General features: G+C 66.3%; 65 protein-coding genes, 3 tRNA genes and 1 pseudogene (2 of these 69 only partly in view). 36 read left to right on the plus strand and 33 right to left on the minus strand.

Annotated features, from left to right (window positions below; all coding sequences use genetic code 11):
- Together EPL04_RS01880 and EPL04_RS01885 are read left to right on the plus strand one after the other, a co-directional pair.
- Nucleotides 1-330 carry the 3' end of a ParB/RepB/Spo0J family partition protein gene (locus EPL04_RS01880; RefSeq protein ID WP_134668879.1) on the plus strand. It extends 558 nt beyond the left edge of the window, so 330 of the gene's 888 nt are visible here — the last part of the coding sequence; its start codon lies beyond the left edge, outside the window; it ends in the stop codon at nt 328-330.
- An 86-nt stretch (nt 331-416) separates the two neighbouring features.
- Complete coding sequence (locus tag EPL04_RS01885; protein ID WP_245154512.1) at nt 417-575, plus strand: helix-turn-helix domain-containing protein; 159 nt, start codon at nt 417-419, stop codon at nt 573-575.
- A 532-nt stretch (nt 576-1,107) separates the two neighbouring features.
- Here EPL04_RS01885 and EPL04_RS01890 read toward each other — a convergent pair.
- Nucleotides 1,108-1,815 (minus strand): hypothetical protein, encoded by a 708-nt coding sequence (locus EPL04_RS01890; RefSeq protein ID WP_134668883.1) that lies wholly within the window; start codon nt 1,813-1,815, stop codon nt 1,108-1,110.
- Between the two features lie 459 nt (nt 1,816-2,274).
- Between EPL04_RS01890 and EPL04_RS19490 the strand changes: the two genes are divergently transcribed.
- Together EPL04_RS19490 and EPL04_RS18570 are read left to right on the plus strand one after the other, a co-directional pair.
- Nucleotides 2,275-3,036 carry an uL15m family ribosomal protein gene (locus EPL04_RS19490; protein ID WP_134668885.1) on the plus strand — a complete coding sequence of 254 codons (762 nt, stop codon included), beginning with the start codon at nt 2,275-2,277 and terminating at the stop codon, nt 3,034-3,036.
- Nucleotides 3,037-3,079: 43 nt separating this feature from the next.
- Nucleotides 3,080-3,310, plus strand: coding sequence for a hypothetical protein (locus tag EPL04_RS18570; protein ID WP_167599393.1), 231 nt, complete (start codon nt 3,080-3,082; stop codon nt 3,308-3,310).
- Nucleotides 3,311-3,314: 4 nt separating this feature from the next.
- Here EPL04_RS18570 and EPL04_RS01900 read toward each other — a convergent pair whose 3' ends face one another.
- From EPL04_RS01900 to EPL04_RS01910, 3 genes are all read right to left on the minus strand, one after another.
- Complete coding sequence (locus tag EPL04_RS01900; protein WP_134668886.1) at nt 3,315-3,845, minus strand: hypothetical protein; 531 nt, start codon at nt 3,843-3,845, stop codon at nt 3,315-3,317.
- A gap of 89 nt (nt 3,846-3,934) precedes the next feature.
- A complete protein-coding gene (locus tag EPL04_RS01905; protein WP_134668888.1) occupies nt 3,935-5,125 on the minus strand; it encodes a tyrosine-type recombinase/integrase in 1,191 nt (396 codons plus the stop codon).
- Between the two features lie 158 nt (nt 5,126-5,283).
- Nucleotides 5,284-5,354 (minus strand) — tRNA-Gly (locus EPL04_RS01910).
- Between the two features lie 119 nt (nt 5,355-5,473).
- On the opposite strand from EPL04_RS01910, the gene EPL04_RS01915 reads away from it, so the two are divergent.
- Nucleotides 5,474-6,271 carry an NAD+ synthase gene (locus EPL04_RS01915; RefSeq protein ID WP_134668890.1) on the plus strand — a complete coding sequence of 266 codons (798 nt, stop codon included), beginning with the start codon at nt 5,474-5,476 and terminating at the stop codon, nt 6,269-6,271.
- 25 nt (nt 6,272-6,296) lie between these two features.
- Here the strand turns inward: EPL04_RS01915 and EPL04_RS01920 are convergent, their stop codons facing one another.
- Nucleotides 6,297-6,920: a hypothetical protein gene (locus EPL04_RS01920; protein WP_134668891.1), complete on the minus strand. Its 624-nt coding sequence runs from the start codon at nt 6,918-6,920 to the stop codon at nt 6,297-6,299.
- Between the two features lie 106 nt (nt 6,921-7,026).
- Nucleotides 7,027-7,719: an enoyl-CoA hydratase/isomerase family protein gene (locus EPL04_RS01925; RefSeq protein WP_134668893.1), complete on the minus strand. Its 693-nt coding sequence runs from the start codon at nt 7,717-7,719 to the stop codon at nt 7,027-7,029.
- Nucleotides 7,720-7,779: 60 nt separating this feature from the next.
- On the opposite strand from EPL04_RS01925, the gene EPL04_RS01930 reads away from it, so the two are divergent.
- From EPL04_RS01930 to EPL04_RS18975, 5 genes are all read left to right on the plus strand, one after another.
- Nucleotides 7,780-8,448 (plus strand): DUF7114 family protein, encoded by a 669-nt coding sequence (locus EPL04_RS01930; protein ID WP_134668895.1) that lies wholly within the window; start codon nt 7,780-7,782, stop codon nt 8,446-8,448.
- Nucleotides 8,449-8,503: 55 nt separating this feature from the next.
- A tRNA-Thr gene (locus EPL04_RS01935) sits at nt 8,504-8,575 on the plus strand.
- Nucleotides 8,576-9,287: 712 nt separating this feature from the next.
- The gene (locus EPL04_RS01940; protein ID WP_134669020.1) at nt 9,288-10,406 is read left to right on the plus strand and encodes an MFS transporter; all 1,119 of its coding nucleotides are present in this window, start codon (nt 9,288-9,290) and stop codon (nt 10,404-10,406) included.
- 343 nt (nt 10,407-10,749) lie between these two features.
- The gene (locus EPL04_RS01945; protein WP_134668897.1) at nt 10,750-11,808 is read left to right on the plus strand and encodes an inorganic phosphate transporter; all 1,059 of its coding nucleotides are present in this window, start codon (nt 10,750-10,752) and stop codon (nt 11,806-11,808) included.
- 101 nt (nt 11,809-11,909) lie between these two features.
- On the plus strand, nt 11,910-12,464 hold the full coding sequence (locus EPL04_RS18975) for a hypothetical protein (protein ID WP_209019545.1): 555 nt from the start codon (nt 11,910-11,912) through the stop codon (nt 12,462-12,464).
- 55 nt (nt 12,465-12,519) lie between these two features.
- Here EPL04_RS18975 and EPL04_RS01955 read toward each other — a convergent pair whose 3' ends face one another.
- The 11 genes from EPL04_RS01955 to EPL04_RS02005 form a co-directional block, all read right to left on the minus strand.
- The gene (locus EPL04_RS01955; RefSeq protein WP_245154514.1) at nt 12,520-13,353 is read right to left on the minus strand and encodes an SDR family NAD(P)-dependent oxidoreductase; all 834 of its coding nucleotides are present in this window, start codon (nt 13,351-13,353) and stop codon (nt 12,520-12,522) included.
- 2 nt (nt 13,354-13,355) lie between these two features.
- Complete coding sequence (dgoD, locus tag EPL04_RS01960) at nt 13,356-14,510, minus strand: galactonate dehydratase (RefSeq protein ID WP_134668901.1); 1,155 nt, start codon at nt 14,508-14,510, stop codon at nt 13,356-13,358.
- Nucleotides 14,511-14,733: 223 nt separating this feature from the next.
- Entirely contained in the window at nt 14,734-15,798 is a 1,065-nt protein-coding gene (nirK, locus tag EPL04_RS01965; protein ID WP_134668903.1) for a copper-containing nitrite reductase, read from the minus strand.
- Between the two features lie 165 nt (nt 15,799-15,963).
- Nucleotides 15,964-18,252, minus strand: coding sequence for a nitric-oxide reductase large subunit (locus EPL04_RS01970; protein ID WP_134668905.1), 2,289 nt, complete (start codon nt 18,250-18,252; stop codon nt 15,964-15,966).
- A gap of 220 nt (nt 18,253-18,472) precedes the next feature.
- Nucleotides 18,473-18,781 carry a cupin domain-containing protein gene (locus EPL04_RS01975; RefSeq protein WP_134668907.1) on the minus strand — a complete coding sequence of 103 codons (309 nt, stop codon included), beginning with the start codon at nt 18,779-18,781 and terminating at the stop codon, nt 18,473-18,475.
- The gene (locus EPL04_RS01980; protein WP_134668909.1) at nt 18,781-19,008 is read right to left on the minus strand and encodes a DUF2249 domain-containing protein; all 228 of its coding nucleotides are present in this window, start codon (nt 19,006-19,008) and stop codon (nt 18,781-18,783) included. The genes EPL04_RS01975 and EPL04_RS01980 overlap by 1 nt, the downstream gene beginning before the upstream one ends.
- 55 nt (nt 19,009-19,063) lie before the next feature.
- Nucleotides 19,064-19,444, minus strand: coding sequence for a cupin domain-containing protein (locus EPL04_RS01985; RefSeq protein ID WP_134668911.1), 381 nt, complete (start codon nt 19,442-19,444; stop codon nt 19,064-19,066).
- 75 nt (nt 19,445-19,519) lie between these two features.
- Nucleotides 19,520-20,866 (minus strand): hypothetical protein, encoded by a 1,347-nt coding sequence (locus EPL04_RS01990; protein WP_134668912.1) that lies wholly within the window; start codon nt 20,864-20,866, stop codon nt 19,520-19,522.
- Entirely contained in the window at nt 20,863-21,075 is a 213-nt protein-coding gene (locus tag EPL04_RS01995) for a DUF2249 domain-containing protein (RefSeq protein ID WP_134668914.1), read from the minus strand. The genes EPL04_RS01990 and EPL04_RS01995 overlap by 4 nt, the downstream gene beginning before the upstream one ends.
- Before the next feature lie 85 nt (nt 21,076-21,160).
- The gene (locus EPL04_RS02000; RefSeq protein ID WP_134668916.1) at nt 21,161-21,709 is read right to left on the minus strand and encodes a metal-dependent hydrolase; all 549 of its coding nucleotides are present in this window, start codon (nt 21,707-21,709) and stop codon (nt 21,161-21,163) included.
- Nucleotides 21,710-21,795: 86 nt separating this feature from the next.
- A complete protein-coding gene (locus tag EPL04_RS02005; protein WP_134668917.1) occupies nt 21,796-22,350 on the minus strand; it encodes a hypothetical protein in 555 nt (184 codons plus the stop codon).
- 154 nt (nt 22,351-22,504) lie between these two features.
- On the opposite strand from EPL04_RS02005, the gene EPL04_RS02010 reads away from it, so the two are divergent.
- The 4 genes from EPL04_RS02010 to hemG are packed head-to-tail and all read left to right on the plus strand — an operon-like array spanning nt 22,505 to nt 25,774.
- On the plus strand, nt 22,505-23,023 hold the full coding sequence (locus EPL04_RS02010) for a halocyanin domain-containing protein (RefSeq protein ID WP_134668919.1): 519 nt from the start codon (nt 22,505-22,507) through the stop codon (nt 23,021-23,023).
- A 6-nt stretch (nt 23,024-23,029) separates the two neighbouring features.
- Entirely contained in the window at nt 23,030-24,118 is a 1,089-nt protein-coding gene (locus tag EPL04_RS02015; protein WP_134668921.1) for a radical SAM protein, read from the plus strand.
- A 1-nt stretch (nt 24,119) separates the two neighbouring features.
- Nucleotides 24,120-24,482, plus strand: coding sequence for a hypothetical protein (locus tag EPL04_RS02020; RefSeq protein WP_134668923.1), 363 nt, complete (start codon nt 24,120-24,122; stop codon nt 24,480-24,482).
- Nucleotides 24,479-25,774 carry a protoporphyrinogen oxidase gene (gene hemG / locus EPL04_RS02025; protein ID WP_134668925.1) on the plus strand — a complete coding sequence of 432 codons (1,296 nt, stop codon included), beginning with the start codon at nt 24,479-24,481 and terminating at the stop codon, nt 25,772-25,774. Before EPL04_RS02020 ends, hemG begins: the two co-directional genes overlap by 4 nt.
- Here the strand turns inward: hemG and EPL04_RS02030 are convergent.
- Complete coding sequence (locus EPL04_RS02030) at nt 25,752-26,375, minus strand: helix-turn-helix domain-containing protein (RefSeq protein WP_134668927.1); 624 nt, start codon at nt 26,373-26,375, stop codon at nt 25,752-25,754. The genes hemG and EPL04_RS02030 overlap by 23 nt on opposite strands.
- Nucleotides 26,376-26,487: 112 nt before the next feature.
- Here EPL04_RS02030 and EPL04_RS02035 point away from each other — a divergent pair, with 112 nt between their 5' ends.
- Nucleotides 26,488-26,772: a DUF2249 domain-containing protein gene (locus EPL04_RS02035; RefSeq protein ID WP_134668929.1), complete on the plus strand. Its 285-nt coding sequence runs from the start codon at nt 26,488-26,490 to the stop codon at nt 26,770-26,772.
- Nucleotides 26,773-26,775: 3 nt separating this feature from the next.
- Here EPL04_RS02035 and EPL04_RS02040 read toward each other — a convergent pair whose 3' ends face one another.
- Nucleotides 26,776-27,204, minus strand: a complete 429-nt coding sequence (locus tag EPL04_RS02040) for a universal stress protein (RefSeq protein WP_134668930.1) — start codon at nt 27,202-27,204, stop codon at nt 26,776-26,778.
- 212 nt (nt 27,205-27,416) lie between these two features.
- Between EPL04_RS02040 and EPL04_RS02045 the strand changes: the two genes are divergently transcribed.
- From EPL04_RS02045 to EPL04_RS02070, 6 genes are all read left to right on the plus strand, one after another.
- On the plus strand, nt 27,417-27,776 hold the full coding sequence (locus EPL04_RS02045) for a response regulator transcription factor (protein WP_134668932.1): 360 nt from the start codon (nt 27,417-27,419) through the stop codon (nt 27,774-27,776).
- 66 nt (nt 27,777-27,842) lie between these two features.
- Nucleotides 27,843-28,520, plus strand: a complete 678-nt coding sequence (locus EPL04_RS02050; RefSeq protein ID WP_134668934.1) for a potassium channel family protein — start codon at nt 27,843-27,845, stop codon at nt 28,518-28,520.
- Between the two features lie 512 nt (nt 28,521-29,032).
- Nucleotides 29,033-29,329: a hypothetical protein gene (locus EPL04_RS02055; protein ID WP_134668935.1), complete on the plus strand. Its 297-nt coding sequence runs from the start codon at nt 29,033-29,035 to the stop codon at nt 29,327-29,329.
- A 45-nt stretch (nt 29,330-29,374) separates the two neighbouring features.
- Nucleotides 29,375-30,241, plus strand: coding sequence for a dihydrodipicolinate synthase family protein (locus EPL04_RS02060; RefSeq protein ID WP_134668937.1), 867 nt, complete (start codon nt 29,375-29,377; stop codon nt 30,239-30,241).
- Nucleotides 30,242-30,329: 88 nt separating this feature from the next.
- Nucleotides 30,330-31,220 carry a hypothetical protein gene (locus tag EPL04_RS02065; RefSeq protein WP_134668939.1) on the plus strand — a complete coding sequence of 297 codons (891 nt, stop codon included), beginning with the start codon at nt 30,330-30,332 and terminating at the stop codon, nt 31,218-31,220.
- Nucleotides 31,217-31,750 (plus strand): hypothetical protein, encoded by a 534-nt coding sequence (locus EPL04_RS02070; protein WP_245154515.1) that lies wholly within the window; start codon nt 31,217-31,219, stop codon nt 31,748-31,750. The genes EPL04_RS02065 and EPL04_RS02070 overlap by 4 nt, the downstream gene beginning before the upstream one ends.
- Before the next feature lie 21 nt (nt 31,751-31,771).
- Here the strand turns inward: EPL04_RS02070 and EPL04_RS02075 are convergent, their stop codons facing one another.
- The gene (locus tag EPL04_RS02075) at nt 31,772-32,335 is read right to left on the minus strand and encodes a hypothetical protein (RefSeq protein WP_134668941.1); all 564 of its coding nucleotides are present in this window, start codon (nt 32,333-32,335) and stop codon (nt 31,772-31,774) included.
- A gap of 15 nt (nt 32,336-32,350) precedes the next feature.
- Nucleotides 32,351-32,443: pseudogene (locus tag EPL04_RS19405) on the minus strand (phosphoenolpyruvate carboxylase); the annotation flags it as partial.
- A 153-nt stretch (nt 32,444-32,596) separates the two neighbouring features.
- On the opposite strand from EPL04_RS19405, the gene EPL04_RS02085 reads away from it, so the two are divergent.
- Entirely contained in the window at nt 32,597-32,986 is a 390-nt protein-coding gene (locus EPL04_RS02085) for a DCC1-like thiol-disulfide oxidoreductase family protein (protein WP_134668942.1), read from the plus strand.
- On the opposite strand, the gene EPL04_RS02090 is transcribed toward EPL04_RS02085, so the two are convergent.
- The 3 genes from EPL04_RS02090 to EPL04_RS02100 all read right to left on the minus strand — a co-directional run bounded on the left by EPL04_RS02090 (nt 32,983) and on the right by EPL04_RS02100 (nt 34,297).
- The gene (locus EPL04_RS02090) at nt 32,983-33,312 is read right to left on the minus strand and encodes a transcription factor S (protein ID WP_134668944.1); all 330 of its coding nucleotides are present in this window, start codon (nt 33,310-33,312) and stop codon (nt 32,983-32,985) included. The genes EPL04_RS02085 and EPL04_RS02090 overlap by 4 nt on opposite strands.
- A 68-nt stretch (nt 33,313-33,380) precedes the next feature.
- Complete coding sequence (locus tag EPL04_RS02095) at nt 33,381-33,698, minus strand: cupin domain-containing protein (protein WP_134668946.1); 318 nt, start codon at nt 33,696-33,698, stop codon at nt 33,381-33,383.
- Nucleotides 33,699-34,084: 386 nt separating this feature from the next.
- Complete coding sequence (locus EPL04_RS02100; protein WP_134668948.1) at nt 34,085-34,297, minus strand: hypothetical protein; 213 nt, start codon at nt 34,295-34,297, stop codon at nt 34,085-34,087.
- Nucleotides 34,298-34,377: 80 nt separating this feature from the next.
- Between EPL04_RS02100 and EPL04_RS02105 the strand changes: the two genes are divergently transcribed.
- Nucleotides 34,378-35,061: an MBL fold metallo-hydrolase gene (locus EPL04_RS02105; RefSeq protein ID WP_134668949.1), complete on the plus strand. Its 684-nt coding sequence runs from the start codon at nt 34,378-34,380 to the stop codon at nt 35,059-35,061.
- 27 nt (nt 35,062-35,088) lie between these two features.
- Here EPL04_RS02105 and EPL04_RS02110 read toward each other — a convergent pair whose 3' ends face one another.
- The 4 genes from EPL04_RS02110 to EPL04_RS02125 all read right to left on the minus strand — a co-directional run bounded on the left by EPL04_RS02110 (nt 35,089) and on the right by EPL04_RS02125 (nt 38,701).
- Nucleotides 35,089-35,409: a DUF7126 family protein gene (locus EPL04_RS02110; RefSeq protein ID WP_134668951.1), complete on the minus strand. Its 321-nt coding sequence runs from the start codon at nt 35,407-35,409 to the stop codon at nt 35,089-35,091.
- On the minus strand, nt 35,409-36,326 hold the full coding sequence (guaA, locus tag EPL04_RS02115; RefSeq protein WP_134668953.1) for a glutamine-hydrolyzing GMP synthase: 918 nt from the start codon (nt 36,324-36,326) through the stop codon (nt 35,409-35,411). The genes EPL04_RS02110 and guaA overlap by 1 nt, the downstream gene beginning before the upstream one ends.
- Nucleotides 36,326-37,972, minus strand: coding sequence for a CTP synthase (locus tag EPL04_RS02120; protein WP_134668955.1), 1,647 nt, complete (start codon nt 37,970-37,972; stop codon nt 36,326-36,328). The genes guaA and EPL04_RS02120 overlap by 1 nt, the downstream gene beginning before the upstream one ends.
- Before the next feature lie 114 nt (nt 37,973-38,086).
- A complete protein-coding gene (locus tag EPL04_RS02125; protein WP_134668957.1) occupies nt 38,087-38,701 on the minus strand; it encodes a dienelactone hydrolase family protein in 615 nt (204 codons plus the stop codon).
- Between the two features lie 55 nt (nt 38,702-38,756).
- On the opposite strand from EPL04_RS02125, the gene EPL04_RS02130 reads away from it, so the two are divergent.
- Nucleotides 38,757-39,590, plus strand: a complete 834-nt coding sequence (locus EPL04_RS02130; RefSeq protein WP_134668959.1) for a PspA/IM30 family protein — start codon at nt 38,757-38,759, stop codon at nt 39,588-39,590.
- A 10-nt stretch (nt 39,591-39,600) separates the two neighbouring features.
- Here EPL04_RS02130 and EPL04_RS02135 read toward each other — a convergent pair whose 3' ends face one another.
- The 3 genes from EPL04_RS02135 to EPL04_RS02145 form a co-directional block, all read right to left on the minus strand.
- Nucleotides 39,601-40,887 (minus strand): hypothetical protein, encoded by a 1,287-nt coding sequence (locus EPL04_RS02135; protein ID WP_134668961.1) that lies wholly within the window; start codon nt 40,885-40,887, stop codon nt 39,601-39,603.
- Nucleotides 40,888-40,941: 54 nt separating this feature from the next.
- Nucleotides 40,942-42,198: a DNA double-strand break repair nuclease NurA gene (locus tag EPL04_RS02140; protein WP_134668963.1), complete on the minus strand. Its 1,257-nt coding sequence runs from the start codon at nt 42,196-42,198 to the stop codon at nt 40,942-40,944.
- 69 nt (nt 42,199-42,267) lie between these two features.
- Nucleotides 42,268-42,828 (minus strand): tRNA (cytidine(56)-2'-O)-methyltransferase, encoded by a 561-nt coding sequence (locus tag EPL04_RS02145; protein WP_134668965.1) that lies wholly within the window; start codon nt 42,826-42,828, stop codon nt 42,268-42,270.
- A 90-nt stretch (nt 42,829-42,918) separates the two neighbouring features.
- Here EPL04_RS02145 and EPL04_RS02150 point away from each other — a divergent pair, with 90 nt between their 5' ends.
- Nucleotides 42,919-43,857 carry an NAD-dependent epimerase/dehydratase family protein gene (locus tag EPL04_RS02150; protein WP_134668967.1) on the plus strand — a complete coding sequence of 313 codons (939 nt, stop codon included), beginning with the start codon at nt 42,919-42,921 and terminating at the stop codon, nt 43,855-43,857.
- Here EPL04_RS02150 and EPL04_RS02155 read toward each other — a convergent pair.
- Entirely contained in the window at nt 43,854-44,186 is a 333-nt protein-coding gene (locus tag EPL04_RS02155; RefSeq protein ID WP_134668969.1) for a BsuPI-related putative proteinase inhibitor, read from the minus strand. The genes EPL04_RS02150 and EPL04_RS02155 overlap by 4 nt on opposite strands.
- Nucleotides 44,187-44,298: 112 nt before the next feature.
- Between EPL04_RS02155 and EPL04_RS02160 the strand changes: the two genes are divergently transcribed.
- Together EPL04_RS02160 and EPL04_RS02165 are read left to right on the plus strand one after the other, a co-directional pair.
- On the plus strand, nt 44,299-45,054 hold the full coding sequence (locus tag EPL04_RS02160; protein ID WP_134668971.1) for a DUF2797 domain-containing protein: 756 nt from the start codon (nt 44,299-44,301) through the stop codon (nt 45,052-45,054).
- Between the two features lie 55 nt (nt 45,055-45,109).
- Nucleotides 45,110-45,496, plus strand: coding sequence for a DUF5830 family protein (locus EPL04_RS02165; RefSeq protein WP_134668972.1), 387 nt, complete (start codon nt 45,110-45,112; stop codon nt 45,494-45,496).
- Here the strand turns inward: EPL04_RS02165 and EPL04_RS02170 are convergent.
- Nucleotides 45,480-46,718, minus strand: coding sequence for a DUF7115 domain-containing protein (locus EPL04_RS02170; RefSeq protein ID WP_134668974.1), 1,239 nt, complete (start codon nt 46,716-46,718; stop codon nt 45,480-45,482). The two genes, EPL04_RS02165 and EPL04_RS02170, sit on opposite strands and share 17 nt — an antisense overlap.
- Before the next feature lie 141 nt (nt 46,719-46,859).
- On the opposite strand from EPL04_RS02170, the gene EPL04_RS18575 reads away from it, so the two are divergent.
- The 9 genes from EPL04_RS18575 to EPL04_RS02210 all read left to right on the plus strand — a co-directional run.
- A tRNA-Met gene (locus tag EPL04_RS18575) sits at nt 46,860-47,010 on the plus strand.
- Nucleotides 47,011-47,542: 532 nt separating this feature from the next.
- The gene (locus tag EPL04_RS02175; RefSeq protein WP_134668976.1) at nt 47,543-47,986 is read left to right on the plus strand and encodes a hypothetical protein; all 444 of its coding nucleotides are present in this window, start codon (nt 47,543-47,545) and stop codon (nt 47,984-47,986) included.
- 141 nt (nt 47,987-48,127) lie between these two features.
- A complete protein-coding gene (locus EPL04_RS02180; protein WP_134668978.1) occupies nt 48,128-48,793 on the plus strand; it encodes a hypothetical protein in 666 nt (221 codons plus the stop codon).
- The gene (locus EPL04_RS02185) at nt 48,793-49,167 is read left to right on the plus strand and encodes a hypothetical protein (protein WP_134668980.1); all 375 of its coding nucleotides are present in this window, start codon (nt 48,793-48,795) and stop codon (nt 49,165-49,167) included. The genes EPL04_RS02180 and EPL04_RS02185 overlap by 1 nt, the downstream gene beginning before the upstream one ends.
- Nucleotides 49,168-49,480: 313 nt before the next feature.
- Nucleotides 49,481-49,798: a hypothetical protein gene (locus tag EPL04_RS02190; protein WP_134668981.1), complete on the plus strand. Its 318-nt coding sequence runs from the start codon at nt 49,481-49,483 to the stop codon at nt 49,796-49,798.
- Complete coding sequence (locus EPL04_RS02195) at nt 49,785-50,492, plus strand: hypothetical protein (RefSeq protein ID WP_134668983.1); 708 nt, start codon at nt 49,785-49,787, stop codon at nt 50,490-50,492. Before EPL04_RS02190 ends, EPL04_RS02195 begins: the two co-directional genes overlap by 14 nt.
- Entirely contained in the window at nt 50,489-50,818 is a 330-nt protein-coding gene (locus EPL04_RS02200) for a hypothetical protein (RefSeq protein ID WP_134668985.1), read from the plus strand. The genes EPL04_RS02195 and EPL04_RS02200 overlap by 4 nt, the downstream gene beginning before the upstream one ends.
- 185 nt (nt 50,819-51,003) lie before the next feature.
- The gene (locus EPL04_RS02205) at nt 51,004-51,264 is read left to right on the plus strand and encodes a hypothetical protein (RefSeq protein WP_134668986.1); all 261 of its coding nucleotides are present in this window, start codon (nt 51,004-51,006) and stop codon (nt 51,262-51,264) included.
- Nucleotides 51,265-52,150: 886 nt separating this feature from the next.
- The coding region annotated (locus tag EPL04_RS02210; protein ID WP_167599394.1) for a DUF7827 domain-containing protein crosses the window boundary (this coding region is incomplete at its 3' end): on the plus strand, nt 52,151-53,094 show 944 of its 2,021 nt. 1,077 nt of the annotated region lie beyond the right edge of the window.

The raw sequence follows: 53,094 nt of genomic DNA on the forward strand, positions 1-53,094 counted from the left end.
TTGGCTGATTTGCGAAGAGTAATGGGAAAAGGTCACCTCGCAGAAAGAGCAGCAAAGATAATAATAAAAAATCAAATGCCCAAGAAAGTCGTTAGAAGTGCAATTAATTCAACTGATAATCCTAAGGACTTCGTTCAGGAATTAAAAAGCCAATGGGAAGCGGTCTCTTCCGGCAAAGAGCAAATTCGTCCACGGATTACTCTCACAGGTACTAATGCCGAGAGATTACAAGCATGGGCAAAAGAGAGGGGAATAAATAAGGAACAAGCAACGAAGCAATTAGTAATAAAAAAGCTGAATGAAATCTATAATGAAACTACATCGTCATAGCCATTATGTATGGTTGAAGAAGACAAGGAGACGGAGAGATTTTGTATCTTAACTACTTTCTGTCCACAAATGTTCCCAAGCTCGCTGTGTTCACCGACTATGAACCTCGAACAGCAAAAGAAGTAGCCGAAGAGTTAGAGATCGTGCGTCGTACTGCTTACAACAAACTGGAGAAGCTGGAAGAGCGTGGCGACCTGAAAAAGAAGAAGGTCGGTTGGCGAGCTGTTGTCTGGTGGAAACCTTGACTTCGCGCCTTTCTCGCGCTTTTGGTTAGAACATTGATGGTTGATGCTATTGATGCGATATAGTAAGCCGCTCAGAAAAATTTCTCAATTTTCGAGAGCTACATTGCTTTCCTTGATTTCTTGAAATGTGTTAGAACTCTGGCTCTATAGGATATTGTCTGTGACTTCGGAATTCCGATTCATTAGGTTATAACTAATAGTAATATATTTGGGAGTGTGTATTAAAACCACTACTACAGGAGACTGAAAAGGGCGAGAAGCGGCGTGCTTGGAAGATATGAAACAGCTTTTTCCGGTTATTTTTCAGAGCTAAAACGGATTCTGGCGGCGTGGGACACTTCCAGCTTTATCCAGCTATTTTATGAGAAACGGAAAAGGAAGCGGCGTCGGTCGCTTCGCTCCCTCGCCTTCCCGCTTTTTCGGGTACATTATGAGTAGTTTTTGCTCCTAATCTCCTTTAGAAGCCTATCCTCTCTCGGCGATGCCTTCACTTAATAGAATACAAATTACTTTATATACCCCTCCCCCCGCCCTATTCTGATGACGACTTCATCGACCAGTTGAGATACTTAATTGGATCCATAGGTGGATCCTTTGGTTCTCCTAATCGGTCACGAAGATGATGACGGAGTTTGCCGACACACGAAACAATCACATCATCTTCAAGTCCGAGTCTTTCTGCAATATGTGCGAATACCTTATCTCGTTTATCTTCTCCTGTGTTTGGATCAGGGTAGAATATCCTCCCATCCTCCCAACAGACAAGAATGCATATACAGAAGACGATTAGCGGCCACTTGTCTCGCTTCCCGCCTTCAGATCGAGGGACATTGCGATCATATTTCCTAAAGTCCCGTAAATCAAGAGAAAGGAATAGCGGAGTAATGCGTGATGCTTGGTGGTCTTTGAGTTCCAAATGACCGGCCAGTATTTCACAGAGATTCTTTTTGAAGATATTCCGCTCATATCCGGCATGACTCCACTTCCCATTCCAACGACCGATGTTCACCTTTTTTAAACGGCTCCAATACTCTTGCTTTGCCTTTGACGCCTTCCCTTTGAATTCTCGATCATCAATATCTGGCTTTGTCCTGTTTATTTGGATTGGTGCGTTAATCGGAGCCGACCTCTTGGACACCCTTTCCCCATCAGATGGTGAGTAGTTCTTCCACGAAACCCACTTCTCGTGTCTATTTGTTGCTGCGCTATTCTTGGTGCTTTGAGTGCGTGTTGTTGACATTATTACAGCTTGATAAGTGAGAAACGCGTTGCTTCCCGCTTTCTGGAATCTCTTTGTTCAGAACGAAACCGAAAATCAGCGCTACTTCTGGATTCTGCCTCTACTAACTCCTACAACAATTTTGATATAGTTCGCGTAGAATCCTTACCCCCCCTTACAGACACAATGAAGAAGTATAATTGTTTTGTTGGGACGTCAATTGGGTTGGAACATTGAGGGACTGGTAATTCATCTATAGAGCAGGCCACTCATTCAGGAGATTTCTGGATTTCAATAGGTTAACGGAGATCCAGGGAAAAACGACTATGTTAGTTGATATATAAAGTTGTGGTTCTTGGCTAAGGTCTCAGGGGGATTTGATTTCCAAGTGTGATGATTGATTCTCCAGTAATGATTATTGGAACTATCCAATACGTAATTATATTGGTTCGTGTTAGTAGCTAACATCTCTCTCAAAGGATGACGTCGAAAAAACGGCGGCAACGCGGCTCAAGAACTCATGGTGGAGGTAGTCATAAAAACCGCCGTGGAGCAGGGAATCGAGGCGGACGAGGTAGAGCAGGGCGTGCAAAACATGAATTCCATAACTATGATGAGTTAGGGAAGGAGGGATTTACTCCTCCAGAAAAAACCCAAGAAGACGTCGCTGTTGTTAACGTACAAGAAATTGATGAAGACATTGCTCTATATTATGCAGAAGGCATTGCTGAAAAAGTGAACGGAGGATACCGTATTGATCTCCGGGAAGTTGTGGACTACGACGATGTTGATAAAGTAAAACTCCTTGCTAATGGTCAGGTGAGAAACACACTTGAGGTCATTACCGACTATTGTTCCGAGGAAGCACGTTCTTTAATAGAGGGGGAAGATGGGAGGATTCTGAGCACAGAAGAGAGTCACGAACAGATAGGAGGCAAGAAGATGAAAGATGATGAGCCAGAAAAGGAAGGTTCAGATACAGTTCCTGAGCGACGTAGTATCGAGGTGGAAATCAACGAAGAAAGTCTTTCTGGACAAATCGAATTGGCGGCTGAGGAATTAAATCTTTCTGAAGAGGAACGTCAGGAGTTTGAAAGAAGGCTCTACGAAATTGTTGAATCACGGGAAGAAGAAAATAACGTGGTACTGACAGATAATGCTAAAAAACAAATGGTGAATATACTCGCTTCTGTTTGGAGACAAGAATACCCACAGATAGAAGATTCTGAGGAAGAGGGATAGAGTTGGGGAATCTATAAATGTGTGCAACAACGTACCAAGGGCCATGGATCGGATAAAACCACGCTCACAAAACGGTGTTGAAATCGATATACAACAATTAGGCGAAATTGCAGATGAATCGATGAAAAACGGAGAAGAAGAGGAAGAAGAGGAAGAAGAGGAAGAAGAGGAAAAAGTGATTGATGATATGGAAGAGCAACTTAAAGGCAAAGATGACTTTGAAGTGGTCCATGACGATGAAGAAGGTGGAAAGAAAGTCCAAGTCCGACTATAAAACATCAATCTTCTCCGCTCTGGCCTATGTCTCGAATATCGGCCATTTCGTGGATTGGAGCGTTCATGACATGGCGGAACCACTCATCGTCAAGGTTTTCTCTTAAACAATCAACGGTATCACGATGCTCTTTAAGATTATTTAGGAATTCCTCTCGATCCTCTTCAGGGATGGGGATTTCGCCCACTAATGTAGTGTCTCTTACTGTGTTTAAGTAGTCAAAATCTTTATATATGTCGAACAGGATTGGCCACCTTTCTCTAAGTTTAAAGAATAAGGCCGGATCGTTAACTCTTAAGGCTGTATATGCGTCTGTGTGGAAGGATTCCGTGGTTCGCCCATCCCAACAACTAACCGGCTCTATTTTCTCTATTTGGTCTGAAAGAATATCTTGATTGGTTTCCAACTCTCTATAAAGTGCTCGTTTTATCCGTATTCGCAACCTCACTTTAGAGAGGAATTCAATAAAAACTGCACCTAACGCGGCGGAGAAAATCCCGTATAAAATTTGGAAGGTAATATCCACCCCCGCCATGACACGCTCACAAAACCTACACCATAGTAATAATAAAATGTGTTGGTTTTAGTTTGTTTTCATATTCTCATACTGTTGATGAAGGGTTGTCACCACATCTCATCTGCTTCCCGGCTTAAAGTCGATCCAGAATGATGGGTGTATCCAAGAGTCGTTTCAATGTCTCTGTGCCGAAGCTGTTTCTTTGCTTTGTAGATTCCTTTCTTTTCGGCCCAATGCGTAGCGACCCCGTGACGGATAGAGTACCATACGAGGTCTCGGTTTCCGGGCTTGATGTTTGATTCATCAATGAGCTTCTTCAGAATGTCGTTCAACGGCCCAGAGCTGTACGAATTCCCGCGCTCTGTAAGCCATACTTCATCCCTTCCTCGGTACTTGTCGTAGGTTTCGCGCTCTTTCAGCCACTTCAGAACGGCGTTCGTAGTGGTATCGGAAAGACCACATTGCCAATATTCGTCATTCTTCGTCGCTTCTTCCTTTGGGACCTGCATTTCGCCGTTATCAATATCGAACCACTCGGTTTTCGCCTTCCCAACTTCTATCGGACGAAGGCCAGTATCAAGGGTAACGGCAATTAGAGAAGGGATTTTCCACGAATTCGCTCGCTGGAAGTCTTCTGGTCCGATCTCGCTCTTTGGCTTCCCGAACCGTTGTGCCAGCATGATTTTGATTCGGTCCCGCTCGTCGGATGTCATATTCCGATTGTAGTAGCTCTTGACGGCGTTGAGACCAATTGCGGCGTCATAGAGTTCTTGGAATTCATGCGGCCGGAAGCGGTCATGGCCCTTCTTCTCGCTGTTTCCGTGGTCTGTCCGGATTTCTATGCCATGGTCCCACTCCTCAATCCGTTTGTTGTCTGAGTCGCGCCAGTAGTTGAACAGACGCTTAACGGATTTCTGAATGTAGTCGAGGTAGTTATCCCCCTTCCCGGCACGTTTCTGTAGGTATTCGAGGAATTCGGTGGCTTCGTCGGGAGTGAAAGTTTTAGTGTATTCTCCTCGGTTCGACCACATCCACCGATACGTTTCCTCGATTTTGTAGTGAGTCTGAATGACGGTTGTTTCAGAGTAGCCTTCGTGCTTCTGTGGGGATTTACCCTTTGTGAGAAGCCACTTCAGGAATGACTTCTTGAATTCGTGGTAGTCCTCTTGGTAGATAGGTGCGTACTTTTCGAGGATTTTCTTATTCTTCTTGCAGATAGGTGGCCGAGGGAGTTCTACGTCGGTGGCTTCCGGCTTGTCAAAGGCACTCTCTTCGTCGTAGCCGAGGTCAAAATCCATAGGGACACCTCCAACCGTGGTTGTTACCTTTACCCTGTTCAAGAATCGCAATACAGCGCGGAGTTTTGGCGGTTAGTGATTCCATGGTTTTACACACTCGTTTCTTCTCGGTGTGTAACCAACGGAAAAAGACGAAATCGGTCGCCTTGAGGGTTGAGTGCGCCGGCCGGGAATTGAACCCGGGCTATGAGCTTGGGAAGCTCATGTCCTACCACTAGACCACCGGCGCTCACTCGACACTTTCCGCCTACCGCCACTTCAACGTAGCGCTTCCGGACCGACCGTACGTTCGTCCAGAAATATCGCCTCGTCCGCGGCTTTTAGTCGTCGCCGCCCCTATCGGCGCCCATGATCGACCTGCGATTCTCCGAATCGGAGCTCCAAGCCCGCCGCGAGCACATCGTCCAGTTCGTCCGCGACACCGTCGACGCGGCCGGCACCGACCGGGCCGTCCTCGGGCTGTCGGGCGGCATCGACAGCACGCTCACCGCCCACCTCGCGGTCGAGGCGCTCGGCGCCGAGAACCTCCACGGGCTGGTCATGCCCGGGGCGGTCAGCCGCGACGACAACATGAGCGACGCCGAGTGGGTCGCCCGGGAGCTCGACGTCGCCTACGACGTGTTCGAGATCAACCCCATCGTCGACGAGTTCCTCGACACCTACCCCGAGGCCGAGGGCGATCAGGTCGCGGTCGGCAACGCCCGGGCCCGGACCCGCGCGGTGCTCAACTATCTCGTCGCCAACCACGAGGACGCGGTCGTGCTCGGCACCGGCAACCGGAGCGAGGCCTTGGTGGGCTACTTCACCAAGTACGGCGACGGCGCGGTCGACTGCCACCCGATCGGCAACCTCTACAAACAGCAGGTCCGCCAGCTCGCGAGCCACGTCGGCGTGCCCGACGAGCTCGTCGAGAAGCCCGCGACCGCCGGCCTCTGGGCGGGCCAGACTGACGAGGCCGAACTCGGCCTCGACTACGAGACCCTCGACGCCATCCTCGCGCTCCACGTCGACGGGCCGCTGTCGGAGGCGGCGCTCGTCCGCGAGATCGAGGGCGTGACCGAAGCGCAGGTCCGGACGGTCCGGGAGAAGTACGAGCGAAGCGCCCACAAGCGCCGGGTGCCGCCGTCGCCCGAGCCGCTCGACTGACCCCGGCGCTCGTCCCGTCGGTCGATCACTCGCCGCTCTCGGCCACGATGCGGATCGAATCGCCTTCTTCGAGGACGTAGCTCTCCGGGTCGACCGGCTCGCCGTCGACCTCGACGGCGACCGTCGCGTCCTCGCCGTCGCGGTAGGTGGTCCCGTCGTAGGTCACGCTCTCGTCGGTCACATCGATGCCGAGCGACGCCATCGCCCACCCCAGCGTGACCTCCCGGGCGTGGCCGTGCCACCGCTGGCCGTTGCCGTTCTCGAAGTGGAAGGCGTCGGCCCGGAGCTGGAACCGGTCGCGGCTGAAGTCGAGGCGCTCGCCGCCGATCTCGACCTGTATCTGGCCGTGGTAGTGGGCGCTCCCGATTCCGGTCGGCGTCGTCTCCGCGCTCGCCGCGTCCGCGCCGCCGGGAACGCCCCCGCTCGCGCCCGAGAAAAACAGCAGGTACGCAAGCAGTCCGGCGATTACGACCGCCCCGATTGCGCCGGCGTAGGCCGCGACGCTGGGGCCCTCGTCGGAGTCGAGCCCGGCGACCCGGCGGACTTCGATCGCGCTGAGGTCGTCGCCGTGTTCGCTTTCGAGGTGTCTGAGATACGTCTCCTCGTCGTCGAACCCCTCCCCGCAGTGGTCACACTCCTCGACGCTCATGCCCCAACGCTAGGCGTCCGGGCGTTTTAGTCTTCGTCTTACGGACAGTTCGGGGGCGGAGCGCTCGACTCGTCTTCCGGCAGTCGGTCGCCGCGCCCACCGACCGTCACCCCTCGGTTCCGGCGTCGGCGCGTCTGGCGGCGAGTCGGCCGAACGCCGCGGCCTCACGACGCCGCTGGTCGCTCGCGGGAGCGTCGTCGCGCACGCGCTCTTTGACGACGCCGACCGCCTCGGCGTCGTGGGCGGCCACCTCGTCGGCGACCGCGCGGGGTTCGTCGGTCACTCGCGAGACGAGCCCCATCCGGAGCGCCGCCTCGGCGTCGACGGTCCGCCCGGAGAGCGCGAGATCGAGCGCCTCGCCCTCCCCGACGATCCGCGGCAGGCGGACGGTTCCGCCCCACGCGCCGAACAGCCCGAGTGCGACGCCGGGCTCGGCGAACGTCGCCGTCGGAGTCGCGACCCGGATGTCGGCCGCGAGCGCGAGTTCGACCCCGCCGCCCCGGGCCGGGCCGTCGACGCCGGCGACGACGACGGCGTCGGCCGCCTCGATCGCGTCGGCGACGCGCTGGCCTCGTTGGGCGAACGCCTCGGCGGCCTCCCGATCGAGTCCCTCGACGACGTCGAGGTCCGCGCCGGCGCAGAACGCCGACCCGGCTCCCCGGAGGTACACCACCGGTCGGTCGGCCCCGGTCACGGCGGCTTCGAGCGCGTCGAGCCCCTCTCTGGTGAGCGCGTTCCGGCGCTCGGGGCGGTCGACGGTGACGGTTCTGACCCGGTCTCCGTCCTCGATTCGGATCACGTTCGTCCCTCGGAGTCGGTTTCCAAAGGTCTTTGGCGGTGCCGTCGCTAGGATCGCCTAATGGATGCGGCCGTCAGGGCACGAAAGGCGGGACGACGAGCGGTACGGGACGTCACGCCCGGTCCCCTCCGCGAACGAATTCACTCGCTGCTGGACGACTCGGCGATGGTGCCGGGCGTGCTCACCCTCGCGTCTGCACGCGCCGTCGAGGCCGCCGACGCCGGCGCCAGCGGCGTCGAGGACCGGGCCGCCGGCGTCCAGCTCATCTACGAGGGGCTCGGGCTCACGCGAGCGCTCGCCGACGAGTCGCCGTGGGACCGCGAGCCGCCCTACACCGACAGCAACATCGACATCATCGCGGCCGACGTGATGGTCGCTCGGGGCTTCTCGTTGCTCGCGCACACCGAAGCCGCCGACAAGGCGGTCGAGACGGTCGAATCGTTCGGCCGCGACCAGACCGAGGGCCAACAGGGCCGCGAGTCGCCGCCCCACGCCCTGGAGGCCGACGTGTTCGAACTCGCGGTGCTCGCGGGGACGACCACGTTCGGCGTCGACCCCTCCGACTCGCTGCGGTCGTACGCCGGGGAACTGGCGGCCGCCGTCGGCGAGGACGGTCCGCAACCGCCCGAGACCCTCCCCGAGGAGGTCGCCAAGGCGATGGCCGACGTGCCGACCCCCCGGAAGTTCGACGGGGCCGACGAGGCCCACCCGTCGGCAACCGATCCCTAGTGCGAATCGAAACGCCTAAAGAGGGTTCCGGGCTTATCGTAGAATGCGTTCGAGCGCCTGGGTAGCTTAGAGGTAAAGCGCGTCCTTGGTAAGGACGAGAGCCCGGGTTCAAATCCCGGCCTAGGCTTCTCCCGTTCTGGCGACGACCTCGTAGGCGCCCGTTGCTCTGGCTCTCAAACGATCCACGACACCAGCCGTGCTGAACGCAGGGCACATTTCAGTCCCTGCACCGTGCGGAAAACGCATTTAGTAGAACTCTGGCAAGATCCGGATCTGACCCGTCCCGAGACGCCGTCCATTCGACCAGACCGGTCGCCGCCCGTATTCACGGTGCTCTGGCGCTCACACACTCGTTCTGCACAGCGAACTTCCGAGAGGATCCGGATTATCGGCCCCGTCGAAACCCGATCGTAGGAACATGTGTATCGTGACCTCGAGTAGGATCTGAGGATGGCGAACACCGCCGGTGTACGCCACCACTGTTCGGAACCGCCGTACTCCTCGTGAGCGGGGTCGTTCTCGTCCACGACGCGGCCCGGTACGGGCGAGACTACGGACCGAACACCGGTTTCGTCCGACTCGAATTGCTCGTCGGTCTCGTCACCTGCGCGTTCGGTCTCTTGCTGGGGACCTCCTCGACGCGAGACGGGTCGGCTAGGTAGGGGCCCGACGAAGCCTGAGTATTACGATCTCGTCGAATCGGCATAACACAACGTAGTTATCGAAGACTCGTCAACCCGGGCCCCGTGAACGTTCCTTTCGGGATTTCTGGGCGGAGAACCGTCCTCAAATACTACCTCTACAAGTCGACCAAAGCGGTCGAGTTTTACCGGCCGATCATGTACCTCTTTTTCCTGGCGCAGGGACTCAGCTTCACCCAGATCGCGATCCTGGAGGCGCTGTACAACGTGACGACGCTGGTCGGTGAGATTCCGACCGGCTACGTCGGTGACCGAATCGGCCGCCGGAACAGCCTGCTCGTCGGCACCGTACTGATCGCCGTCACGTTGCTGGGTATCGGCCTCTCCGAGTCGTTCCTCGCGCTGGCGGTCCTCTACGTCTGCTGGTCGATGGGGTACAATTTCCGGTCGGGAAGCGAGGACGCGTGGCTCTACGACACCCTCACCGACGACCTCTCGGAGAGCGAGTTCGCCCACGTTCGCGGGCGAGGCGAGTCTGCGTCCCTCGCCGTCGGCGCTGTCGCGGCGATCACCGGCGGGTACCTCGGAAGCGTCGACCTCTCGTATCCGTGGTTCGTGGCCGCCGCCGTTACCGGACTCGGTGCCGTCGTTGTTCTCACCCTCGGCGAACCCGAGAGCTACAGGGAAACCGACGCCGACGACCTGAGCCTCCACAGGACCGTTGGAATCGTCAGAGACGCCCTCTCGCGCCGGAATCTCCGATCGTTCATCCTCTACTACTACGTCCTCTACGCGGCGGTCACGTACCTCGTGTTCGTCTTCGTTCAGCCGATCTTCGAGACGGTCGTCGTGAGCGCCGGCGTGTCAGAATCGGAGGTAGAGTCGCTTTTGGGGTGGTTTTACGCGGGGTACAGTCTCGTCGGAGCGGTGATCAGTTACTACACCGGCGCGATTAAGGCGACGATCGGCGTCCGGTCGTGGTTCCTGATACTGCCGTTCGTCGTCGGAACGGCCCTCGTCGGGATGTACTTCGTTCCGATCCTCGCACTCCCGACGTTCCTGGTCGCCCGTGGGCTCTCGGACGTGACGCGATCGTTCGCCGGCCAATACGTCAACGATCGTATCGAGACGCTCGGACGGGCGACCGTCCTCAGCTCGATGGCGATGGTCAGTGGCTTGGCGGTCGTTCCGTTCCAACTCGGGAGCGGTGTGATCTCCGATCGTGTGTCGCCGCTGTTCGCCTTGGCGGTCGCCGGAGGCGTCCTCGTCGTGGGGTCTGGCGCGATCCTCGTCTGGGAAATCCCGGTGTCTGAGTGAACGCTACGCTCTCTGGCCCGACGGCTCCGGAGTCTCGGTGGACGGTGAGCGTCCACTCGGAGCGTCCGATTTCGCCGAACGTTCACCACGAGTCGTCGCGATGCCGACTCTGCGCGCTGTCTTCGGTGTGTCGTTTCTCTCGGTCGCCGAGGTGGTCTCGAGCGCGACGAACGCGCATCCCGACCCGGCCCGATGGGCGTCCCGCGCGACCGAACACGTTCGCGCCCCGCCCGAGCGCCGCCGGTCGCGCTCGGCCTTCAAACGGCCCGTTCCGCGTAGCTATCACGCCAGCCCGCCGAGAAACCACCGTCTTTTTGCCGATCTGCGCGCTACGGATCGACGTATGGCGGTGTCGACGATCTTCGTCGTCGGCGTGATCGCGGCCGTCTTCGTCGGGGTGAACGTCGGCGGCTCTTCGACGGGCGTGGCGTTCGGACCGGCGACCGGGAGCGGGGTGCTGTCGATGCGCCGGGCCTCCGGGCTGATGGCCGTGTTCGTGGTGCTCGGCGGGTTTACGATCGGAACGAATGTCGTCGACACGCTCGGGACCGACTTCGTCCCCGCCCAGTACTTCACGCTCGGCGCGTCGATCGGTATCCTCCTGTTCATTGGCCTCGGTATCCTGCTCGGGAACGTGCTCAAGGTGTCGACCAGCACCAGCCAGACCGCGGTCGCGGCGGTCGTCGGGATGGGCGCGGCTCTCGGGGTGCTCGACTGGCGGACCGTCGGGGTCGTCGGCATGTGGTGGCTCCTCTCGACGATCCTCGCGTTCTGGCTCTGTGCGTTCGTCGGGCGGTACTTCTACGACGCGGTCGTGGACGCCCTCGACCTCGAATCCGGCGACTCCGGCCGCCTCGCCGAATTCGCGGTGATCGCTATCGGGTGTTACATGGCGTTTTCGGCGGGCGCGTCCAACGTCGCCAACGCGGTCGCGCCGCTGGTCGGCTCGGGCGAGCTCGGCATGACGACCGGTGTCGCGATCGGCGGGGTGGCGATCGGCGTCGGCGCCTTCGCGCTCGGCCCCCGGACCATGGAGACGGTCGGCGAGGACATCACCGACCTCTCGCTGGAGGCGTCGCTGATCGCCGAACTCATCGCGGCGTCGATCCTCACCGGGCTGAGCTGGGCCGGCATCCCGGCGAGCCTCGCGGTCGTGCTCACCGCCTGCGTCATCGGGCTCGGCTGGGGCCGGGCGAGCCGCCGGGTCCCGATCCACGCGATGGTCGACCCCGACGGGCCGACCGACGAGGCGCGCTCGACGTGGGCCGCCGATCAGCTCGACCTCTTCGATCCCGCGACCACCAAGCGGATCGTGACGACGTGGATCGCCACCCCGACGGCCGCGGGGCTGATCGCGTTCGTCACCTTCGAGCTCGCAGAGCAGTTCCGGCTCCTCTCGTGAGCGATCGACCGGAGAGGCGGCCGCGGCGTCGGCCGGTCGCGGGGGTCTCGGTCCGGTACGAGTCAGGCTTTTGGCCGACAGCTTCGAACTATCGGACGACCATGTCACTGGAGGCACTCAGCGGTCGCTTTCAGGGGCGACAGACCCAGTTTCACATCGAACTGCTGTACGGACTGCTCTTCGTCGTCGGCTTCGGCTATCTCGTGTTTCGCGTCGACCCGCGCGTGGCGGCGTTCGAGGGCGGGCTCGTTGTCGGCTATCTGTTGCGGATCTGGGAGAAGATGTCCATCTACGAGCGGATCCTCGAAGAGCGGATCTCCCAGGAGGCCGAGCGGCAGGTCGAGTCCGAAGTCGAGGATCAGGTGGCCGACGAAGTCACCACGCAGGTCGAATCGGAAGTGGCGACCCGAGTCGAAGATCGGGTCGACGAGGAGGTCGCGACCGAACTCGAAGCGCAGGTCGACGAGGAGGTCACCACGCAGGTCGAATCGGAAGTGGCGACGCAGGTCGAAGACCGGGTCGACGAGCGAGTCGAACGCGAGGTCGAGGAAGCGATCGAGGCCGAGATCGGGGATCTCGACGAGCAGATCGACGAGCGCGTGACCGAACAGCTCGACGACGACGAGGAGTCTCGTCCGGACGACTCGTCGGCCTGATGTCAGGACGACGATGCCGATGGTGGTCGAGCGCCGCCGGTCGCCGCCCCTCGGATTACCGTCGCTCCTCGCTCTCGGTTTCGTCGCCGTTCGTCGCTCGGCGCTCGCGGTAGTCCGGTAGCGCGTCGTCCTGCATCACGGCGGTCCGCCCGCCATCGACCAGTAGCGACTCGCCCGTGAGGAAGGCGGCGTCGTCGCTCGCGAGGAACGCGACCGCGCCCGCCACGTCGGCGGGCCGGCCGAGTCGACCGACCGGGTGGATCGATTCGAGGTGCTCGCGGTACGAAGCGTCCATCTGCTCGGTCGTCCGGTCGACCGCGACCCACCCGGGGTTGACGGTGTTGACCCGGACCGCCGGCCCGAAGTCGAGCGCCATCGCCCGGGTCATCCCGTTGATCCCGGCCTTCACGGCGTTGTACGGGAACATCTCTGGCATCGTCAGAAACGCGTGGTTCGACGAGACGTTGACGATGGCGCCCTCGTCCATCTGTTCGCGGGCGCGCTTCGCACACAGCCAGTAGGCCCGGAAGTCGGTTTCGAGCACCAGCTCCCAGTCGTCGATCGACGCCTCGGCCGCCCCGGTGTCGGTCTCGACGCCGGCGTTGTTCACGAGCACGTCGAGGCCGCCGTACTCCGCGGCGGTCGCCTCGACCAGCGCCGCGATGTCGTCGGGGTCGCGCATGTCCGCCCGGACGAACGTCGCCTCGCCGCCCGCCGCCTCGACGTCGGCGACGGTGGCCGCACCGTCGTCCTCGCTCCGGCCGGTGACGACCACGTTCGCGCCCTCGCGGGCGAACCGCTCGGCGACGCCCGCGCCGATGCCGCGGGTCGAGCCGGTGACGAGGACCGTCTCGCCCTCGAAGCGCCGGGGGCGGTCGGTGTCGGACACGGTCACCACTCCGCGACCCCGCCGTCCTCGTGGCGCCAGACGGGGTTGTGCCAGTCGACGTCGCCCGCGACCGTCCGGACGTGGTCCTCGTCGATCTCGACGCCGAGGCCCGGACCGTCGGGCAGGTCGACGTAGCCGTCCTCGTAGTCGAACACCGACGGGTCCGAGAGGTACTCGAGTACGTCGCTGGTCTCGTTGTAGTGGATGTCGAGGCTCTGCTCTTGGATCAGGGCGTTGGGCGCGGTGGCGTCGACTTGGACGCAGGACGCCAGCGCGATCGGGCCGAGCGGACAGTGGGGCGCAAGCGCCACGTCGTAGGCCTCGGCCATGTCGGCGATCTTCTTGACCTCGGTGATGCCGCCGGCGTGGCTCAGATCCGGCTGGACCACGTCGACGCTCCCGTTCTCGAACACCTGTTTGAAGTCCCACCGCGAGAACAGCCGCTCGCCGGTCGCGATCGGCGTCGTGGTGTGGGCGGCGATCTCGGGGAGCGCGTCGTTGTGTTCGGGGAGCACCGGCTCCTCGATGAACATCGGCCGGTGGGGTTCGAGCGCGGCCGCGAGCCGCTTTGCCATCGACTTGGCGACCCGGCCGTGGAAGTCGACGCCGACGTCGACCTCGTCGCCGACCGCCTCCCGGACCGCCCGCAGGCGATCGACCGCGGCGTCGACCGCGGCCGGCGAGTCGATCCGACGCATCTCGGGGGTCGCGTTCATCTTGAGCGCGCTGAACCCCGCCTCGACCTTCTCCCGGGCGGCCTCGGCGACGTTCTCGGGGCGGTCGCCGCCGACCCACTGATACACCCGGACTCGGTCGCGCGCCTTGCCGCCCAAAAGCTCGTAGACGGGCGCGCCGAACCGCTTGCCCTTGATGTCCCAGAGGGCCTGATCGACGCCAGCGATCGCCGACATCAGGACGGGGCCGCCCCGGTAGAACCCCCCGCGGTACATCGTCTGCCAGTGGTCCTCGATCCGGCCGGCCGGCTCCCCGAGGAGGTAGGTGTCGAGCAGTTCCTCGACGGCGGTCCGGACCGTGCGGGCCCGCCCTTCGACGACGGGTTCGCCCCAGCCGACCGTCCCGTCGCTCGTCTCCAGTCGGACGAACAGCCACCGCGGCGGGACCTCGTACAGTTCGTAGTCGATGATCCGGTCGGTCACGCCCGACCACCACGGGGACGGGACGGCGCGGGGACGCGACGCGGCGTCGGTTCTCGGAGTGTCATCGTCAGATACCGGGGAGCGACGCGGCGGCGGCTGATAAGGTTTGGCGTTCGGCTCACCGACCGAGAGCGGTCGGCGAGTCGGGACGAGAGACGCCGATTCTCCACACGTCACCGAGGTCGGATCGGCGACGTCGGACGACGTGGCGAGTGTGGGGCGCTCACTGATCGGGTTCGGGGTCGAAGACGTCTGGCTTTTCCTCGCCTTCGGCCGCGATCACGGCCATACACCCCTTCCGGGCGACCCGGGTCAGCGAGTGGTCGACCAGCTTGACGCCGCCGGGGACCGGGAAGTCCATGGTCGCGACGGTCGCGGTGCCCGGCCGGACGGGCGTCGTCTCGATGTACTTCTGGGTCCGGGAGGTGAGCGATCCCTTCGGGTACAGCTCTTTCCACACGTTGCCGATGGGGTGGAAGCTACTGGTGAGGTTGGGGCCGCCGGTCACGAAGTACACCCGGGCGGTGTCGCCGGTCTCGACGGTCATCGGCCCGCGGCCGTCCGGGGTCAGCGCGTACTTCTCGCCGTTCATCAGGACGTAGCTGGGCTCCTCGCGGCGCATCGCCTCGGTGTCGAAGGCGTGGTGGCCGCTCTCGCCCGCGCGCTTGTCGGTGTAGAGCTCGTGCTGGCCGACGTAGAACTCGTGGTCGACCTCGGGCAGGCCGTCCTCGGGCTCGACCAGGATGATGCCGAACATCCCCGCCGAGATGTGGGTGTCCATGTTCGGCACCGCGCAGTGGTAGATGAACGCCCCGGGGTAGGTCGCCTTGAACCGAAGGCGGGCGCTCTCGCCCGGCGGGACGGTGGTGGCGTCGGCGCCCCCGCCTGGCCCGTAGCAGGCGTGGAAGTCCACGTTGTGGGGCATCGTGTTCTCCTCGGGGTTCTCGAAGGTGAGGTCGACGGTGTCGCCCCGCCGGACCCGGATCATCGGCCCCGGAATCTGGCCGTCGTACGTCATGTAGTCGAACGTGACCCCGTCTTCGATCTCGGCGGTCACCTCCTCGGCCCGGAGGGTCCTCGAAACCGTCTTTGGCTCGCTTCGGTCGATGGGGTCGGGGATGTCGGTCGGGTCGGCCGCCACTCGGTCGGTCGTCGTCTTCGTCGTAGTCTGTTGTTGCATGGTCGTGTCCGTCGCGCTCGGAGCGGTTTCGCTAGCACACCCGGCGAGCGACGCCGCGCCGCCGAGGCCGATACCCTGCAGGACCGTCCGCCGATTGGTTCGAGGCATTGGGAGTCACCTTACACTTGCAGATAGCGACCGACCCACCTTCAACCGGGTCGGCGATTCTCGGTCGGACGGAACGCCGACGAACACGTTCACCGGGTTCTCAGAGTTTGAGAACCGTCGGTCAGTCTCGACGCCGCCGGGCGAGACCGAAAGAAGTGTGGCCGGTCAGTCGTCGTCGAGCACGCCGCCGGCCGCGGCCGGCGTGTCGGCGGGCGCCTCGCTCGCCGATTCGCGGCGGACCCGAATCTTCTTGACCACGTCGTAGCCGAAGAGGGCGGTTCCGAGGATCACGAGCACGTCGCCGGGCATCCGGGCCCAGAACAGCAACTGAACGAGCTCGCCCTCGTAGAACGCCAGACTCCGGGCGGCGTCGTAGCTCTGCGTGAACGCCACTTCGAGCTGGAGAAATCCGACCGGGAGCAGGCTGATCCCGACCATCAGCGCGAGCCCGGCGTTCCACGTCCAGAACGCCCACCGGAGGGTGCGCTCGCGCCACTTGGCCTCGGGCACCGCGATCCGGAGCATGTAGACGACCATCCCCAGCGCGAGCAGGCCGAACGCGCCGAACATCGCGGCGTGGGCGTGGGCGACCGTGAGGTAGGTGCCGTGCTCGAAGTAGTTGATGAACGGGAGGTTGATGAAGAACCCGAGCACCCCCGCCCCGACGAAGTTCCAGATCCCGCTGGCGACGATGAACATGAACGGGAGCGTGTAGGGGAACGACTCGCCGCTGGCCGCCATCGCGCGGTACTGGCCCATCGCCTCGTAGAGGATGAACACCAGCGGGATGAGTTCGAGCGTCGAGAACGCGCTCCCGATCGGGATCCACATGTCGGGCTGGCCGACCCACCAGTAGTGGTGCGAGACGCCGATGACGCCGGTCCCCATCACGAGCAGGGCTTGAACCATCACCGCCTTCTCGGCCGAGCGCCGATCGAGCAGGTTCATGCTGGTGAGGGTAACCCCGACCAGCGCGACGATGAAGAACTCGAAGGCGCCCTCGACCCACATGTGGACGACCCACCACCGCCAGAACTCCGTGACGACGATGTTGGTCTGGGGCGTGTAGAGGAACCCCGCACAGAACAGCAGGGCGATCGACCCGCCCGCGTACAGGATCATGTGCGCGAGGCCGTACCGGGGCTCGCGGTCGAGCAGGGGCTTGAGCCCGCGGGCGGTCAGGACCGCCCACGCGAGGAAGCCGACGAGGATGCCGGCCTGCCAGAGCCGCCCGATCTCGAGGTATTCGAGCCCCTCGTTGCCGAGGATCCACCAGAGCGCGCCGTCGAAGTACCCCTTCGAGCCGAGCCAGACCCCGGCGAGGCCCCCGACCACGACCACGACGAGCGCGCCAAGCAGGCCGTTGACGTATCGGCCCTGATTCTTCGGCTCGCGGCCGGTCAGCAGCGGCGGGAGGAACAGCCCCGCCCCGAGCCACAGCGTGGCGATCCAGAGGATTCCGAGGTCGATGTGCCACGTCTTGGCGATGGCGAACGGGAGCATCGAGAGGAAGTCGATGCCGAGCAGTTCGCCGAGCCCGAAGAACGCGTCGCGTTCGATGTAGTAGTGGGCGAGCAGTCCGCCCAGCAGGACCTGCGCGAGAAACAGCCCCGCCCCGACCACGACGAACCGGAGCGCGGCGGCCTGTCCGGGGAAGAGGTTCACCTCGCTCGGCCGGGGCACCGTCACGCCCTCGGTGTCGGGCTCGGGGAGCTCGATCGACTTGTAGAGCCAGACGCCAAAGCCCGCCCCGGCGACCAGCAACACCATCGCGACGACGCTCCAGGTCATCGCCGCGCCGGTGGCGTCGTTCCCGGCCGCGGGCTCGTAGGGCCACTCGTTGGTGTACGAGTGGTCGCCGGCCGGCCGATCGGTGTGGGAGAACCACGCGGTCCAGAGCGCGAAGTCCGCGAACTCCCGGGCCTCCTCCTCGCTCTCGATCATCCCCTCGGGGACGCCCCGCTCGGCGCTCCCCTCGTGGTAGCGCTCGACGTACGTCTCGCGGACCTGCTCGTGGGCGTACGCCTCGGCGGCCGAGTACTCGATCCGGTCGCCCGGCTCGCCGTCGCCGAGATCACCCTCGACCGCCACGTCGACGGTCGCCCGCTGGTCCTCGGCGAGCGCGTCGTACGAGGCGTCGTACTGCTCGCGGGCGTAGTAGTCTCGCATGTGCGCTACTTTCAGGTCGAGCGCGTCGGCGGTGTAGTCGGCGCCGTAGTACGCGCCGTTACCGAGGATCGACCCGTGGTTCATCATGCCGTTCGACTGGAAGGTCGTCTTGCCCGCCTGGACCTGCTCGGCGGTGACCACCGTCTCGCCGTCGGGACCGACGACTTCCTGGGGGATCGGCGGGGCCTCCTGATAGGAGTACCACGCGCCCACGCCCATCACCGCCAGGTTCAGGACGAACACGACTGCCAGAATCTTGGCGAGCGTGCTGCGTTTGACTCTCATACAGTTCGGGGTTGCCGTTCGGGGACCTTTTACCCGGAACGCGATTCCCGGCGGTTCGAAACCCGGCCGAACGCGTTCGGGCGCGTCGGGACACCGATGACCGGCGCCGCGACTCCGGGCGGTCGTCGCGGGACGGCGGCCGGGCTGGTCGTCTCCCACGCCGCGCGAAAAGTGAGGAGTGTGCGTCTGCGCGCCCCGGTCGCGACCGCCGCTCTGGGGGTCAGTCGTCGTCGGCTCGCCGGGCCAGTACCAACAGCGCGGTGCTGTCTTGCTCGGCCTTCGGCGAGACCTCCTCTCGGCCGTCGAACCGGAGGAGATCGCCGGGTTCGAGCACGTTCGACTCGCCGTCGACCCGCACGTCGAGGCGTCCCGACACCGCGTGGACGACGATCTCCCGGTCGGGGTGGCGGTGGGCGGGCACCTCCTCGCCCGCCGCCAGCGACAGCCCCACCGTCTTGGGCTCGCTGGCGGGGAACGCGACTTCGCGGGGCGTCTCGGTCAGGTCGTCGAGGCTGGCGGTCTCGACCATCACTGCTTGGGGAACTTCGCCACGAATTTCTCGTCGTCCTCGCGATCGATCTCGTAGCCGTCGGCATCGAACGCCTCGACCTCCGCCCGCATCTCGTAGAACAGGGGCTTGGGCTCGTGGTCGTTGACGATCTCCAGCGTCTCGCCGGCGTCCATGTCCTCGAACGTCTGGTGGATCATCGGGTGGCGCTCCGGCGGCGGAATCTCGCGGACATCTAGGGTTGGCATGCGATCGAACGTTTGCCCACGTCGCTATTCGGGGTTCTCCCGAAGATGTTCGCCTCTACTCCCCGGTCGGATCGAACTCGCCGGCCGCCAGCCCGCGCCGGACCGGCTCGTGTTCGGCGTCGGTCGGCGGCGGCGCGGTCACCAGCGTCGCCTCCAGGCGCCCGTCGGCGTCGGCGCGCACGCCCCTGTCTTCGCCGGCCGGGACGACCACCACCTCGCCCGGCCCGACCGCGTGCTCGTCGTCGCCGTCTCGGATCACGCCGGTCCCGCGCCGAACCGTGATCGCCACGTCGCTGTCGGGCGCGTGGACCGGGATGAACTGGCCCGGCTCGAAGTAGCCGAGCACGACCTTCATCCGGTCGCTCCGGAACACCGATCGGGCCGAGAACTGTTCGTCGTCGTACTCGCGCTCGGCGTCGAAATCTGTCGCGACCATGTCCGGACGTGGGGCCGACGCGTCCGTCACCGGTTCCCCGAACAAGTTCGGCCGGTCCGGCGCACAGCCGGCCGATCACCGCAGTCCGTCGTCGGGATCGCGCTCGGCGGCCTCAGCCGCGAGCACCTCGATCCGGAGCGCCTCGGGGCCGTGGCGCAGGACCACGCCGACGAGGTTGGCCGCGAAGAGCCCGAACCCGAGCGTCGCCGCGACCCCGCCCGCGAGCCCGGCGACTCCGATGCCGGTCGCGTCGCCGGCCACGAGGAGTCCGAGCCCGCCGAACGCGAGCCAGAAGTCGACCGCCGCGAGCCGGTCGTCGTAGAGGTCGTCGATCATCGGGACCAGCTCCAGTCCCACCCGGTCGCTGTACCGCCGGAGCCAGACGACGAACGGGACGACGTGGTAAAGCGTCCCGAGCAGGACGAACCCCACGACGCCGGCCAGCAGGAAGTGACCGACGCCCGGCGGGCCGAAGACGACCGCCGGATCGGTCGGGGCCGCGAGCCACGCGGGCGCGGTCGCGAGCGCCCACGCCGGGAGCGCGAGCGCGGCGACGCCGTACCGCGACAGCATCGGCGTGCGCTCGACGCGGGTCCGCGAGAGGGTGCGTGCGAGCACCGCCGAGAACGCGAGCACCCCGACCAGCACCAACACCGCGCCCGCGAGCCCGACCGCCGCCGCGTCGGTCCCGCGGCCGACCGCGAGCGCGATCACCCCGACCGGGTAGGTCCACTCCTCGACCCGCCGGAGTCGCTGGTCGACGGCGTCGAGGTCCGTCTGGGTGAACATCGTCGCGAGCTGGTAGAGCGCGCCGATCACGGTGGTCAGGATCACGCCGAACGCCGCCAGCGTGGCGTGGGCCGCGACGATCCGCGTCCGGACCAGCCCGGCGGCTCCCAGCGTCGGCCGGACGAAGTCGACCGCGAGCGCGAGCCCGAGCGCGGTCACGACGACCGCGTAGCCGAGCGTCTGAGCGAAGTGGCGCTCGGTCACGTCGAGCGACCGGACCGGCGGGAGGCTCCGGGCGACGTTGTAGGCGAACACCCAGAAGCCGACGAGCATCGCCCCGCCCGCGACCGGGAGCCACGCGAGCGCGCCGGCGACCAGCGCCGCCCCGAACCCCGCGAGTCCGGTCGCGACCAGCCCGAGCTGGGCGAGCGCGAGCCGCCGGGAGTGGAGGTCGACCCCCGACCACACCGGGACGAACTGGGTCATCGCGCCCATGATGGTGACACAGACCCACCCGATCAAAAGCAAGTGGACGTGGGCGAGCCCCGACAGCCCCCAGTGGGCGCCGGCCGCGCCGGCGACCCCGAGCGCGCTCCCCGCCAGCAGGAAGCCGAACCCGACCACGAAGTGGCCGAGGGGAACGACGAGCGGCGGGCCGCGCTCGGCGTCGATCCCGCCGGGAATCGCGGTCATCGCGGGGTTATCTCCACGCGCCACTCGTCGGGCGCGAGCCGTTCGGTGTCGTGGTCGAACCCCCGCTCGTCGAGCACCGCGTAGAGGGGTTCGGGCTCGAAGCTGTTCACCACCACCAGCGTCTCGTCGTCGCCGAGGTCGGCGAGCGCCTCGGTGATCGCCCCGAACGGCTCGCCGCCGAGTTCGCGGGCGTCGAGGGTCCGCGTCATGTGTGTACGTCGGCGGGCCGTTTCGGTAGCGGTTCCCCCGAAGATGTTCGGCTCCCCCGGCCGACGACAGATTCGAGACGCGGTCTCAGGCCCGCGTGCGCCGCGGAGGCTCTGGCGTCGCGCGAACGTAGAGCGCGACGTTGAGCGCCACGCCGCCGAGGAACAGGCCCCAGTTGACCCACGGGTTGTTGTACCACACGAGGTCGATGCCGAGCGTCTGGGCGTACACCGGCCAGAACGGTTCGATCCCCTCCGAGATGTCCGGCGCCGAGAGGATGTCGGCGAAGACGTGGGCGACGCCCGCCACGAACACCATCACGACGCCGAGCGAGAGCGCATCGTCGGCCGCCGCGTCCGAGAACCACGTCGACCCGCCGAGGACCCTTTTCAACACGTACCCGACGATCGGACCGACGACCGCCGCCATGATCCCGACCGCCAGCACCGTGTGGAAAATCCCGTGGTGTTTGACCGTCCCGATCGTGTTCGAGAGCACGAGGTCGACGTCGGGTAGCATGCCGAACCAGAAGCCGACGCCGACGAACGTCGCCGCGGTCTTGCGCGCGTCGATCACTAACCACGCGGGCGCGAGCCAGATGAGCGCCATACCGAGGTGTCCGAGTACGTCGACCATGAGACGAACCTCGACGCGTCTCCGTAAGTCGCTGGTGGCGGATCTCCTCGCGACGGCGGTCCTGCCGGGAGCCGACCGCCGCTCGATCAGAACGGCGTCGCGGGATCGCCCTCGTCGTCGGTCCCGTCCCGGGGGTCGTCGTGGAGCGACCCGTCCTCGCGGTAGCGGCGTTCGAGGCTCCGGAGCTTCTCGTTGATCCGGGCGCTGTCGTGGTGGAGCGGCGCGACCGCGACCGAGACGCGGTCGTACTCGTGGCGGTCGGCGAGGCCGTTCCACGCGCGAAACGACCCCACGGTGAGGCTGTCGCTCTGGGGACAGAACTCCGTGGTCGGGGTGAACTCCGCGAGCAACGTGGCCGGGTCGTCGGGCGCCTCGGCGTATCGGAACCCCGCGTCGGGGTGGCGGGTGTCGAGGTTCAGGCGCGCGAGGTTGTACCCGAACGTCGCGTCGTACACCCCCCGATCCTCGAATATCTCGCGGGTGAGCCGGTGGAACCCGACGTGGTCGTCGCCGGTAAGCACGTCGGCGCCGTCGAGGAACGGCCCCGGCTCGGGGATTGTCTCGGGGACGAACTCGTCGTACTCGTCGAAGGTCGCGTCGTCGGCGTCCGCCGACGCGAACGGGCGCGGAAATCCGACCATACCCTATCGTTGGGTCGGCGCCGGGGTAGCCGTGGCCCCGAACGTGTTCGTCCGGCGCGCTCGCGAACGTGTTCGTGCGATTTTCACGGGCTGGGAATCGGAGCCAGCGGTATTTATAGCCCATTCCAAAGTGCGAACACAGGTGACGACTCCGATGGAACGAGACACATTCGACCGGCGGACCGTACTGAAGATGACTGCGGCGGGCGCGACCGCGACCGCCCTCGCGGGCTGTTCGAGCGATAGCGGTTCGGGCGGCGGCGGCGGTGGCGACGAGACCGAGAGCGACGGATCCGGCGACGAGTCGGGCGACGGCGGCTCGGACTCCTACGAGTTCGACGGCTGGTTCGACGACACGAGCAACTTCGACGGCGTCGTCGACGAGACCGGTTCCGACGAGGTCACCGTCGAAGTCGGCGTCGACGCCAACGGCGGCGCGTTCGGGTTCGGGCCCGCCGCGGTCGCGGTGTCGCCGGGGACCACCGTCGTCTGGGAGTGGACCGGGAAGGGAAGCTTCCACAACGTGGTCGCCGAGAACGGCGACTTCGAGAGCGAACAGACCGACGAGGAAGGGTTCACCTTCGAGCACACCTTCGAGAGCGCCGGCACGTACAAGTACATCTGCTCGCCCCACGAGACGATGGGAATGGTGGGCGCAATCGTCGTGGAGTAATCGCGGATGTCCGAGTCAGCCAGCCGGTCGGGCGGTCCGCCGTCGCGAGTCGACACCGCGAGTCGGCCGTTCGTCCTCATCTGGGAGCTGACGCAGGCCTGCGATCTGACGTGCGAGCACTGCCGGGCCGACGCCCAGACCGACCGCCACCCCGACGAGCTCTCGACCGCCGAGGGCAAGGCGCTGCTCGACGACGTCCGGGAGTTCGGCGAGGACCAACTGGTGGTGTTCTCCGGGGGCGACCCCCTGAAGCGCGACGACGCCGTCGAACTCGTGGAGTACGGCACCGACGTCGGGCTCACGGTCACGATGACCCCGAGCGGGACCGCCTCGCTGTCGGCCGACGCCGTCTCGGACCTCGCGGACGCGGGCCTGCGCCGGATGGCGGTCAGCGTCGACGGCGCGACCGCCGAGAGCCACGACGCGTTCCGCGGCGAGGAGGGCAGTTACGAGGAGACGATGGAGGCCGCGCTGGCCGCCCGCGAGGCGGGACTGCCCCTGCAGATCAACACCACCGTCTGTCGCCAGACGATCTCGGATCTGCCGGACATCGCCGACCTCGTGGCGGACCTCGGCGCGGTGCTCTGGAGCGTCTTCTTCCTCGTGCCCGTCGGTCGCGGGGCGGCCCTCGATGCTGTCTCGCCCGAGCGGGCCGAGCGCGTGATGGAGTGGCTGGTCGAGGAAGGCGAGGAGTGGCCGTTCGGCGTCAAGACCACCGAGGCGCCCCACTACCGGCGGGTGTCGGTCCAGCAGACCGACGCCCCGCCACGCCGCCAGATGGGGATCACCGCGGGCGACGGCTTCGCGTTCGTGAGCCACCGCGGCGAAGTGTTCCCCTCGGGATTCTTGCCCGAGTCGGCCGGCAACGTCCGCGAGCGGTCGATCACCGACATCTATCGGAACGCCGACCTCTTCGCGTCGCTCCGGGACAAAGACGGGCTGAAGGGCAAGTGCGGGGCCTGCCAGTTCCGGAACGTCTGTGGCGGGAGTCGCTCGCGGGCCTACGCCGCCACCGGCGATCCGCTGGAGAGCGACCCGCTGTGTGCGTTCGTCCCGGACGGCTACGACGGACCGCTCCCGTGGGAGGGCGAGTGAGATGGCGACGAACGGCCGAACGCGTTCGGGACAGGCGATTCGGGCGACCGAAGCCAACCCCTCGACCGTGACCGACGCCGTCGAGCGCGATCCGACCGCCGAGTCCGACGCGGCCGACCGCGAGGCGTCGGACCCCGAGGCGGTCGCCGACCGGCTCAGAGAGCGCGGCGACAGCGTCCGGGAGCGCGAACTCGCCGCCGCGCTCGACCGGCTCGAAGCGGCCGGCGAGCTGTCGGCGGCCCAGCGGGACGCGGTCGACCGACTCTCCGCCCGGCTCGCCGACGCACTGGTCGAACAGTGGGCGTCGACCGTCGCGGCCGAGCGCGTCGACCCGTCGGTCGCGCGCGACCTGCTCGAACCATGAGGGTCGGGGTCGTCGGCGGCGGCGTCACCGGACTCGCGGCCCACCACTTCCTCCGCGAGCAGGGGGTCGACAGCGTCCTCTTCGAGGCCGACGACGAGCCCGGCGGCGTGATCCGGAGCCGGCGGGTCGACGGCCGGGTGCTCGATCTCGGCCCCCAGCGCACCAGACTCACCCCGAGCATCGCCGCGCTGGTCGAGTCGCTCGGGCTCGGCGACGAACTCCGGGAGGCCGACGACCTCCCGCTGTACGTCTACCGCGACGGTCGGCTCCGGCTGGTTCCCCAGACGCCCCGGGAGGCGGTCGCGACCGACCTGCTGTCGTGGCGCGGGAAGCTCCGGGCGCTGTTCGAACCGCTCACCACCGCGGCGCGACCCGACGAGAGCGTCGAGGCGTACCTGACCCGGAAGTTCGGCTCGGAGGTCGCACGCTACTACTTCGGGCCGCTGTACGGCGGCCTCTACGGCACCCACCCCGACGAGATGCCGATGCGCCACTCGCTGTCGCGGGCGCTCGACTCGGCCGGCATCGAGGGAAGCGTCCTGACCTCGGTCGCCAAGAAGGTGCTCGAAGGCCGGGAGGCGCCGCCGATCGCGTCGTTCGACGGCGGGCTCCAGCGGCTCCCCGAGGCGCTGTACGCCGACAACGACGACACGGCGCACCTGAACACGCCCGTCGAGGCGATCGGGCGCGCCGGCGAGCGGTTCGTCCTCGAAACGCCGGACGGCGACGAGCGTTTCGACGAACTGGTCGTCACGACGCCCGCAAGCGTGACCGCCGACCTCGTGGCGGAGTTCGCGCCCGAGGCGGCCGACGCCCTCCGGGAGTTCACCTACAATCCGCAGGCGGTCGTCCACCTCGCCGTGGACGCCGACCTGACCGGCGCCGGCTATCAGGTCCAGTACGACGAGGACCTCCGGACGCTCGGGACGACGTGGAACGACAGCCTGCTCGACCGCGAGGGGGTGTACACCTGCTATCTCGGCGGCGGGTACGACCCCGAGGTGGTCGAGTGGGACGACGACCGGCTCGGCTCCGTGGCGGCTCGGGAGTTCGAGGCGGTGACGGGCCACGGGGCCCGCGTCCTGTCGGTCCACCGGTGGGAGCTGGGCATGCCGGCCTACGACCGGAGCTGGGCGGCGTTAGACCGGCTCTCGACGCCGGTCGGCCTCCACCTCTGTACCAACTACACCGCCCGGGCCGGGATTCCGGGCCGGATCCGGGAGGCAAAGAAGATCGCCGACCGGCTCGCCGACTGCGCCGAGTCGACGGCTACCCCTCCGCGTACTGCTTGATTATCTTCTCCTCGACGCGGTGGAGCGTCTCGCTCGCGGTCGACTTCGCCACGCCGGCCCGGTCGGCCAGCTCCGTCAGCGAGCACTCCCGCGGGGTGTCGTAGTAGCCGGCCTCGACCGCCGCGTCGAGCAGTTCGTGCTGGCGGTCGGTCAGCAGGCTCTCGGAGTCGACCATCTCGCGGATGTACTCGACGTCGAAGCGCATCCCGAACGACTCCAGTTGGGTCGTGAACGCCGAGAGCCGGTCGCGCGAGGCGGTGAGCTCGACGGTCGCCTCGCCGTCCCGGATGGTGAACGGGAGTTCGAGCGGCATCGCCGACTCTCGGACGGTCAACAGCAAAAGCGGCGCGGTGGTCTCGAACTCGACCAGCGCGGTCCCCTCCGACACCTGGTGGAGGTCGAGGCTCACGATCTCGTCGTGGCGCTCGATGTCACCGACCACCGTGGGCAGGTCTGGCCCCGCCAGTTCGAGGAGCCCGACACCGGTGTCGTCGGCGGGGAACGCGGCCAGCACGCGGAAGTCTGTCTCGGGGTGGGCGGTCGATACCTCGTGGATCCAGACGCCGTCGGGGAGCGTGATGTGGAGTTTGGCGGTCGGCATCGTACGTACCGTTCTCGGCCGACCGACCCGTAAGTGTTTCCGAACATGTTCGGCAACGTCGCCGAATGTGTTCGGGGAAAGCGTGGTGGGGCGCGCCCGCGAACGTCGAAACATGGCCTCGAAACCCACCGACGCGGCGGCGCGAGCAGTCGACCGGGCCGACGTTCCGACCGACCGACCGCGCCGCACGCTCGACGTGCGCGCGGCCGGCCCGCCCAAGCCCCTCTCGGAGACGCTGGAGACGCTGGCCGACCTCGAAGAGGAGGCGGTGTTGATCCAGCGCAACGATCGGGCGCCCCAGCACCTCTATCCGAAGCTGACCGACAGGGGGTACGAGTACGAGACGATCGAGGGCGACGAGGAGGTGGTGACCGCCATCTGGCGGCCCGACGCGTAGCGACTACTCGTCGATGTTGACGGTGAGCACCGGCACCGACGACAGCGTAACGACCTTCTGAGAGACGCTCCCGAGCATGTCGCGGGTCGGATCCGCGCCGTGGGTGCCCATCACCACGAGGTCGGCGTCGTTGTCGTCGGCGGCCGCGAGGATCTCGTCGGCGGGGTTGCCCTCTCGGACCGCGGTCGTGACGTCGACGCCGTCGGCTTCGAGCGCCGCCGCGGCCTCGCCGGTCGCGCGCTCGCCCTCGTTGCGGAGCTCTTCGCTGACCTCCGGCACGCGGTCTTCCGAGAGGGTGAGAAACGCGCGGTCGTCGACGACGTAGAGGACGTGGACTCGGGCGTCTCGCCGGGCGGCGATGTCGCTTGCGTGTTCGACGACGTTCTCCGTTGCTTCGCTCCCGTCGGTCGGGAGCAACACGGTGTCGTACATGTCTCTACTCGACAGTTGACGAGCGCCACGTAAATAAGACACCGTAATTCCCGCCGGGCGAAAACCCCCCGTCTGACCGGAGTCTCGCCCGACGTTGCGATCGTCCCGATCGCGAAACGACGCTCGAAACGGTCGCAACGATCTGCAACAATCTCCCATTGCTTAGTCGCGGAGTTGACTAGGCCTAGTCGAATTTGGCCCTCTCAAAGACTATGTCCGACACAACCGTGCTGGTCGTCGACGACGACCGACCGCTGGCAGACGGCTTCACCGCTCACCTCTCGTCGCACTTCGAGGTACGAACCGCATACACCGGCGAGGCGGCGCTCGACCGCCTCGACGAGGCGGTCGACGTGGTGCTTTTAGACCGGGGGTTGCCCGACACTCGCGGCGACGCGGTGCTCGAAGCGATCCGGGCGAGCGACGTCGACTGTCGAATCGCGATGGTCTCGGGCGAACAGCCGTCTGCGGACCTCGACTGCGACGCCTACCTCACCAAACCCCTCTCGGCGGTCGACGCGCTGTCGGCCACCGTGACCGAACTGGTCGACGGCTCGGACACCTCGCGGTGAGTCGGGCGGTCGGACCGGGCCGAATCTACACGAATCCTTTTGTCGCTGGTCGGAGTAGCCCTTTCCATGCGATTTGTTATCGTGGGTTCCGGCCGCGTCGGTCTGCGGACCGCTCGCATCCTCCAGGAGGAAGGCCACGAGGTCACCGTGATCGAGAACGACGCCGAGAAGGCCGACCGCGCGCGCTCGGAGGGCTTTTTCGTCGTGGAGGGCGACGGCGCCGGCGAGGAGGTGTTCGAACAGGCCGACCCCGAAAGCGCCGACGCGGTCGGGGCGCTGACCGGCGACCTCAACGTCAACTTCGCGGCGTGCATGCTCGGCAAACACTACGGCTGTCGCACCGTGATGCGGATCGACGAGGACTACCGGGGCGATATCTACCACAAGTTCGCAGACGACGTCGACGAGGTGGTCTACCCCGAGCGACTCGGCGCGGCCGGCGCGAAGACAGCCCTGCTCGGAGGCAACTTCAGCGTCATCGCCGACCTGACCGCGGCGCTCCAGTTGACGACGCTCACCGTCCCCGACGAGTCGCCGATCGTGGGCCGGCGGGTCACCTCGATCGACCTCCCCGAGGACGTCCGGATCTACGCCCACGGCCGCGCCCACGAGCGGATGACGATCCCGCTCCCCCAGACCACCGTCGAAGGCGGCGACAAGCTGGCGGTGATCGCCGAGCGCGAGGCGGTGCCCGAGGCCCGTCGACTGCTACAGGGCGACGGCGCCGCGGCTTCCGAGTCGTGAAAAACGTGGAGGAAATGGGCAGTGCGGGGTCGTGGCGGGCGATCGAGACGAGAACTTTCGTGGGAGGGTTGGTGACACAGTGGCGAGAGGCCAGCTCGCCGCCAGCGCCTCCGGCACCGTCGAGGTCGCCCGACCGGGAGACTGCTGCACGCTTGCGCCCGAACCGCCGGGCGCGTCTCCTGCTATGGCGAGTTCGGACTTTGTTATGTGGACGCTGTCGCCGGCGTAGGCGGCGTCTGTCGCTCGACTCGCCGGTCTCAGCGCTCGCGTAGCCCTCGCGTAACTCGGTATTACGTGAGTCTAACGCGGAGTAGCGGACGCGAAAGGTGTGGGGAGAGGGTGTGGGGAGTGTGGTGTGCCGGGCGCGCGGGTGGGAGGATGGGGCGAGAGGCCGTCAGTGCGCGCCCGGTGGGGCGTGTGTCCGGCTCTGACTTAAAAGTGCGTCAGACGCACCGGACCGGCGGCGCGACCGGCACCGAACGCTTTTCAGTCGTCGGCGAGACTCCGCGTCCGTGGACGCGAACGTACTCGTCACCGGCGCGATCGGAGTCCTGCTGGTCGCGGCCGGCGCGGGCGTCGCTCGCGGTCGGCTCGACCTCCTGGCGAACTACCAGCCCGGCGCGGTCGACGACGAGCGTCGAGTCGCGCGGATCGCCGGCGGGACGATCGTCGGCTACGGGGTCGTGACCGGACTGCTCGCGGTCCGGCTCCGGGCCGGCGGGAGCGCCGACGCCTGGTGGCTCGGGTGGACGCTGGTGACGCTCGCCGTCGCGTTCGGCGTCGCGGCGGTCGCGTCGGGGCGAGCCTGACCGCCGGGCGCTCACTTTCAAGTCGGTCCCCGTTGTCGACCGGGTATGCGAGGCACTGGCGTCCCGCTCGTCACGCCCTTCGACGGGGACGGCGAGCTCGACACCGAACGGCTCCGGGAACTGGTCGGGTGGATCGAGGACCGCGGCGTCGACTTTCTGGTCCCGTGTGGCTCGAACAGCGAGGCGGAACTGATGGGCCTCGAGGAGCGCGCCCGCGTCACCGAGATCGTCGCCGAGGCGGCCGACGGCCCGGTGCTGGCGGGGACCGGCCACCCCGGCCTCCGGGAGACGCTCCGCCAGACCGAACTGGCGGCCGACGCGGGCGCGGACGCCGCGCTGGTCGTCACGCCGTTCTACTACGACCACGACGACGACGACCTCGAAGCCTACTACCGGGAGGTGGCCGACGAGAGCCCGATCCCGATCTACCTCTACAGCGTCCCGGTGTTTACCGGCGTCGCGCTGGCGCCCGAGGTGGTGGGTCGGCTGGCGAGCCACGACAACGTCGTCGGGATGAAAGATTCGAGCGGCGACCTCGGGGGCTTTCAGCGCACGCTCGCGCTCACCGCCGACGAGTCGTTCGACCTGCTGGAGGGGAGCGGCAACGTCTACGCGCACGCGCTGGCGTCGGGCGCCGACGGCGGCGTGCTCGGGCTCGCGAACATCGCGCCCGAACGCGCCACCGAGATCTACCGGCTCCACGTCGGCGGCGACGACGCGGCCGCCCGCCAGCTCAACGCCCGACTCCTAGAGCTCAACCGCACGGCCGCCATCGAGCACGGCGTCCCGGGGACGAAGGCGGCGATGCGCGAGCGGGGCGCGCCCGCGGGGTACGTCCGGCGGCCCCACACCGAACTCGGCGCGGCCGCCGAGGCCGAGATAGCCGAACTCGTCGGGGACGCGACGCCCTGACCGGCCGATCCGATCGCGTGGGCCGCCCGCAGGGGAGCGCGGACGGCGAGGCCAACCATTAAGTCGGCGCTGTGATAACTGAAAGCGAATGGCCGGCGAAAATGTCACCGAACCGTCGCCGCCGGGGGACTCGCTGGAGGGGTGGCTCGACGCGCAGGCCGAGCAGTTGGGCGTGAGCCGCGAGGAGTTGCTCGCCCGGCTCGGCACCGGGCCCGGAGGCGACACGGAGGAGCTCGGGGCGCTACGGCGCGAGCTCCTCGCGCGGTTGGTCGCAGACCACGAGGCGCTCGCGGCCGACCTCGACGACGTCCGGGCCGACGTCGAGGACGCCCGGTCGTTGTTCGACGAGAAGATCGACGACGTCCGCGACCGGGTGGTGCAGGTCAAGCGCGAGGCCGACGAGAAGGCCCCGACCGACCACGACCACCCCGACCTCGCGCCCGCGGCGGTCGCCGACAGGGCCGACGAGCTGGCGGCCGACCTCGACGACCTCGCCGCGACGGTCGCGGAGTTAGACGAGACGGTCGAGACCGGCTTCGAGAACTACGAGGACGTCCTCGAATACCTCACCGAGGCGACCGACGACCTCGAAGCGAAGCTGACGACGCTCGCGGAGGTGACCGTCGATATCCGCGATCGGACCGAGACGCTGGCGGCCCGTCACGCCGCCCGCGCGGCGGCCGACGAGCTCGCGACCCTCGCGAACCGGCGGGGCGTCCGGAGCGCCGACTGTGGCCACTGCGACCAGACCGTCCACGTCGGACTGCTCGCGTCGCCGACCTGCCCCCACTGTGCGAGCACCTTCAGCGACGTCGAGCCGAAACAGGGGTTGTTCGGCTCGCCGACCCTCGTCGTCGGCGAACCGCCGGCGCTCGAAGGCGAGCGAGCCGACTGGGCCGTCGACGAGGTCGCGGCCGACGCGACCGACCACGAGGCGGCGCTCGACGACATTCTCGACGATTCGGAGGCCGGCGAATGAGCGACCGCGACGCCGACGAGGACCGCCCGGAGGCGGCCGAGCGCGCCCCCGACGAGGCCGAAATCGCCGACCGATCCGCCGAGCCCCTCGGCGATCTCGCGGCCGACGTTCGGTCCCGGTCGGGCGACTCGCCCTCCCGGACCGGGCCGCTCGCCGACGTGGCGTCGGAGGTCGACGAGCGGCGGCGAAGCCGCGAGACCGACGCCGAGGGCCCGTTCGAGTCGGTCGACGTGGGCCAGATCGACGGCGAGGCCCTCTGGGAGCGACTGGCCGACGACGACGGCGACTTCGAGGTGTCCGCGCCGACGGCCGTCGCCGACGCCGAGTGGCTCGACGGCCGGGACGTCCGGACCGTCGAGAAGTCGACGTGTCACGGCTGTCCGTACTTCGCGGACCCGCCGACGGTCGCCTGCACCAACGAGGGCACCGACATCCTCGAGATGCCCGACGTCGACCACTTCCGAGTCGCCGACTGTCCGATGGTCGTCGACGACGACGAGGTCGGCAGTATCGCGACCGACGCCGAGTGACCCCGTCGCTACGCTCGACGGTCACCCCTGCGTGCTGACGCCCGGCCCCGTCTTGATTCGGAGCCCCGGCACCTCGTTGGTCTCGACGCCGACGTACCCCTCCGGGCACTCGACGCGCCCGCCGACGATGAACGGCGTGCCGAGTTCGGCCGGCGACGCCTGTTCGTCGACGACGATCCGGAGTTCGACCATCTTCTCGGCCCGGACTTCCTTGCTGTCGGTCAGGAGCTCGCCGAACCCCTCGTTTTGCCACTCGATCACCAGCCCTTCCCAGAGGCCAAGCTCCTCGGGCGGCCAGTTCGAGAACGCACACTCGGCGACCGGCGGCATGTCCGGATCCGGCTCCATCCGGTCGGTGAGCAGGACGATCCGGCTGACGTAGTCGTCCGAGAGTGTCGCCGGCTCGTCGAAGGCCATTCGCCGGGTCAGTCTGGACCGCGTCGGTTCGTCCTGTGCGCCCGCCGAGCCCGCCAGCCCCGCGATTCCGAGCAACGTCACCGCGCCCCGCCCCAGGAACTCCCGTCGGTCGATGTCGGGCATCACGTCCCGGGTCACCACCGCCCCGTCCGTAAGCGTTGTCGCCACCCCTCGGAAATCGGACTATCCCGTATTCTTCATCCCGGCCGCGATCCCCTCGACCGTCAGCCGGAGGGTCCGCTCGGCCTCGGGAGAGCGGTCGTCCTCGCCGAGCAGTCGGACGTCTCGTCGGACGCTCTGGCGTGGAAGTCCACGCCACTACGCTCGCCAGGCTCGAACGTCCCTGCGCCGTCGCGGACGACGCCCGTCCCGGTTCGCCGCCCCGCGGCTGTCAACAGGGCTTAGTGGGTGTCGTCCCACGGGTCGACTATGAGCGAGACCACACTCGTGTACGACGACGACTGCGGGTTCTGTACGTGGTGGGCGGACTTCTTCGAGCGCCGCTCGTCGTTTCGAATCGTCGGCTTCTCGGAACTGACCGACGGGGAGCGTTCGCGCCTGCCCGACGACTACGAGTCGTGTTCGCACCTGCTGGCCGACGGCGCGGTGTACTCCTGTGGCGAGTCGCTCGAACAGGCGGTGGTCCGGTCGGAGGTCGGCGCGTCGGCCCGCCCGCTCGTCGAGTTCCTCCGGAACTTCGAGGACTACGAACGCGCCCGCGAGAACGTCTACCGATGGGTCGCCGACCACCGCTCGGAACTGGGCGCCGTGGTCTCGAAGACGCCCCCGGCGCGCGAGGGGCCCGGCGGCGACCCTTAGCTGTAATCGCGCCAGCGGTGGCCACACTCCTGGCACTTGAAAAACCGCGTCGGCGGTTCGTCGGCCGAGCCGGTCTGCTTGATCGTGTACCACGCCTTCTCGTGGCCACACTCGTCGCAGATCACGTCGTCGGCGGTCGGCTTCCCCTCGAAGTTGGCGTCCTCGGAGGTCTCGATCACGTCCGAGTCGCCCTGCTCTTCGGTGGTGACGAACTCGGCGGCCTTCTCCTCGTCTTTCGCGACGGTGTGCTGGCAGTCGTCGTCGGTACACACCATCTTCGACCCCATCGACTTCATCATGGAGCCACATTCGTCGCAAAATTGCATGTCCGCAGGTAGTCGACGGCTCCCCATAAGCACCACGTTCGGGCGACTCCGATCGGCCTCGCCGGCGTTCAGGACGGCAACGGACACAGGCTCGCGGTCAGCACCGCGACCCGGTCGGTCTCGTTGCGCGCGCCGTGGACCGCACCCCGCTCGTGGAGCACGACGCCGGGCGCGTCGACCGACTCCTCGTCGTCGCCCCGGACGACCGTCACCGTCCCTTCGAGGACGTGGAAGACGTTCGTCGCGTCGGGGTGGTCGTGGGGCGTCAGTTCCGCGCCCGGTCCGAGCGCGAACGCCTTCACCAGTACGTCGTCGGTCACGACCACTTCGGCGTCGACGACCTCGCCCGCGTCGGGGTCGAGGTCCGGGTAGCTGTCGAGTCCCATATCGGGCGAGACGGCCGGCCGGCTCTTAAAGGTCGGTCCGAGCGGGAGGACGGGCGGCGGGCCGCGGCGAGCGCCGGGAGCGGGCGGCGCGGCGCCGCGGGCCCGACTGCGGTGCGTGCCTCTGTGAACGGCCGGGTCGCTCAGGGGTGGTGGGTCGGTCGCCGGCGGTGGCGACCGATGGCGGTGGACGTCGGGCCGGTGGGCGGTCCGGCCCGACCGGGATCGCTCGTCGTCGCGCCGGGAAGTGCGGTCGGACGCGGCCGAGAGCGGTGCAACGGCGGGTCGTGTGCGCCGCGACCGCAGTCGTCCGTTGGGGGCGTCGTCACTTCAACGGGGCCGACCGTCCACACAGTTCACGGGAGTAAACGGTTCTGAACGGTTCGGAACTACTCCCGGTCGCCGACGAACCCCGTCGAGAACGCGATCCACGCCAGCGCGCTCACGAACAGAATCGGCGGGAGGATGGCGAACCCCCACAGCGGGTCGACGCCCCACAGGAGCAACAACAGCACGTCCGCGAGCCCGAGCGCGAGAAACGGGAGGACCGCGAGCGCGGCCCGGGTACGGTCGCGAGACCCCGACGGGAAGCGATTCTCCATGCGGTGACGTGGGCGCTCCACCGACAAAAAGCGTCCGTTCGGGGAGCAGGACTTTCACCGACCGCCCCGTAGCCTGCGATATGGCAACGACGACCGAACTTCGGAGCCCCGACGCGGCGGGGGTCTGGTGGCTGGATCTGGGAAGCGTCAACGCCTACCTCGTCGAGGACGGCGACGATCTGGTGCTCGTGGACGCCGGGACGCCCCGCGACGCCGGTCCGCTCGCGCGCGCGATCCGGGACACCGGCCACGCCGTCGGGGAGATCGACCGCATTCTCGTCACCCACTACGACTTCGACCACGTCGGCGCGCTCGGGAAGTTGGGCCTCGACGTGCCGGTGTATCTCGGGCGCGAGGACGCCGCGGTGCTGGCCGGCCGGGACCGCCCCGACTGGCACAATCACAAGGGCCTGCTCCAGCGAGTCGTCCAGCCGTTCGTCGCCGCGCCGGGCGTCCCGATCCGGCCGGTGGCCGACGGCGACGAGATCGGGGGGTTCGAGGCCTACCACACGCCGGGCCACTCGCCGGGCCACGTCGTCTACGTCGGCGACCGGGTGGCGTTTCTCGGCGATCTCGTCCGCGAGCGGGGCGGCGACCTCGAACCGTCGCCGTGGCTGATTAGCTACGACACCGTCGCGGTCCGCCGGAGCGTTCGCGCGCTCGCCGACCGCGTCCCTGACTTCGACGTGGCCGCGATGGGCCACGGCACGCCGATCCTCGCGGGCGGGAGCGACCGACTCCGAGAGCTGGCCGCGCGGCTGTAGTCGGCGCCGAAAAAACGCGCTCGCCGGTCAGTCCGCCAGCTCCTCGGCCACGGCGTCGACCGAGAGCAGTCGCGGATCGACGATCAGGTCGGCCTGCCCGCGGGCGAAGTCGGGCAGGTCGTCCTCGGCGTAGACGACGATCCGGACGCCGTCGTTGAGGTCCCTCGCGACCGGAATCGCGGTCGCGCCGCTCGCTTGGGTCAACACCAGCGCGTCGGCGTCGGTGACGCCCGCCGATTCGAGGGCGGGCCGGGTGGCGACATCTTCGATTCGAGTCACGTCGGCGCCCTCAGCGTCGAGGGCCTCGCCAAGTCCGTCGTCGTCGGGACCGACCACGATCGCCTTCATCACTCGTACTCGATGGTCGCGGGCGGTTTGTGGGTCACGTCGTAGACGACCCGCGCGACGTTCTCGTTCTCGCCGGTGATCCGGCTCTGGACCCGCTGGAGGGTCTCCCAGTCGAGTTCCTGTGCGCGGGCGGTCATCCCGTCGCGGCTCTCGACCGACCGGACCGCGACGACCCAGCCGTGGACCCGGTTGTCGCCCTTGACGCCGGTGGCCTTGCCGAGCACCGCGGCGAACGCCTGCCACGGGTCGTACTCCGCGAGCTCCTCCTCGACGACGTGGGTCGCCTCGCGGGCGACCTCGACCTTCTCGCGGGTGACCTCGCCGACGATCCGGACCGCGAGCCCGGGGCCGGGGAACGGCATCCGCTCGGCGACGACCGACTCGAGGTCGAGCGCGCGGGCGACCTCCCGGACCTCGTCCTTGTAGAGGTCCCGGACCGGCTCGACGATGCCGTCGAAGTCGACGACGTCGGGGAGCCCGCCGACGTTGTGGTGGGACTTGATGTTGCCCTCGCTCTCGATCCGGTCGGGGTAGATCGTCCCCTGCACGAGCATGCTGGCGTCGGTCTCGCGGGCGACCGTCTCGAACTCCCGGATGAACTGCTCGCCGATGACTTTGCGTTTCTCCTCGGGATCGGTGACGCCCGCGAGCGCGTCGAGGAACCGGTCTTGGGCCTCGACGATCTCCAAGCTCTCCATGAACGAGAACGTCTCGCGGATCTGGTCGGTCTCGCCTTTCCGCATCAGCCCCGTGTCGACGTACACCGGCGTGAGCTGATCGCCGATCGCCTCGTAGGCGAGCGCCGCCGCGACCGAGGAGTCGACCCCGCCCGACAGCGCGATGATGGCGTTCTCGTCGCCGACCTGTTCGCGAACCTCTGGGACCGCCTCGTCGATGAACTCGTCTGTGTCTACCATTATGCTTCGACCTCCAGTCGCTCGTCAGTCGATTCGACGACCGCGTCGAGCAGCCCGACGAACGGCGGGCTCGCCCGGGTCGGCCGCGATCGGAACTCGGGGTGGAACTGCGTTCCGAGGAAGTACGGGTGATCGTCTAGCTCCAGGATCTCCATCCGGTTGCCCGACTCGCCCGAGAACACGAGGTCGGTGTCGGCGAAGTCCTCGAAGTACTCGGGGTTGACCTCGTAGCGGTGGCGGTGGCGCTCGGTACAGGCCTCGGCGCTGTACACGTCCGCGGCCAGCGTCCCGGGCGCGATCTCGGTCTCGTGGGCGCCCAGCCGCATCGTCCCGCCGAGGTCCTCGAGGTCGTACTGCTCGGGTAGCAGGTCGATGACCGGGTGGGGCGTCTCGGCGTCGATCTCCGCCGAGTGGGCGCCCTCCAGCCCGAGGACGTTACGGGCGTACTCGACGACCGCGAGCTGGAACCCCAGACACAGCCCGAGGAACGGCACGTCGTGTTCGCGGGCGTACCGGATGGCCTCGATCTTGCCCGCGGTGCCCCGCGAGCCGAAGCCGCCGGGCACGACGACGCCGTCGGCCTCCCGGAGTCGCGCCTCGTCGTCGTCGGCCATCTTTTCGCTGTCGACCCACAGCACGTTCACGTCGACGCCCCGTTCGAGGCCGGCGTGCTTCAGCGCCTCGTTGACCGAGAGGTAGGCGTCCTCGAGGTCGTACTTGCCCACCAGCGCGATGTCGACCTCGCCGCCGGTCTCCTGGGTCACCAGATCGCGCCACTGAGTGTCGCGCTCCTCGGCGGGGACGGCCTCGTCGGCGAGGCCGAACCGCTCCATCACGTACTCGTCGAGGCCCTCCTCCTCGACCATCAGCGGGACGTGGTAGATGTCCTCGACGTCGGGGTTCGAGAAGACGGCGTCGGTCGGCACGTCGCAGAAAAGCGCGATCTTCTCTTTGGTCGAGGGGTCGAGTTCGTCCTCACAGCGCCCGACCAGAATGTCGGGCTGGAGGCCGATCGAGCGCAGTTCTTTCACCGAGTGCTGGGTCGGTTTGGTCTTTTGCTCGCCGTTTTTCGAGTACGGGACGAGCGTGACGTGGGTCAAAAGGAAGTCCTCCTCGTCTTCCTCGTGGGCGAACTGCCGGAGGGCTTCGAGGAACGGCATCCCCTCGATGTCGCCGACGGTGCCCCCGACCTCGACGATGCAGACGTCGTGGCCTTCGGCGGCTTCCCGGATCCGGCGCTTGATGTCGTCGGTGACGTGGGGGATGATCTGGACGGTCTTGCCGAGGTAGTCGCCCGCCCGTTCTTTCTCGATGACGTGCTGGTAGGTCTTGCCCGTGGTGACGTTGTGGTCGAACGTCATGTCGATGTCGAGGAATCGCTCGTAGTTCCCCAGATCGAGGTCGACCTCGCCGCCGTCCTTGAGGACGTACACCTCACCGTGCTGGTAGGGGTTCATCGTCCCCGCGTCGACGTTGAGATAGGGGTCGATCTTGACCGCGGTCACGTCGAACCCGGCGTTGGCGAGGAGTCGGCCCGTCGAGGCCGCCGTGATGCCCTTGCCCAGTCCGGACATGACGCCCCCGGTCACGAAGATGAACTTGTTCCCGAGAGAAGGGTCGTAGTCTGTTTCGGGTTCGGTCGGCATACCGAGTGTCGGCGGGCGTCGTTCAAAACGATTTCGGAGCGCGAGCGCACGCCGTGAGCGTCTCCCACGGGCCTCGCCCACCGCGTCGGCGAACGCGGATTTCCGGGGGCGTCGTCACCGCGTCGCCAGTCGTTCGACCAGAAACCCGCCGGCCGTCTCGGCGACCGTCTCGCGCTGGCCGACGAAGAAGTGGTCGGCGCTCAACTCTACGACCTCGAACCCCAGTTCGCGCGCGCGCTCGACCACCGGCGCCCAGTCGGCGGTGTCGTCGCGGGCGCCGTAAATCACCTGTACAGGCGCGTCGACGTCGTCGAGCGCCGCGGCGGCGTCGAGGTCGGCGGCGAGCCCCGATGCGGGCGCGAGCAGCGAGACGGCGTCGGGTCGGGCCTCGACGGTCGCGGCCGCCAGCGCCGCCACCGCGCCGCCGAAGCTGAAGCCGAACAGCCCGACCCGGTCGTACCGCTCTCGGGCCCACCGGTAGGCGTTGCGCGCGTCCTCGCGCTCGCCGTACCCCTCGTCCCAATCGCCGTAATCGAACCGCAGGCAGGCGATCCCACGGTCGACGAGGTGCTCGCTGACGGCCGTCAGTCGGTCGTCGCCGCGGTGGCCGCGGTGCTGGGGGTGGGGCGGACACGCGACCGTTACGGCGGCTTCGTCGTCGGATTCGGGCCGGTCCAGCGTCGCGCGCACGTCCCGGGCGCCGGGGAGCGGGAGGTCTTCGGAGTGCACGAGAGCCTGTTGGGGAGGTGAGGATTTTAAGGGTAAGGTCACGAAATGGTGGTGTATGGGAGTACTCTCACGCATGTCGTACGTCGTCCGGTCGAAGGTGAACGCGTTGCTCAACCGGGCGGAGGACCCGTCGGAGACGCTCGATTACTCCTACGAGCAGATGCGCGACGAGTTGCAGGACGTGAAACAGGGGATCGCGGACCTCACGACCCAGAAAAAGCGCCTCGAAATGCAGAAGCGAAAGCTCGAGGAGAACGTCGAGAAGCACAACGATCAGGCCCGCCAGGCCGTCGAGGCCGACCGCGAGGACCTCGCGCGCCAGGCCCTAGAGAAGAAGAAGACGAAGATGAACCAGATCGAGGAACTGGAAGACCAGATCGCCGATCTCCAGAACACTCAGGACAACCTCGTCGACAAGAAAAACCAGCTCCAGAACCGCATCGAGGAGTTCAAGACCAAAAAGGAGAGCATGAAGGCCCGTTACGAGGCCGCGGAGGCCCAGACCCGCGTCTCGGAGGCGATGACCGGTGCGGGCGAGGAGATGGAGGACGTTGGCCGGGCCATCGAGCGCGCCGAGGGCCGCACCGAGGAGATGGAGGCCCGCGCGCAGGCGATGGACGAACTTCAGGAGTCGGGGACCTTCGAGGACGCCCTCTCGGACAAGGACAGCCTCGACCGCGAACTCGAAGACGTTCGGACTTCCGGCGAGGTCGATGCCGAACTCGAGACCCTGAAGGCCGAGATGGGCAAGGGGTCGGTCGACACCGGGGACGCCGACGCGGAGCCGGAAGTCGACGCCGAGCCGGAAGTCGAGGCCGAGACCGAATCGGTCGCCGACGAGGACATCGAGGCCGAACTCGAGGAGATCCGCGACGACGAGGAGAACTAGATCGGAGCGGTCACGCCCGGCCGTGGGCGGCGAGTTCGACCGCGAGGTCGGGATCGGGAGCGGCCGTGATCCGGACGGTATCGCCGTCGCGCTCGACGACGTAGTGGACGGCGGGCGCGTCGTCGCCGGTCGGCACCACGAGGGTCTCGTTCTCGCCCGGCGTCGCTCCGCGATCGTCGAGTAGCTCTCGCCACGCCGCCTCGAACTCGGCGGCCTCGTCGGGCGACTCCCAGACGCTCACCCAGTGGGTCGCGGTCGTGGCCGCCTCGGCGTAGTAGTACATCCGGTCGTTCGCCAGTCCGTCGGCCGCCGCGGCGGCCGCGCCGAACGACCGGCCGTTGATCCTGAGCGCGTGTCGGAGCGCGAGCTCGCCGACCGTGTCGGTGTGGTACCGCGTCAGCGCCTCGAACTCCTGTGAGCTCGCCGGGGCCTCGGGGAGGGTCGCTCGCGGGACGGCCCCGTCGGAGTCGAGCAGTTCCGCGGTCGAGTTCGGCGGCGACCGGATCGCGGCCGACCGCTCGTCGGGCGCGGCGCCGATCGCTCGGTAGTACTCGTAGCCGTAGTAGTAGGGCGTGCCGCCGAGGCTGTTCGGCCATGCCGCCCGCGCCAGCGTCCGGTTGTAGTCGGCCGGCGAGTAGTCGCCGCCGTAGCGGGCGACGTACTCCTCGGTCGTCCACGTCGCGTCGCCCTCCACCAGCGACGTGGTGACGAGTCTGGCGTCGGTCGTCCACCGCGGGAACGTCGACCGGAACCCCTCCCGCGAGGGCGCCAACAGGTCCCGCTGGAACTGGAGCGCGTGGACGAACTCGTGGGCCAACACGACCTCCTGTGAGACGCCGTACGCCGCGAGGTCGGTCGCGTTCATGAGATAGATGTGGACGCCGTCGCCGCGCTCGACGGCGTAGCCCAGCGGCATCCGGCGTTCGGTGGTCGCGTTCGAGTACAACTGGAGCGCGCGAGCGCCGGCGGGTCGGATCTCGCCGAACTGATCGCGGACGTCGATCTCCGGGCCGGCGTCGTCGTCGTACTCGTGGAGCGTGATCGGCTCGGTCGCCGACAGCTCTCGGAGCGCTTCGACTCGCGTCAGCACCGCGGCTGGGTCGTAGTCCGGGTCGAACCCACCTTCGAGGACCACCGTCTCGTTCGGCTCGGTCGCGGTACCGTCTTGTGATATCTCCGCCAATTCGGCGGCTTGCTGTTCCCCCACTGCCGGCGGCGGGCCGCCCGCGGCCGGGGTCACGCCCGCGACCGCGAGCGCGACCGCCACCGCGAGGACGACTCGCACGTCCCCTGCCATGGGGACACACACGCGACGGAGCGCCAAAAGAACCCCGGCGACCCACCGCCGTCGCTAGTAGTCCCGGCCCCACCGAACCGCGTTGTAGTTGTCGTCGAGTTCGGTATCGAGCGAGCTCTCGAAGGCGGCGACCAGCGACTCGGCGCTCCCGCGGTCGATGGCGGCCAGCTCGTCGGCCTTCGAGACGGCGCCCGGCGGACCGCGCCGGAGCGCGATCTCCCCGAGGATCTGGCGCTCGATCCGCTCGCGGGTCTCGGCGTCGGCGGTGAACGCGTAGGGGGCCTCGATCTTGAAGATCAGGTCCCGGCGGGGATCGTAGACCACGCAGAAGGTGACTCGGTACTGATCGGGGTCGAGGGACCGATCGAGGAGGCCCCGATCCGGGTCGCCGAAAAACGCGTCCATCCCCGCCGTCGAGACGAACCAGTTGGTCAGCGTCAGTTCGTCGGTGAGCCGCTCGAACTCGCCGCCGACGCGCTCGCGGCGTTCGAGCAACTGCGCGAACAGCCCCGCGTCGTGGGCCCACGGCACCGGGCCGAACTCGGTCCGGCGCTTCAGCGTCCGGACGATCGACTTCGAGGAGACGTTCTTGACGAAGCCCGCGAGCGGAACCTCCCGATCGACGAACGTCTCGACCAGTTCGACGTAGTTGTCGAGGATCCGACCGACGTGGGGCGACTCCTCGAACAGGTCGGTGAGCACCGAGCTCCGGTAGTACCACCGGAGGACGCCCTTGGGGTAGAGGGGCCCGTCGAGCAACAGGAACTCCGCGACCCGATCGGCGTGGTCGATCGCGTGGGTGCTCTCGGCCAGATAGAGCGCGAGGGCGTGAACCACGTCCTCCTCGTACTGGTTTCGGGGCAAATTCGTGTGGACGATCCGGCGCCGGCTCCCGTCGTCGTAGGGCTCCCACTCGGTCTCGAAGTCGGTGGAGGTGTCGTTGGAGTGGACGGCCTTCACCACCGTCCGGCGGTCGTGGAGGTCGAGGTCCGACGGCGTCGCGCTCATCGCGGCGTGAGCCACGTCGACCACCAGCCCGTTCTTGAACACCTTCGGGTTGAGCGTCCCGGCGTCCAGACCGTGGGTCGTCCCGAACGGCTCGGCTTCGAGCGCGACCTCCTCGGCGTTCACCCGCCGGCGCCGGAGCTCGGTGAGGGGCTCTATGATCGGGCCGTCGTCGCCGTACAGCGGGTCGAGGTACTCCCGCCAGACGGTCTCGGCCGACTCCCGGTGGTCAGCGTCCTCGGCGTCGTAGTCGATGCGGTCGGCCAACCCCGCGATGCCGTCGAAGTGCACCGGGTCGAGGGTCATGCGAATCACGTCCCGGCCGAGCGCGAAAAAGGGCGGGGTTCGGTCGGCGCCTCCGGGGGTCGGCCCGGCTCACTCCTCGTCGGTCGCCACCACGGTCTTGCCCGTCTCCTCGGGGACCACTCGGCGGTCGGCGCCGACCCACTCCCGATCGAGCTCCCGGCCGTCGAACAGCCGGTCGAGGAACACCGCGAGTCCCGCGACCTCCGAGTGGGGTTGGTTGGTCACACCGACGTTCCAGTCGGCGGCCTCGTACACGTCGAACGACACCTTCTGGGAGCCGACGACCGTCAGGATCGGTTCGCCGACCCCGCCGTCGCCCCCGCGGTGGGCGCGCCGAATCGCGCCTTCGACGTCCTGTACGCGCTCGCCGTACATCGTAAGGTGGACGACTTTCCCGTCCCACTCGCGGAGGACCCGCCGGGGGCTCTCGGTGAGTTCGACCGCGAACGGGCCGCCGAACCGGTCGGTGATGTCCGCGATCGTATCGACGGACTTGCTCGCGTCGCCCGCCAGAACGGCGCGGTCGGCGCCGAGCGCGCGGGCGGTCAGCCCGACGTGGGTCGTCATCCGCTCGTCGCGGCCCGGCCGGTGACCCAGCCGGAGGACCGCGACCTCGGGTTCGCCTTGCATGGGCGCCCATCGGGGGCCGGCGGGTTAGGGGGTTTCGGAACGCGGCGCGCGACCGGAAAGCACTTTGGCGCAACCGGTCCAAGTTCGGTCATGCAACTCTCCGACAGGCGGGTCGTGATCACCGGCGGGGCCGGGCTCGTCGGCTCGCACCTCGCCGCCGCGCTCGCGCCGGACAACGACGTGCTGGTCGCCGACGACCTCTCGAAGGGCGACGCCGATCGGGTGCCCGACGGCGCCGAACTCGTCGTGGCCGATATGACAGACTCCGACGACGTCGCCGAGGTAATCACCGACGACGTCGACATGGTCTTTCACTTCGCGGCCTACACCGACACCAACTACGACGACGACCGCCGGCTGTTCGAGGAGAACGGCGCGATGACCTACAACGTCCTCGAACGCATGGACGAGGTCGGCGTCGACAGGATCGCGTTCACGTCCTCCTCGACCGTCTACGGCGAGGCCCCGATGCCGACGCCCGAGGACTACGCCCCGCTCGAACCCATCAGCATCTACGGGTCGAGCAAGCTCGCCGACGAGGGGCTGGTCTCGACGTACGCTCACTCGTACGGGATGCAGGCGTGGGTCTACCGGTTCGCCAACATCGTCGGACCCCACCAGCGGGGCAACGTCGTCCCCGACTTCATCGAGAAGCTCCTCGACGACCCCGAGCGCCTGACGATCCTCGGCGACGGCCGCCAGGAGAAGTCCTACCTCCACGTCGAGGAGTGTGTCGACGCGATGTGCCACGTCGTCGAGCACGCCGACGAGCCTCTCAACATCTACAACCTCGGCACCCGGACCACCACCTCGGTCAACGCCATCGCCGACATCGTCGCCGACGAGATGGGGCTGGACCCCGACTACGAGTACACCGGCGGCGACCGCGGGTGGACCGGCGACGTGCCGAAGATGCGGCTCTCGATCGAGAAGCTCTCGGCGCTCGGGTGGACGCCGTCGACGTCGAGCGACGAGTCGGTCCGTCGGGCGGCCCGCCAGTTGCTCGCGGAGCTCCGCGAGCAATCCTAGGCGACCGAGAACTCGGCGCGGGCCTCGGCGTCGGTCCCGGTCGCGTTCAGTTGGGCGACCACCGCGTACGCGCCCGGGTCGGGGTCCTCCCACGCGTCCGAGAACTCCCGGCGCTCGCCGGCGGCGAGCGTCTCGGTGCGTAGCGCCTGCGTGAACAGTCGGCCGTCGCTCGCCCGCCAGCGCTCCTCGCCGTCCTCGAACACCGCGAAGTCGGCCGAGAGGCCGCTTCGGAACGTCAGTTCGACGGGCTCGCCCGCGTTCTCGACCTCGTAGTCGAACGCCACGCGGCCGTCTGCGACCGACGCGGTCACGGTGCTCCGTAGGGCCATAGTTCGGCGTGGTGACCCCGGCGTGAAAACGCTTCCGTGCCGGCCCGCGGTCGGGTCGGCTGGCCCGCACCGAACGGCACGCCTTTTACTCGCCGAGCGCGTAGCCGGATTCGTGCAGATCGTGGGCTACGAGACCGAGCGCGAGGATCGCCGGCCGGCGTTGCTCGTCGCCGAAGACGGGCGCGTCCGGCGCGAGCCCCTACGACCCGGCGAGGACCTCGCCTACGCGCTGGGCGAGCGTCGGTGTGCGGGCGCGCTCGACGGCGCCGACCACTACCCGTGCGACCGCGACGGGGCGCCGTACTGCGAGGCCCACACCTCGACGTGGGTCTGTGCCCGGTGTACCGGCACCTGTCTCAAAGACGAGATGGACTGCCACGAGGACCACGCCGTCTACCTCGCGGCGTTCGCGCCCGCGACGTTCAAGATCGGCGTGACCCGCGAGTGGCGGCTCCGGACCCGGCTCCGCGAACAGGGGGCGGATCGGGCCGCCCACCTCCGGACGGTCTCGAACGGCCGGATCGCCCGCGAGATCGAGGCCCGGATCGCCGAGACCTACACCGATCGGGTGCGCGTCCCCGATAAGGTCGCCGGGCTCCACCGCGCGGTCGACGACCGGGCGTGGTCGGCGACGCTCGCGGAGTTCGACCACGAGGCGACGTTCGCGTTCGACTACGGCTTCGACCTCGACTCGGGCGCCGTCCCGGAGACGCTGGCGACCGGCACCGTGGTGGGCGTACAGGGTCGAGTGCTCGTGTTGGCGCGGGGCGACACGACCTACGCGGTCGACATGCGCGAACTGGTCGGCCACGCGGTCCGGCCGGAGGCCGACGATCGGGACCGCCAGTCGAGTCTGGGGGCGTTCTGAGCGGCCGCCCGGCCTCGCGCAAGCTTTAATCCGCCCCGCGAGCGAACTCGTAGCGATGGTCGAAGACGCCGAGGCCGGCGATGCCGACGCCGACGCCGACCCCGTCGAAGTGGGCGTCGAACTCCTCTCGAAGCTCGAACACCCCGAGCTCACGGTCGCGGAGGCGGTCGACCGGATCGAGACGGTGACGACCCATCCGGCGACCACGCGCGAGATTCTGGACGCCGCCGAGAAGCGCGGCGTCATCGAGCGCGAGGACGGCGTCGTGCGGCCGAGCGGCGGCTACCTCAGCTTCCAGAGCGAAATCGTCACCAAGGAGGGGGAGTTCTCGTGTCGGCGCTGTGGCGCGAGCATCTCGACGGGCTACTTCATGAAGCTCGACGCCGCCGAACACGGCGCGTTCGGTCCCGAGTGCATCCGGAAGGTCACCGGCCGCGACTGAGCTCCTCGATGAGGGTTTCGAGGGTCCGTTGCTGTTCGGCCAGCAGTTCGTTCTGGCGCTCGACGGCCTCGGTGAGCGCCTCCAACTGCGCCGCGGTGTCGTCGGCTTCGAGCTCGGAGCTGGCGGGCTCGAACCCCGAGTCGGCGAACCCGTCGGCCGACTCACCGTTCGAGGCGTCGTCCCCGTCCCCGTCCCCGTCGGCGGCCGCGGCCGCATTGTCGGTCCCGGTCTGCGCGCCGTCGGTCCCGGTCGCGGCCGGTTCGTCGGCCGCCGGTGGCTCGTTGCTCGTGATCGGCTCGCCGGCCGCCACCGAGTCGGCGGCGCCCGACGTCTCGGGCCCGTCCGACGCGCCGCCCGACTGCTCGGCGGGCGCGGGCTCGGCGACCGCCTCCCCGCCGTCGCCCGGTCGCTCGTCGGTGGTCACGCCCGCGTCGTCCTCGATGATCGCACCGTCGTCGTCGAGCTCCGGCGGGTTCGCCTCGATCGGGTCGACGCCGCCGGCGAGCGGATCGGCCGGTTCGTCGTCGGTCTCGGGGCTCGCCTCGGCGTCGGCGCCCGCCGCCGGGTCGGCGCGGTCCTCGGGGTCTGCGTGCTCGCGAGCGAACTCCTCGTACGAGCTCGCGCCGTGGTACTCCAGCAGCGCGCGCTCGATGCGCTCGCGCACTTCGCGGGTCTGGTCGCTCGGCGTCTTGATCCGCTGGGGCCGGCCCTCGCTCTCGACGATGATCTGGGAGGAGACGTTGCCCTCCTCGACGTCGAGCGCGGTCACGTCGCCGAAGTGATACTCCTCGTAGTCCTCGTCCCAGACGGCCGCGCCGACGTGCTTGACGACGCGCTCGCTGGTGATCACGAGCGTGAGCTCGCTGAACTGGTAGGTCTGGGTGACGGTCTCGTCGGCGCCCGTCACGCCCGCGGCGTTCAACACGCCCGCGAGTACCGGATGGAGCGCCTCGTAGAGTCGGCTGGTCGGCACTTTGAACCGCTGTTCGCCCTCGATGCCGAAGTCGAGGGTGATGGCCGACTTGCGCCGCCCCTCCGAGATCTCGATGCGCTCTGCGTCGTGGGGGTACTCTTCGACCGACTCGTCGCTGAGCAGCCCGTCGGCTCGATAGACGAGCGTTCGAGTCCGCGTCACGTAGAGTCCGTCCTCGCCGCCGAGCGGCACCTGGGCCGCGATCTGTTCGCCGTCGAGCTTCGACTGCACGATACCGGGAACGCTCATGCTCAGGTATGATTAGCCTCCCGGCTTAAATCCGCCGGGTGGCACGTCGGGTCGAACGCGCGCGAAATCACCGTGCCTCGCGGTGACGAATCCGGTCCAGATGAGAAGTTTAAAGAGTTCCTCTCGCCTACCTCGAACCGAGCCCGGGTGGCTTAGCTGGACATAGCGCCGCACTCATAGGGTTCTGAGATTCGGTGCTCAGGCCTTGGAAGCCTCCCCATGTCCGCCGAGGACTGCCGAGCCTCGAACCTGGGACATGCGGAGATCGAGGGTTCGGAGCCCTCCCCGGGCATAATTCCAATCCTTAAGGTGCTCAAAATAACTATGCTGGGAGGGGTGCCTACCGTGAACTGCATCCTGCGATAACGACCGTACCCACTACAGCGGAAACCAGGGGGTAGTCGGCGTGAGCGGGGGCTGCCCCTGTTGCGGAACGCCCTTCGAGTCTGGGGACTACCGCTGCGGCGAATGCGGCAAGGACCTCGTTGACGTTGACGAGACCTCGGCCCGTAGCGTGGGGTGGTCGGCGTGAGCGACGTCCCGAACCTCGACTGGGGCGCCCTCTTCTGGGAAACCCGCGGCTTCCTCAACCTCGACGAAGGCGCCCCGTCCCTCGGGATGAACTCAAGGAGACGGCAGTCGCGAACGGCTGGACCGAACGCGAGTTCGGAACCGCGCTGCGCGCGACCGATGACGTCGAAGCCGTCGACGACCCTCTCGCCTCGAATCTCGACCTGCAGTTCAACACTGCCGACGAGAGCGACAGCGCCGGCGTCGACCCAGACGATACCAACAATCGTGCCAACCCCGACCCCGAGCCCACGGTGGACCTCGGACTGACCTACGCCGACGTCTCCCAGTCCGGCGCCGGCGCGCACGCCATCTACCCCGGAGAACTCCCCGACGGAGTGAAACAGGCTGCCTGGCAGCTTGACGACGAACCCTGGGGTGCGAACGATGATCTCCCCAGCATCGAGATCTACCCCGGCAAGCGCGTCTGCGTGATGACCGGCGAGCACGTCCCCGGTACCTCCACAGAGGTCCACGAGTGGAACGCCGACGTCCTCGAACCACTCCCCGAGGCCAACGACCAGGTCACCGATGACCGGCCAAACGTCTCGACCGCTCGCGAGGACTACGACCTCGACAACTACGAGCCCGAGGCAATGTCCGCGACCGAAACCACCGACGATATCCGCGACATCTTCGCGGCGCTCGACCGGCTCGACGCCCGCCGCGTCGCCGACCGCATCATTGTCCATCGCTGAAACGATGACGCCAGCACCAGCGAGGGCAAGCGCGCGTTCGCCCCGACGTGGGGACGGAACTCGAACGGGACAGCAAACATCGTCGACGACCAGATCTGGCAGGACACCGGCGACGAAGGTGGCTACGGCGGCCCGGTGACCATGGCCGCGATTGACGTCGGCGAGACGAGCCACCGCAACGCCGCCCCATCTCGGGGTGAGACGTGGTGGAAGGGCGTCGAGCACCTCCGCGAACTCGGATTCAACATCCCCAAGCTTGACCGCAGCGCTGCTCGCGACGACGAGGACCTCCCGGGGCTCCTCGAGGACGGCCTCAACGCCGGCGATGATGTCGAGAGCCACCCCGTCAGCTCCCTGCCGGTCGGGCAACTCGAACACCTCTCCTACCACGAGCGCAAGCGCACCGCGAAGAAACGCAGCCTCGACTGGCCCAGCACGCGGGAAGCTCGCGACCAGCTCTTCGCGACGATCACCGAGGTCATGCGCAACGAGGACACCGCCGTCGTCGACGCCCCGACCTCGCTCGGGAAAAGCCACACCGTCGCGACCACTGCGTGGAACAGCGACACCTCGCTCAACGGCATCACCGGCGGCCGGCCCGTCATCCACCTGCAGGCGACTCGCGACGCTCGCGACGAAGCCATCGAGGCCGCCGCGGACGCCGACGTCGACTCCTTCGTCCTGCAGTCCCGCCACGAGGCGTGCCCGGTCGCTGCCGGAGACTACGACCCGCCCGAAGATGGCGAGGACATCGACTACACGCCGCTCACCATGGACGGGATGCCCGCCAGCGAGTGGATCGAGTGATGTGTGACGGCCGCGGCCTCCCCTTCTCGTTCGTCTACCGCCGCCTCGAGGACAACAACGACCAGAGCACGACGCTCCCGTGCTGCGAGGGTTCGTCGACCACCTACGACGAGGACGAAGGCGACTTCGACGACGGCGAACCCGCGAAATGCCCGGCCATCCGTCAGTGGGAATCCTTCCGGCCGAAGCGCGAGCACGGCGACCTCGACCTCGTCTTCGCGACCCACAACTTCGCGCACGTCCCCGGCCTCCGGATGGGGACGAACATCGTCATCGACGAGGAACCCGACTTCGTTCAGGACATGGACAAGCAGCGCGTTGAGCAAGCGGTCACCGCCTACCTGCAGGCCATCGACGCTCCCGTGACGAACTGAGAGGCGTTCATACAACTTTCCCGGCACGGCGGCTACCAGGGCGACGCCGCTCGCGAGCGCGACGCCCTCCAGGACGCTCTCAACGACGAACGCCGGCCGAACACTACTTTGAGGACCCGCGAGCTCACACGATAGCGCCGGCGCTCGCCCGCGCCATCTTCCACGCTGAAGACCGCGGGAACGGCCGCCGCGTCGGGAAGACCAGTTACGAGCCGCCGCGGCTCGACGCCGGCGCGCAACTCATCGCGGCGAAGCTCCAGCGCGAAATCGCGTGTCTTAAAGGCCAACTCACCAGCGCGGATGGTGATGACGCGTGAGGACGTACGGGCCCGAGGTCACGTTCGATTTCCCGAGCGGGGACGACCGCGTCCAGGTCCTCGTTGAAGCCGTCGGCCTCGACTACGGCGAGAGCCACCACTTCTGGAACAGCCACGATGTCGACGACGAACTCCGGCAAGCGCTCCAGGAAGCCATCACGGTCGCGACCCACGGCCGGGTCGACCTCTTCGGGTTCGAGCTCCACACCATCGACCACACTGCTGCGCGCGTCGAGATCACCGGTAGCTTCGGCGTCTCAGACGACCTGCCGAGTGACTTCGAGTCGTTCGCGAAAGAGGGTGGTCACGCGTGAGCCGCGTCGATGCACCGACCTCGCCATCGACTCCTACCGTTGGAGTACGCCGCTCGACGTCATCGACGCTGACGACCTCGTCGAGTGGGAGACTCCGTTCGCCGACGGCTGGTGGACGCACACCATCCGGCTCAAGTCCACCGATATCGAGTACGACCTCGAGTACAGCAGCATCCCCGACCCTGCGCGGGTCGAACTTTACACATTCGAGGACGAGGAGCGCTGCGAGAAACGCGGCGACGTCCAGCACCTCGCAGTCATCGAAGAGGACTACGTTCTGATATGCGGGACGACGACGAACAGAGGGGATGTCTCTCACCGCCCGGACCCGGACAACCCCGGCCAGCCGGCCTGCCAGTACGCGAGCATGAACGACATGTGGTTCCGGAAACAGCCGGAGGTTCTCGGTGACGGCTGGTCGCTGTGCGAGGCCTGTGACTCCGACGCCGAGACAGACTCTGACGACGGGAGTACCATGGACGTCGATGTCAAGCTCCCGGACCGCCTCACCCCCGAGGACGTCGAGGACGCAGTCGACGAGCACCGGCAGGCCCACGGAATGGCGAAGCTCGGCGACGTCGCCGACGCACTCGAACTCTCCGTCGGGCGGATGCGCACGGTACTCGTCGCTCTCGACCTCTACGGAGAGCATGTTCGCGAGGTCTACCGGCCGAAGGGTGGTGGTCGGCAATGAGTGAAGACCTCGAAGCCATCCTGGAGAAGGCCGCCAGCGAGAACGCGATGCTCGCGCGTGTGCGCCGACACGCCGAGGAGCGTCCGGTCGAACCCCGGGCCGAGGACGTCCGCGAGGCCGTCGAAATCGAGGTCCGGCATCACCGCGACAGCCAGTTTGCCGAAGCGTGGACGTGCCCGAGCTGCGGCGGAGAGAGCACCGAACCCGACTCGCGGATCATCGACCACGCGAACGAGGTCCGGGTGACGTGCCCCCAGTGCGGCGCCGTCGACTACATCCCGCAGGGAACTGGGCCAGCGCGCCCGCGTGAGGAGGTGTCGAGCTGATGGCGGAGGTCATCCCCATCGAGGGCTACCACGACCTCGTCAGCGACGACCATCTCGACCTCTAGGAGGCAGACGCCATCGCTGAGGCGCTCGACCGTACCGCCGGGAAGGCCGTCGATGTCCTCTACCTTCCCCCGGAGCTCGCTGAGGAGAAGTGTCTCGACCCTGAGGACGGCACCGATTCCGTGTTCGTCGTCAAACTACGCCCCGAGCGAGAGACCGATAGCGCCTACTACGCCTGGCAGGGGTGGCGAGCCGCGTGGTTCCCGAAAGTCGCTAGCCGGGTCTACGTCCAGGCGAGCGACGCGGACATCGACGAGCTGACTGTCGAGGAGGCCGCCGACGCGGCTGCGGAGGCCGACCGTCTATGCGGTCGCGACGACCGCGCGGACGACCGCGGCGCCCAGCCGTGGTGTGAAGAGTTCATGAGCCAGCACGACACCTAGGTTGCGCTTGACTAGAGCGAACTCGTACCGGGCAAGGAGAGGGTTCGCGAGCCGAGCTCGGGGACGCGGTTCGAGCATGGTGTCGACTACGAACTTGACCGGAGCGACGGCCGGATCAAGGTACTGTCGGGTGATGCGATGAGTGACGGCGTGGTCTACGAGATCGACTACGAGTACAAGCCAACAGGAAGCTATACTGCGGCCGATGCGGGGGCAGACCCGGACACAATCGTGCGGACAGTGTCGTCGCTGACTACGAACCGGACGTGCGATCAGGCCGCGCTCTATGTAATCCAGCGGATCCAGGATCCACAGTGGGAGGAAGAGGTTACAATGCCGAAGATTGACGCCGGGTTGTCGCTCGTCCACCACTTATCGTTGGAGGGGTTGCCGGCTCAGGGGGTCGGACGGAGATCCAGGATATCGAGCAGTCCCGGCGGAGGCGGTCTTGCACCTAGGGACGTGGTTGAGTCCAGGCGATGTGCTTGGCGACTTCGAGACGCGGACCTCGTCGGTAAGCGAGCGGGTGTAGGTGGTACAGAAAACCATGGCTTCACGCCGTGTGCCGGCGCGAAGTCCCCACCCATGGTGAGTCACGCCAGAGGGCTTCAACCAACCAAACCTGATTGTGGCGTGCAATTGATGTTTTCCATACAGGTGATATAACACTTACTATATGGAATACATTACTGAGTTACCTGTTTTGAATATGGGAGTAATAACACAAGATACTTAATAAGTAATTCACTATTTCTGACCGTACCCCTACCCGACAGGTGTTCGAGTAATGTTGCCGCCCCATTCCGGGAACGCAGCACAAAGACCCTGTCACCGAAACAACAAGCAAAAAATGACAACGACAACAACAAAAGTTCGTGCAGTCTTCATGACTGCGCTGATGGTGATGTCCGTGTTCGCGATGGTTCCGCTGTCTGCAAGCGCACAGCAGGCATCCAGTGCGAACGTCAGTGAAGGACACACCGTAGATCTTAGTCAGGGAACCCTGACCGGTATCGACCATACAATCACTCTTACTGGCGTCAACGCCAATAACGACGAAATCACTATCGATATTAGCGAAACGAACGATGCTAATATCGATGTCAGTGGGGACTATAGTGACGGTCCTGCTACGAACATCCAGAATGACATTAGCGTAGATGGTGACACGGTTACCGTTACCGTTGACGGTAATGTCAACAACGGCATGGTTCAGATTCCCTTGACCCTCGACGCAAGCAGTGACGATGTCGAGGAAGACAGCCGGATCCGTCACCAGATCTCGCTCGGTAGCAACTCGTACACGGTCGCGTACAAGACCATTGAGCTGCCGACCGACACAGTTGGCTCGAGCGATGACAGTGTGACGGCGTACGCAGGTGAGACGCTGACCTTCCAGGAAGGTAAGGACACCGTCATCACGATCTACGAATCTGACGGTAACAACGGCTGGGACTCGGTCGACCGCTTCTCGACCAGCCCCGGTGACGCTGTCGACTTCGACACTTCCGATCTCGAAGGCGACTACGTCATCACCTACGACGACGCTGAACCCCAAAACGCTCCGGACAGTGGAAGCGGTATCGACACTAGTACGGAGACTCGTCTGACGGTCAACGAGCTGAACATGAACGTTGAGGCGGACGACCTCAACGTGACGACCGAAGACAACATCACCGCAGAAGTCTCGTCCGCGGCGTTTGGAGAAGACTTCTACGCGGAGCTCTACGAGGAAGGCGCGGACTTCGAGGACGACAACCCGCTCCGACGCGTCGTCGATTCCTTCGACGGTACCGGTGACGCGAACGTCGACCTCGGGAATGTCTCCAG

Origin of the sequence: Halorussus marinus, assembly GCF_004521895.1 — an archaeon.
Lineage (GTDB): Archaea > Halobacteriota > Halobacteria > Halobacteriales > Haladaptataceae > Halorussus > Halorussus marinus.

What these genes read in the sequence shown, in the direction of transcription:
- EPL04_RS01985 (WP_134668911.1), bottom strand. Translation starts at nt 19,444, where the DNA reads ATGGTCGCGACAGATTTCGACGCCGAGCGCGAGTACGACGACGAACAG.
- EPL04_RS01990 (WP_134668912.1), bottom strand. Translation starts at nt 20,866, where the DNA reads ATGACCGCGATTCCCGGCGGGATCGACGCCGAGCGCGGCCCGCCGCTC.
- EPL04_RS02155 (WP_134668969.1), bottom strand. Translation starts at nt 44,186, where the DNA reads ATGGCCCTACGGAGCACCGTGACCGCGTCGGTCGCAGACGGCCGCGTG.
- EPL04_RS02120 (WP_134668955.1), bottom strand. Translation starts at nt 37,972, where the DNA reads ATGCCGACCGAACCCGAAACAGACTACGACCCTTCTCTCGGGAACAAG.
- EPL04_RS01890 (WP_134668883.1), bottom strand. Translation starts at nt 1,815, where the DNA reads ATGTCAACAACACGCACTCAAAGCACCAAGAATAGCGCAGCAACAAAT.
- guaA (WP_134668953.1), bottom strand. Translation starts at nt 36,326, where the DNA reads ATGGTAGACACAGACGAGTTCATCGACGAGGCGGTCCCAGAGGTTCGC.
- EPL04_RS02110 (WP_134668951.1), bottom strand. Translation starts at nt 35,409, where the DNA reads ATGAAGGCGATCGTGGTCGGTCCCGACGACGACGGACTTGGCGAGGCC.
- EPL04_RS01975 (WP_134668907.1), bottom strand. Translation starts at nt 18,781, where the DNA reads ATGGTCGAGACCGCCAGCCTCGACGACCTGACCGAGACGCCCCGCGAA.
- EPL04_RS02005 (WP_134668917.1), bottom strand. Translation starts at nt 22,350, where the DNA reads ATGGTCGGATTTCCGCGCCCGTTCGCGTCGGCGGACGCCGACGACGCG.
- EPL04_RS01900 (WP_134668886.1), bottom strand. Translation starts at nt 3,845, where the DNA reads ATGGCGGGGGTGGATATTACCTTCCAAATTTTATACGGGATTTTCTCC.
- EPL04_RS02010 (WP_134668919.1), top strand. Translation starts at nt 22,505, where the DNA reads ATGGAACGAGACACATTCGACCGGCGGACCGTACTGAAGATGACTGCG.
- EPL04_RS01995 (WP_134668914.1), bottom strand. Translation starts at nt 21,075, where the DNA reads ATGACGCGGACCCTCGACGCCCGCGAACTCGGCGGCGAGCCGTTCGGG.
- EPL04_RS01930 (WP_134668895.1), top strand. Translation starts at nt 7,780, where the DNA reads ATGGATGCGGCCGTCAGGGCACGAAAGGCGGGACGACGAGCGGTACGG.
- EPL04_RS02135 (WP_134668961.1), bottom strand. Translation starts at nt 40,887, where the DNA reads ATGGCAGGGGACGTGCGAGTCGTCCTCGCGGTGGCGGTCGCGCTCGCG.
- EPL04_RS02150 (WP_134668967.1), top strand. Translation starts at nt 42,919, where the DNA reads ATGCAACTCTCCGACAGGCGGGTCGTGATCACCGGCGGGGCCGGGCTC.
- EPL04_RS02180 (WP_134668978.1), top strand. Translation starts at nt 48,128, where the DNA reads ATGGCCGCGATTGACGTCGGCGAGACGAGCCACCGCAACGCCGCCCCA.
- EPL04_RS02000 (WP_134668916.1), bottom strand. Translation starts at nt 21,709, where the DNA reads ATGGTCGACGTACTCGGACACCTCGGTATGGCGCTCATCTGGCTCGCG.
- EPL04_RS01980 (WP_134668909.1), bottom strand. Translation starts at nt 19,008, where the DNA reads ATGCCAACCCTAGATGTCCGCGAGATTCCGCCGCCGGAGCGCCACCCG.
- EPL04_RS02070 (WP_245154515.1), top strand. Translation starts at nt 31,217, where the DNA reads ATGAGCGACCGCGACGCCGACGAGGACCGCCCGGAGGCGGCCGAGCGC.
- EPL04_RS02030 (WP_134668927.1), bottom strand. Translation starts at nt 26,375, where the DNA reads ATGCCGACCGCCAAACTCCACATCACGCTCCCCGACGGCGTCTGGATC.
- EPL04_RS02045 (WP_134668932.1), top strand. Translation starts at nt 27,417, where the DNA reads ATGTCCGACACAACCGTGCTGGTCGTCGACGACGACCGACCGCTGGCA.
- EPL04_RS02130 (WP_134668959.1), top strand. Translation starts at nt 38,757, where the DNA reads ATGGGAGTACTCTCACGCATGTCGTACGTCGTCCGGTCGAAGGTGAAC.
- EPL04_RS02050 (WP_134668934.1), top strand. Translation starts at nt 27,843, where the DNA reads ATGCGATTTGTTATCGTGGGTTCCGGCCGCGTCGGTCTGCGGACCGCT.
- EPL04_RS02085 (WP_134668942.1), top strand. Translation starts at nt 32,597, where the DNA reads ATGAGCGAGACCACACTCGTGTACGACGACGACTGCGGGTTCTGTACG.
- EPL04_RS02065 (WP_134668939.1), top strand. Translation starts at nt 30,330, where the DNA reads ATGGCCGGCGAAAATGTCACCGAACCGTCGCCGCCGGGGGACTCGCTG.
- EPL04_RS02035 (WP_134668929.1), top strand. Translation starts at nt 26,488, where the DNA reads ATGGCCTCGAAACCCACCGACGCGGCGGCGCGAGCAGTCGACCGGGCC.
- EPL04_RS02090 (WP_134668944.1), bottom strand. Translation starts at nt 33,312, where the DNA reads ATGCAATTTTGCGACGAATGTGGCTCCATGATGAAGTCGATGGGGTCG.
- EPL04_RS18975 (WP_209019545.1), top strand. Translation starts at nt 11,910, where the DNA reads ATGTCACTGGAGGCACTCAGCGGTCGCTTTCAGGGGCGACAGACCCAG.
- EPL04_RS02040 (WP_134668930.1), bottom strand. Translation starts at nt 27,204, where the DNA reads ATGTACGACACCGTGTTGCTCCCGACCGACGGGAGCGAAGCAACGGAG.
- EPL04_RS02105 (WP_134668949.1), top strand. Translation starts at nt 34,378, where the DNA reads ATGGCAACGACGACCGAACTTCGGAGCCCCGACGCGGCGGGGGTCTGG.
- EPL04_RS02200 (WP_134668985.1), top strand. Translation starts at nt 50,489, where the DNA reads ATGAGTGAAGACCTCGAAGCCATCCTGGAGAAGGCCGCCAGCGAGAAC.
- EPL04_RS01945 (WP_134668897.1), top strand. Translation starts at nt 10,750, where the DNA reads ATGGCGGTGTCGACGATCTTCGTCGTCGGCGTGATCGCGGCCGTCTTC.
- EPL04_RS19490 (WP_134668885.1), top strand. Translation starts at nt 2,275, where the DNA reads ATGACGTCGAAAAAACGGCGGCAACGCGGCTCAAGAACTCATGGTGGA.
- EPL04_RS02165 (WP_134668972.1), top strand. Translation starts at nt 45,110, where the DNA reads ATGGTCGAAGACGCCGAGGCCGGCGATGCCGACGCCGACGCCGACCCC.
- EPL04_RS01970 (WP_134668905.1), bottom strand. Translation starts at nt 18,252, where the DNA reads ATGAGAGTCAAACGCAGCACGCTCGCCAAGATTCTGGCAGTCGTGTTC.
- EPL04_RS18570 (WP_167599393.1), top strand. Translation starts at nt 3,080, where the DNA reads ATGGATCGGATAAAACCACGCTCACAAAACGGTGTTGAAATCGATATA.
- EPL04_RS02140 (WP_134668963.1), bottom strand. Translation starts at nt 42,198, where the DNA reads ATGACCCTCGACCCGGTGCACTTCGACGGCATCGCGGGGTTGGCCGAC.
- EPL04_RS01905 (WP_134668888.1), bottom strand. Translation starts at nt 5,125, where the DNA reads ATGGATTTTGACCTCGGCTACGACGAAGAGAGTGCCTTTGACAAGCCG.
- EPL04_RS01940 (WP_134669020.1), top strand. Translation starts at nt 9,288, where the DNA reads ATGTACCTCTTTTTCCTGGCGCAGGGACTCAGCTTCACCCAGATCGCG.
- EPL04_RS01920 (WP_134668891.1), bottom strand. Translation starts at nt 6,920, where the DNA reads ATGAGCGTCGAGGAGTGTGACCACTGCGGGGAGGGGTTCGACGACGAG.
- EPL04_RS02020 (WP_134668923.1), top strand. Translation starts at nt 24,120, where the DNA reads ATGGCGACGAACGGCCGAACGCGTTCGGGACAGGCGATTCGGGCGACC.
- EPL04_RS02170 (WP_134668974.1), bottom strand. Translation starts at nt 46,718, where the DNA reads ATGAGCGTTCCCGGTATCGTGCAGTCGAAGCTCGACGGCGAACAGATC.
- EPL04_RS02185 (WP_134668980.1), top strand. Translation starts at nt 48,793, where the DNA reads ATGTGTGACGGCCGCGGCCTCCCCTTCTCGTTCGTCTACCGCCGCCTC.
- EPL04_RS02095 (WP_134668946.1), bottom strand. Translation starts at nt 33,698, where the DNA reads ATGGGACTCGACAGCTACCCGGACCTCGACCCCGACGCGGGCGAGGTC.
- EPL04_RS02060 (WP_134668937.1), top strand. Translation starts at nt 29,375, where the DNA reads ATGCGAGGCACTGGCGTCCCGCTCGTCACGCCCTTCGACGGGGACGGC.
- nirK (WP_134668903.1), bottom strand. Translation starts at nt 15,798, where the DNA reads ATGCCTCGAACCAATCGGCGGACGGTCCTGCAGGGTATCGGCCTCGGC.
- EPL04_RS01915 (WP_134668890.1), top strand. Translation starts at nt 5,474, where the DNA reads ATGATCGACCTGCGATTCTCCGAATCGGAGCTCCAAGCCCGCCGCGAG.
- EPL04_RS02145 (WP_134668965.1), bottom strand. Translation starts at nt 42,828, where the DNA reads ATGCAAGGCGAACCCGAGGTCGCGGTCCTCCGGCTGGGTCACCGGCCG.
- hemG (WP_134668925.1), top strand. Translation starts at nt 24,479, where the DNA reads ATGAGGGTCGGGGTCGTCGGCGGCGGCGTCACCGGACTCGCGGCCCAC.
- EPL04_RS02015 (WP_134668921.1), top strand. Translation starts at nt 23,030, where the DNA reads ATGTCCGAGTCAGCCAGCCGGTCGGGCGGTCCGCCGTCGCGAGTCGAC.
- EPL04_RS02100 (WP_134668948.1), bottom strand. Translation starts at nt 34,297, where the DNA reads ATGGAGAATCGCTTCCCGTCGGGGTCTCGCGACCGTACCCGGGCCGCG.